General features: G+C 69.0%; 48 protein-coding genes, 1 tRNA gene and 11 pseudogenes (1 of these 60 only partly in view). 25 read left to right on the plus strand and 35 right to left on the minus strand.

The window, feature by feature from the left end; all coding sequences use genetic code 11:
• On the minus strand, positions 1 to 557 hold the 5' portion of the coding sequence (locus ACFY1T_RS16045) for an ABC transporter substrate-binding protein (protein WP_389024377.1). It extends 394 nt beyond the left edge of the window; the window shows 557 of its 951 coding nt (coding positions 1–557); it begins with the start codon at positions 555 to 557; its stop codon lies off the left edge, out of view.
• Positions 558 to 910: 353 nt separating this feature from the next.
• Between ACFY1T_RS16045 and ACFY1T_RS16050 the strand changes: the two genes are divergently transcribed.
• From ACFY1T_RS16050 to ACFY1T_RS16060, 3 genes and pseudogenes are all read left to right on the plus strand, one after another.
• A complete protein-coding gene (locus ACFY1T_RS16050) occupies positions 911 to 2341 on the plus strand; it encodes a pre-peptidase C-terminal domain-containing protein (protein WP_390788658.1) in 1431 nt (476 codons plus the stop codon).
• A gap of 792 nt (positions 2342 to 3133) precedes the next feature.
• A pseudogene (locus tag ACFY1T_RS16055) lies at positions 3134 to 3813 on the plus strand (DUF1524 domain-containing protein).
• A gap of 458 nt (positions 3814 to 4271) precedes the next feature.
• The gene (locus ACFY1T_RS16060; RefSeq protein WP_390788659.1) at positions 4272 to 5516 is read left to right on the plus strand and encodes a glycosyltransferase; all 1245 of its coding nucleotides are present in this window, start codon (positions 4272 to 4274) and stop codon (positions 5514 to 5516) included.
• Between the two features lie 158 nt (positions 5517 to 5674).
• On the opposite strand, the gene ACFY1T_RS16065 is transcribed toward ACFY1T_RS16060, so the two are convergent.
• From ACFY1T_RS16065 to ACFY1T_RS16105, 9 genes are all read right to left on the minus strand, one after another.
• The gene (locus ACFY1T_RS16065; protein ID WP_390788660.1) at positions 5675 to 6265 is read right to left on the minus strand and encodes an IS630 family transposase; all 591 of its coding nucleotides are present in this window, start codon (positions 6263 to 6265) and stop codon (positions 5675 to 5677) included.
• Complete coding sequence (locus ACFY1T_RS16070; RefSeq protein ID WP_390788661.1) at positions 6262 to 6777, minus strand: winged helix-turn-helix domain-containing protein; 516 nt, start codon at positions 6775 to 6777, stop codon at positions 6262 to 6264. The genes ACFY1T_RS16065 and ACFY1T_RS16070 overlap by 4 nt, the downstream gene beginning before the upstream one ends.
• Before the next feature lie 53 nt (positions 6778 to 6830).
• On the minus strand, positions 6831 to 7931 hold the full coding sequence (locus tag ACFY1T_RS16075; RefSeq protein ID WP_390788662.1) for an IS630 family transposase: 1101 nt from the start codon (positions 7929 to 7931) through the stop codon (positions 6831 to 6833).
• Positions 7932 to 8159: 228 nt separating this feature from the next.
• Positions 8160 to 9092, minus strand: coding sequence for an alpha/beta fold hydrolase (locus ACFY1T_RS16080; RefSeq protein WP_389024385.1), 933 nt, complete (start codon positions 9090 to 9092; stop codon positions 8160 to 8162).
• A complete protein-coding gene (locus tag ACFY1T_RS16085; protein ID WP_376136913.1) occupies positions 9089 to 9331 on the minus strand; it encodes an acyl carrier protein in 243 nt (80 codons plus the stop codon). The genes ACFY1T_RS16080 and ACFY1T_RS16085 overlap by 4 nt, the downstream gene beginning before the upstream one ends.
• 135 nt (positions 9332 to 9466) lie before the next feature.
• A complete protein-coding gene (locus ACFY1T_RS16090) occupies positions 9467 to 10462 on the minus strand; it encodes a beta-ketoacyl-ACP synthase 3 (RefSeq protein ID WP_376136914.1) in 996 nt (331 codons plus the stop codon).
• A gap of 88 nt (positions 10463 to 10550) precedes the next feature.
• Positions 10551 to 11444, minus strand: coding sequence for an alpha/beta fold hydrolase (locus ACFY1T_RS16095; RefSeq protein WP_390788663.1), 894 nt, complete (start codon positions 11442 to 11444; stop codon positions 10551 to 10553).
• A gap of 127 nt (positions 11445 to 11571) precedes the next feature.
• Complete coding sequence (locus ACFY1T_RS16100; protein WP_376136916.1) at positions 11572 to 11862, minus strand: acyl carrier protein; 291 nt, start codon at positions 11860 to 11862, stop codon at positions 11572 to 11574.
• 10 nt (positions 11863 to 11872) lie between these two features.
• Entirely contained in the window at positions 11873 to 12886 is a 1014-nt protein-coding gene (locus tag ACFY1T_RS16105) for a beta-ketoacyl-ACP synthase 3 (protein ID WP_390065033.1), read from the minus strand.
• A gap of 875 nt (positions 12887 to 13761) precedes the next feature.
• On the opposite strand from ACFY1T_RS16105, the pseudogene ACFY1T_RS16110 reads away from it, so the two are divergent.
• The 4 genes and pseudogenes from ACFY1T_RS16110 to ACFY1T_RS16125 form a co-directional block, all read left to right on the plus strand.
• Positions 13762 to 14526, plus strand: a pseudogene (locus ACFY1T_RS16110) (ISL3 family transposase); the annotation flags it as partial.
• 175 nt (positions 14527 to 14701) lie between these two features.
• Positions 14702 to 16243, plus strand: coding sequence for a pyridoxal phosphate-dependent decarboxylase family protein (locus ACFY1T_RS16115; protein ID WP_390788664.1), 1542 nt, complete (start codon positions 14702 to 14704; stop codon positions 16241 to 16243).
• 22 nt (positions 16244 to 16265) lie between these two features.
• On the plus strand, positions 16266 to 16628 hold the full coding sequence (locus ACFY1T_RS16120) for a hypothetical protein (RefSeq protein ID WP_390788665.1): 363 nt from the start codon (positions 16266 to 16268) through the stop codon (positions 16626 to 16628).
• Between the two features lie 758 nt (positions 16629 to 17386).
• Complete coding sequence (locus ACFY1T_RS16125; RefSeq protein ID WP_390788666.1) at positions 17387 to 17908, plus strand: hypothetical protein; 522 nt, start codon at positions 17387 to 17389, stop codon at positions 17906 to 17908.
• 188 nt (positions 17909 to 18096) lie between these two features.
• On the opposite strand, the pseudogene ACFY1T_RS16130 reads toward ACFY1T_RS16125, so the two are convergent.
• Positions 18097 to 18474: pseudogene (locus ACFY1T_RS16130) on the minus strand (SMI1/KNR4 family protein); the annotation flags it as partial.
• Between the two features lie 1143 nt (positions 18475 to 19617).
• Here ACFY1T_RS16130 and ACFY1T_RS16135 point away from each other — a divergent pair.
• Entirely contained in the window at positions 19618 to 20505 is an 888-nt protein-coding gene (locus ACFY1T_RS16135; protein WP_390788667.1) for a helix-turn-helix domain-containing protein, read from the plus strand.
• A 214-nt stretch (positions 20506 to 20719) separates the two neighbouring features.
• On the opposite strand, the gene ACFY1T_RS16140 is transcribed toward ACFY1T_RS16135, so the two are convergent.
• From ACFY1T_RS16140 to ACFY1T_RS16160, 5 genes and pseudogenes are all read right to left on the minus strand, one after another.
• A complete protein-coding gene (locus tag ACFY1T_RS16140) occupies positions 20720 to 22060 on the minus strand; it encodes an ice-binding family protein (RefSeq protein WP_390788668.1) in 1341 nt (446 codons plus the stop codon).
• Positions 22061 to 22658: 598 nt separating this feature from the next.
• Positions 22659 to 23384 (minus strand): HNH endonuclease family protein, encoded by a 726-nt coding sequence (locus ACFY1T_RS16145; protein ID WP_390788881.1) that lies wholly within the window; start codon positions 23382 to 23384, stop codon positions 22659 to 22661.
• An 85-nt stretch (positions 23385 to 23469) separates the two neighbouring features.
• On the minus strand, positions 23470 to 24216 hold the full coding sequence (locus ACFY1T_RS16150; RefSeq protein WP_390788882.1) for an ATP-dependent DNA ligase: 747 nt from the start codon (positions 24214 to 24216) through the stop codon (positions 23470 to 23472).
• A 38-nt stretch (positions 24217 to 24254) separates the two neighbouring features.
• A pseudogene (locus ACFY1T_RS16155) lies at positions 24255 to 24476 on the minus strand (ATP-dependent DNA ligase); the annotation flags it as partial.
• Between the two features lie 171 nt (positions 24477 to 24647).
• A pseudogene (locus ACFY1T_RS16160) lies at positions 24648 to 24737 on the minus strand (DUF2267 domain-containing protein); the annotation flags it as partial.
• Between the two features lie 101 nt (positions 24738 to 24838).
• On the opposite strand from ACFY1T_RS16160, the gene ACFY1T_RS16165 reads away from it, so the two are divergent.
• A complete protein-coding gene (locus tag ACFY1T_RS16165; RefSeq protein WP_390788669.1) occupies positions 24839 to 25060 on the plus strand; it encodes a hypothetical protein in 222 nt (73 codons plus the stop codon).
• A gap of 133 nt (positions 25061 to 25193) precedes the next feature.
• Here ACFY1T_RS16165 and ACFY1T_RS16170 read toward each other — a convergent pair whose 3' ends face one another.
• Positions 25194 to 25958, minus strand: a complete 765-nt coding sequence (locus tag ACFY1T_RS16170; RefSeq protein ID WP_390788670.1) for an SAM-dependent methyltransferase — start codon at positions 25956 to 25958, stop codon at positions 25194 to 25196.
• Between the two features lie 685 nt (positions 25959 to 26643).
• Between ACFY1T_RS16170 and ACFY1T_RS16175 the strand changes: the two genes are divergently transcribed.
• A complete protein-coding gene (locus tag ACFY1T_RS16175) occupies positions 26644 to 27279 on the plus strand; it encodes a hypothetical protein (RefSeq protein WP_390788671.1) in 636 nt (211 codons plus the stop codon).
• A 49-nt stretch (positions 27280 to 27328) separates the two neighbouring features.
• Here ACFY1T_RS16175 and ACFY1T_RS16180 read toward each other — a convergent pair whose 3' ends face one another.
• Positions 27329 to 27505, minus strand: coding sequence for a DUF6479 family protein (locus tag ACFY1T_RS16180; protein ID WP_390788672.1), 177 nt, complete (start codon positions 27503 to 27505; stop codon positions 27329 to 27331).
• Positions 27506 to 28116: 611 nt separating this feature from the next.
• Entirely contained in the window at positions 28117 to 28728 is a 612-nt protein-coding gene (locus ACFY1T_RS16185; RefSeq protein ID WP_390788673.1) for a hypothetical protein, read from the minus strand.
• Here ACFY1T_RS16185 and ACFY1T_RS16190 point away from each other — a divergent pair.
• A complete protein-coding gene (locus tag ACFY1T_RS16190; protein ID WP_390788674.1) occupies positions 28727 to 28906 on the plus strand; it encodes a hypothetical protein in 180 nt (59 codons plus the stop codon). The two genes, ACFY1T_RS16185 and ACFY1T_RS16190, sit on opposite strands and share 2 nt — an antisense overlap.
• A 531-nt stretch (positions 28907 to 29437) precedes the next feature.
• Positions 29438 to 29514, plus strand: a tRNA-Met gene (locus tag ACFY1T_RS16195).
• A gap of 98 nt (positions 29515 to 29612) precedes the next feature.
• On the opposite strand, the gene ACFY1T_RS16200 is transcribed toward ACFY1T_RS16195, so the two are convergent.
• Positions 29613 to 30440 (minus strand): hypothetical protein, encoded by an 828-nt coding sequence (locus ACFY1T_RS16200; protein ID WP_390788675.1) that lies wholly within the window; start codon positions 30438 to 30440, stop codon positions 29613 to 29615.
• Between the two features lie 446 nt (positions 30441 to 30886).
• Between ACFY1T_RS16200 and ACFY1T_RS16205 the strand changes: the two genes are divergently transcribed.
• The 3 genes from ACFY1T_RS16205 to ACFY1T_RS16215 all read left to right on the plus strand — a co-directional run bounded on the left by ACFY1T_RS16205 (position 30887) and on the right by ACFY1T_RS16215 (position 32046).
• Entirely contained in the window at positions 30887 to 31168 is a 282-nt protein-coding gene (locus tag ACFY1T_RS16205; protein WP_390788676.1) for a DUF6233 domain-containing protein, read from the plus strand.
• 15 nt (positions 31169 to 31183) lie between these two features.
• The gene (locus ACFY1T_RS16210) at positions 31184 to 31426 is read left to right on the plus strand and encodes a hypothetical protein (RefSeq protein WP_390788677.1); all 243 of its coding nucleotides are present in this window, start codon (positions 31184 to 31186) and stop codon (positions 31424 to 31426) included.
• Positions 31427 to 31524: 98 nt separating this feature from the next.
• Positions 31525 to 32046, plus strand: coding sequence for a hypothetical protein (locus ACFY1T_RS16215; protein WP_390788678.1), 522 nt, complete (start codon positions 31525 to 31527; stop codon positions 32044 to 32046).
• A gap of 10 nt (positions 32047 to 32056) precedes the next feature.
• Here the strand turns inward: ACFY1T_RS16215 and ACFY1T_RS16220 are convergent, their stop codons facing one another.
• From ACFY1T_RS16220 to ACFY1T_RS16230, 3 genes and pseudogenes are all read right to left on the minus strand, one after another.
• On the minus strand, positions 32057 to 32419 hold the full coding sequence (locus ACFY1T_RS16220; protein ID WP_390788883.1) for a transposase: 363 nt from the start codon (positions 32417 to 32419) through the stop codon (positions 32057 to 32059).
• Between the two features lie 23 nt (positions 32420 to 32442).
• Positions 32443 to 32808, minus strand: a pseudogene (locus ACFY1T_RS16225) (transposase); the annotation flags it as partial.
• Between the two features lie 31 nt (positions 32809 to 32839).
• Entirely contained in the window at positions 32840 to 33103 is a 264-nt protein-coding gene (locus ACFY1T_RS16230; protein ID WP_390788679.1) for a hypothetical protein, read from the minus strand.
• Positions 33104 to 33462: 359 nt separating this feature from the next.
• Here ACFY1T_RS16230 and ACFY1T_RS16235 point away from each other — a divergent pair, with 359 nt between their 5' ends.
• Both ACFY1T_RS16235 and ACFY1T_RS16240 read left to right on the plus strand, forming a co-directional pair.
• Positions 33463 to 33816: an Imm51 family immunity protein gene (locus ACFY1T_RS16235; protein WP_390788680.1), complete on the plus strand. Its 354-nt coding sequence runs from the start codon at positions 33463 to 33465 to the stop codon at positions 33814 to 33816.
• Between the two features lie 156 nt (positions 33817 to 33972).
• A pseudogene (locus ACFY1T_RS16240) lies at positions 33973 to 34805 on the plus strand (IS5 family transposase); the annotation flags it as partial.
• 16 nt (positions 34806 to 34821) lie between these two features.
• Here the strand turns inward: ACFY1T_RS16240 and ACFY1T_RS16245 are convergent.
• Entirely contained in the window at positions 34822 to 35352 is a 531-nt protein-coding gene (locus ACFY1T_RS16245; protein WP_390788681.1) for a barstar family protein, read from the minus strand.
• Positions 35353 to 36252: 900 nt separating this feature from the next.
• Between ACFY1T_RS16245 and ACFY1T_RS16250 the strand changes: the two genes are divergently transcribed.
• Positions 36253 to 37215 (plus strand): hypothetical protein, encoded by a 963-nt coding sequence (locus ACFY1T_RS16250; protein ID WP_390788682.1) that lies wholly within the window; start codon positions 36253 to 36255, stop codon positions 37213 to 37215.
• Between the two features lie 51 nt (positions 37216 to 37266).
• Here ACFY1T_RS16250 and ACFY1T_RS16255 read toward each other — a convergent pair whose 3' ends face one another.
• Positions 37267 to 37719 (minus strand): hypothetical protein, encoded by a 453-nt coding sequence (locus tag ACFY1T_RS16255; RefSeq protein WP_390788683.1) that lies wholly within the window; start codon positions 37717 to 37719, stop codon positions 37267 to 37269.
• Positions 37720 to 37930: 211 nt separating this feature from the next.
• Between ACFY1T_RS16255 and ACFY1T_RS16260 the strand changes: the two are divergent.
• Positions 37931 to 38115, plus strand: a pseudogene (locus tag ACFY1T_RS16260) (SDR family NAD(P)-dependent oxidoreductase); the annotation flags it as partial.
• A gap of 182 nt (positions 38116 to 38297) precedes the next feature.
• Here the strand turns inward: ACFY1T_RS16260 and ACFY1T_RS16265 are convergent.
• The 3 genes from ACFY1T_RS16265 to ACFY1T_RS16275 are packed head-to-tail and all read right to left on the minus strand — an operon-like array spanning position 38298 to position 43309.
• Positions 38298 to 41351 carry a lantibiotic dehydratase gene (locus ACFY1T_RS16265; RefSeq protein WP_390788684.1) on the minus strand — a complete coding sequence of 1018 codons (3054 nt, stop codon included), beginning with the start codon at positions 41349 to 41351 and terminating at the stop codon, positions 38298 to 38300.
• Positions 41348 to 42709: a lanthionine synthetase C family protein gene (locus tag ACFY1T_RS16270; RefSeq protein ID WP_390788685.1), complete on the minus strand. Its 1362-nt coding sequence runs from the start codon at positions 42707 to 42709 to the stop codon at positions 41348 to 41350. The genes ACFY1T_RS16265 and ACFY1T_RS16270 overlap by 4 nt, the downstream gene beginning before the upstream one ends.
• 21 nt (positions 42710 to 42730) lie before the next feature.
• Positions 42731 to 43309 carry a hypothetical protein gene (locus ACFY1T_RS16275; protein ID WP_390788686.1) on the minus strand — a complete coding sequence of 193 codons (579 nt, stop codon included), beginning with the start codon at positions 43307 to 43309 and terminating at the stop codon, positions 42731 to 42733.
• Between the two features lie 343 nt (positions 43310 to 43652).
• Here ACFY1T_RS16275 and ACFY1T_RS16280 point away from each other — a divergent pair, with 343 nt between their 5' ends.
• The 4 genes and pseudogenes from ACFY1T_RS16280 to ACFY1T_RS16295 all read left to right on the plus strand — a co-directional run bounded on the left by ACFY1T_RS16280 (position 43653) and on the right by ACFY1T_RS16295 (position 49005).
• A complete protein-coding gene (locus tag ACFY1T_RS16280; RefSeq protein ID WP_390788687.1) occupies positions 43653 to 43952 on the plus strand; it encodes a hypothetical protein in 300 nt (99 codons plus the stop codon).
• Positions 43864 to 44061, plus strand: a pseudogene (locus tag ACFY1T_RS16285) (winged helix-turn-helix domain-containing protein); the annotation flags it as partial. The gene ACFY1T_RS16280 and the pseudogene ACFY1T_RS16285, both read left to right, overlap by 89 nt.
• Before the next feature lie 261 nt (positions 44062 to 44322).
• Complete coding sequence (locus tag ACFY1T_RS16290; RefSeq protein WP_390788688.1) at positions 44323 to 46041, plus strand: amidohydrolase; 1719 nt, start codon at positions 44323 to 44325, stop codon at positions 46039 to 46041.
• Positions 46042 to 47349: 1308 nt separating this feature from the next.
• Positions 47350 to 49005 carry an RICIN domain-containing protein gene (locus ACFY1T_RS16295; RefSeq protein ID WP_390788689.1) on the plus strand — a complete coding sequence of 552 codons (1656 nt, stop codon included), beginning with the start codon at positions 47350 to 47352 and terminating at the stop codon, positions 49003 to 49005.
• Positions 49006 to 49995: 990 nt separating this feature from the next.
• On the opposite strand, the gene ACFY1T_RS16300 is transcribed toward ACFY1T_RS16295, so the two are convergent.
• The 3 genes and pseudogenes from ACFY1T_RS16300 to ACFY1T_RS16310 form a co-directional block, all read right to left on the minus strand.
• Positions 49996 to 50364 carry a hypothetical protein gene (locus ACFY1T_RS16300; protein WP_390788690.1) on the minus strand — a complete coding sequence of 123 codons (369 nt, stop codon included), beginning with the start codon at positions 50362 to 50364 and terminating at the stop codon, positions 49996 to 49998.
• Between the two features lie 127 nt (positions 50365 to 50491).
• Positions 50492 to 50940: pseudogene (locus tag ACFY1T_RS16305) on the minus strand (IS5 family transposase); the annotation flags it as partial.
• A gap of 327 nt (positions 50941 to 51267) precedes the next feature.
• Positions 51268 to 51699, minus strand: coding sequence for a hypothetical protein (locus ACFY1T_RS16310; RefSeq protein WP_390788691.1), 432 nt, complete (start codon positions 51697 to 51699; stop codon positions 51268 to 51270).
• Between the two features lie 444 nt (positions 51700 to 52143).
• Between ACFY1T_RS16310 and ACFY1T_RS16315 the strand changes: the two genes are divergently transcribed.
• Entirely contained in the window at positions 52144 to 52557 is a 414-nt protein-coding gene (locus ACFY1T_RS16315; RefSeq protein ID WP_390788692.1) for a nuclear transport factor 2 family protein, read from the plus strand.
• 568 nt (positions 52558 to 53125) lie between these two features.
• Here ACFY1T_RS16315 and ACFY1T_RS16320 read toward each other — a convergent pair.
• Together ACFY1T_RS16320 and ACFY1T_RS16325 are read right to left on the minus strand one after the other, a co-directional pair.
• Positions 53126 to 53238 (minus strand): annotated as a pseudogene (locus tag ACFY1T_RS16320) (lamin tail domain-containing protein); the annotation flags it as partial.
• A 336-nt stretch (positions 53239 to 53574) separates the two neighbouring features.
• Positions 53575 to 54033, minus strand: a complete 459-nt coding sequence (locus ACFY1T_RS16325) for a hypothetical protein (RefSeq protein WP_390788693.1) — start codon at positions 54031 to 54033, stop codon at positions 53575 to 53577.
• A gap of 504 nt (positions 54034 to 54537) precedes the next feature.
• Between ACFY1T_RS16325 and ACFY1T_RS16330 the strand changes: the two genes are divergently transcribed.
• On the plus strand, positions 54538 to 54765 hold the full coding sequence (locus tag ACFY1T_RS16330; RefSeq protein WP_390788694.1) for a hypothetical protein: 228 nt from the start codon (positions 54538 to 54540) through the stop codon (positions 54763 to 54765).
• Between the two features lie 548 nt (positions 54766 to 55313).
• On the opposite strand, the gene ACFY1T_RS16335 is transcribed toward ACFY1T_RS16330, so the two are convergent.
• Together ACFY1T_RS16335 and ACFY1T_RS16340 are read right to left on the minus strand one after the other, a co-directional pair.
• Positions 55314 to 55784, minus strand: coding sequence for a GNAT family N-acetyltransferase (locus ACFY1T_RS16335; protein ID WP_390788884.1), 471 nt, complete (start codon positions 55782 to 55784; stop codon positions 55314 to 55316).
• A gap of 83 nt (positions 55785 to 55867) precedes the next feature.
• Positions 55868 to 57175, minus strand: coding sequence for a serpin family protein (locus ACFY1T_RS16340; protein ID WP_390788695.1), 1308 nt, complete (start codon positions 57173 to 57175; stop codon positions 55868 to 55870).
• Between the last annotated feature and the right edge of the window lie 496 nt (positions 57176 to 57671).

Consider the following 57671-nt stretch of genomic DNA (forward strand, 5'->3'; position numbering starts at 1 on the left):
AGCTGGTTGGTCGCCGCCTGCACCGCGGCCTTCTTGCCGCACAGGTCATCGAGGGTGGTGATCTTCTCAGGGTTGCCCTTGGCGACCATGATCCCGGAACCGGAGACGGAGTAGTCGACGAAGTCGACGACCGCCTGGCGCTCCTTGTTGTCGGTCATTGCCGACATCGCCGCGTCGAACTTGCCGGCCTGGATCGCGGGCACGATCCCGTCGAACTTCTGCGGCGCAAAATCGAACTTCACACCCAGCTTCGCCCCGAGCGCCTGCCCGAGGTCGTAGTCGAGCCCGGTGAGCTCCGGCTCGCCCTCGGCCACGAACATCTCGAACGGCGCGTAGGGCACGTCCGTGGCCACGCGCACGGTGCCCGACTTCTTGATCGCGTCCGGCAGTGCGTCGTGCAGCGCGGTGTCCTTCGTGACCGCCGCACCTGCGACGGTGATCTGCTCAACGCCAGCGGACTTGGCGGCGTCGGCGGAGTCCGAACAGGAAGTGAGCGTGGCCAGCGCGGTCGCGGCCGTCAACGCAATGATCAGGTTTCGGGACAGACAGGTGTTCATCAGGCGTATGCCTCTCCGGTCTTCGGGCCGACGGGGCGTTCGCCGTCGACTGCAACACCGAAATTACAGAACTGGTTCGATGATGACTAGATGTATCGCTCGTTACATTGCAGTAACGGGGCACGGTTTGGACTGCAAGGCCCTCGCGGCCAAGCGATTGAGCGGCCTGAATCAACCGACCAGGGGAGAGGTGCTGCGTTTTGCGCGCTACAACTACCGTTCACTCAACTTGGCTTGTAAGTTCTGCTACTGCGCACCACCGCGACGGCGCAGCTCCCCCACGCGCCCCTCAGGGCATCGCCACGCCCTGCCCTCTGCAGATCCGCGCACCTCCCCCACCTCTCGGAGACTTCATGGACACACGATTCAGGCATGCCAAGCTGGCCTCGGCCGCCATGGCTCTGCTCACGCTGACCGGCGCACTCGCCTCCACCGGCAGCGCCGAAGCGGCCGGCACCCGCATACGCCTCGGCAGCCCTTCCGACGTCAGCCGCACCGCCTGGCAGGGCCCCGCCTTCACCATGAACGGCGACGGAAAGATCAACCCCGGATCCATGTCGGCCGCCATCGACGCCATCCGCGGCGGCACCGGCAGCCTCGACGTCGTCATCCTGGCCGGCTCCGCCCCCACCTCAGGCAGCGCCACCCCCGAATGCGACGCCGTCATGGCGCTGCCCGGCATCAACTCCTGTACCAGCTGGACCCTGACCGCCGCCTCCGACGGCAACAACAGCCAGGTCAACGCAGACATCCGCAACGCCGAGTTCGTGTACTTCGCTGGCGGGGACCAGTGCCGCTACGCCGCTTGGAAGGGCACCGCACTGGAAGCCTCCGTCGAATCCGTCGTCGCCAAGGGCGGCGGCTCGGGCGGCGGCAGCGCGGGCACCCACATCAACAGCCCCGTGGTCTACGACGCATGCCAGGGAAGCATCACCAGCGCCGAAGCCCTCGCCAACCCGTACGACAGCTACATCACCTTCACCACCGGCATGTTCGACTGGCCGAACTACGCTGGCGTCATCAACGACTCCCACTTCACGGCCCGCGACCGGATGGGCCGCACCATGGCCTTCGTCGCCCGCGCGATCAAGGACGGCCGGACCTCCGGCGGCAAGGCCTGGGGCGTCGGAGTCGAGGAAGGCAGCTCGCTGCTCCTCGACAGCAACGGCCAGGCCACCCTCTACGGCACCGAGGCCTTCATCGTGCTCGGCGACCACCAGCCCGAACAAGCCACCGCCGGCAAACCTCTGACGTTCTCCGGCTACAAGATCTGGCACCTCGGCCCCGGCCAGACCTACGACTTCAAGAACCGTCCCACCTGCGGCTACTACCTCCGCAACGTCACCGGCGGCGTCATCGACACCAACCCGTACAGCGGCACGCCGCAGACCACCTGCGGCACCCCGGGCGGCACAGTCCTCCTCGCCGAGGACGAAGCCAACGACACCCGGGCCACCGCCAACGACGCCACCGCCCTCACCTACCCCGCCTCCATCAGCGGCACCATGGCCTCCACCACCGACCGCGACTACTTCCGTGTCTCGCTGGCGGCCAACGAACGCCTCACCGTGCAGTGCGCCGTACCCGACGCCTACGACGCAGACCTCTACCTCCTCGACTCCAACGGCAGCACCCTCACCCGATCTGTCAACAACGGCCTGGGCGCCGACGAGTCACTCACCTTCACCAGAACCGCCGCGGGAAGCGCCACCTACTACCTCGAACTCGAGGCCTACCGCGGCTCGGGCACCCCCGCTTACACCTGCACCCTCACCAAGAACTGACACCAGCGCTGGACCGGCGTCAACCGGTCCAGCGCACGTGTCGCCGCGGAGGCCAGGGGGATGACCATCAGCGCGGCGAAGGTGGCCGCCAGGACTAGAGCGTGTTCGGCCCGGGAGACGACGGACGCCGATCAAGCAGAGGAACGGTCATGGCGGCGAAAATACCGCCCGCCGGCCAGCCGCCACCCGGCAATGGGCGAGATTGGCGCTATCGCGCCGCCACCCGCCGACCGGGGACCCCCGGGGACTCAATGGTGTGATCCTCCCGCAGGCGCGAGAACCACGGCCAGCTACTAGGTCGTGTCCGTAAAGTCCCGCCTGTCCCGCGACGCCCGGCACGCGCTCTCGGCGCACCGGGCGAAATCCCGAGTACGTCCAGTACAAGGGCTTCCGCCCGGCACGCCGAGAGCACGCACCGGACGCCGCGGGACCGCCCTTCGGGCGGACGGCGCTACTTTCCGGACACCCCCTAGCGGTTCCTGGGGAATGAGCGACGAGAGCGTGATCACGATCGGGATCCGGGGCCAGGAGAAGGCCGCACTCGGAGCCGCGCAATGGATCTCCGCCCTGTTCTTGTCGTCCGGGCCGAGCCGGCTGCGCCGTACCCCGGTAAGTCAGAGGTACAGCTGCCGGTGTCCGCGGACGTCAGCCGGGATCCGGGCGACGGCGGGTACCTCGACCCTGACGAAGCTGAAGGAGCAGGCTCGCTTCTTCGGTGAATCCGGCCGCCCACACGAGTGAGTTGTCCCCCGGGGCCTGTCAGGGTGGGTGTCGGGCACGCTCCACCGGCCTTTGGCCCTGCCCCTGTTCACCGCGGCTCCGGCCGCACACTCCGCTCCCACCGCCACGCCGGCACCCGCGACCGCCCTGGCCGCTGGCCCTGCCGGGCTGCGGGCTCCGCTACCGCTGTTCGAAGCCATCGACCGCCTGCCCGTCGCCGTCGAGCACCGCGAGGGCTACAAGCGGGACCTGTACAAGCACTGGAACAAAGGCCTGAACGCCGGGGACGGCTGCGACACCCGCAAGGAGGTCATCCTCGCCGAAGCCGTGGAAGCGCCGCAGGTCGCGACCGGCTGCAAGCTGACCGGCGGATCCTGGCGCAGCACGTACGACGACGACATCGTCGTCACCGATGCGGCTCGCCTCGATGTAGACCATTTTGTTCCGTTGGCGGAGGTTTTCGACTCGGAGCAGGTGCCGTGGCCGGCGGCGCGGCGGGAGGCGTACGCGAACGACCAGGCCTCCCCTGACACGCTCATCGCGGTATTCGCCGCATCCAACCGGTCCAAGGCCGACAAGGACCCCGCCGAGTGGCTGCCGTCCGACGGCTCCTACCACTGCACCTACGCCGCAACCTGGGTCGGAACCAAGCTCCGCTGGGACCTGGCCGTCGACGAGAACGAGCGCCAGGCCTCCTCGGACTCGCCGAGGACTGTCCCACCACCACCGTCGTCTACGAACCCGCCGTGTGATATCCGAATGGTGCTGCCTGCGCAATGCGCAGGCAGCACCATTCCACCGACGTTGATGGCACGACGATGGTCGGCCCCTGCTCGCCGTGCTCGACAGGTCAGGGTTGCTTCTGCTCCCAATGGCCGGCCGACAACACGACGGCTTCTGGGTCGCTCTCCCGGAGACACTCGTGGACTGCGCATTTCCGGTACCTGGAGGACCGCCCGACACGGATCGCCGGAAGGTGTCCGGTGTGCACGAGGCGGTACACAGCGTAACGCCCTGGCTTTCACCGCGTTGTACAGGCGGTCGGCTCGCCCGTGCGGTACGGGCAGGTCCCAAGAAGCCTGCCCGTAAGGCGGTCGCCGGGGATGTCGCGACCACATCCCCCGCAGCCCGACTCCTGTTGCTGAGGAACCTGGTTCGTGCGGCGGTGGGCGGTCCTCGCCTCACCCCGTCAAGGAAGGGGGTTAGTGCCATGGACGGTAACCCGGTGATCCCTGCGCGCATCCCGCGCCGTGTGGTGCTGGCCACGTGGGGCACGGCGGGTGACATTGCGCCCTACACCGGCCTCGCCGCAGGCTTGATGAGAGCAGGGCATGAGGTCGTGGTGGTGACGTCCGACCGCTACTCGGCTGCCTTTCGAGGCTTGGGGCTCACCGTCTGCGCCATGCTTTTTGACCGGCATGAAGCGGCGATCGGACAATTCACGTCCCGACGCGCTCGGACGAAGAACTCTCAGGAGATGGCAGTCATCGCGGCAGAGCATCTCCTGATGGTCGCGGGCAGGGGGGCGGACGTCCTGCTCGCCCATCCACTGCTCCACCCCCAGGCTGCCTTGATCGGCCGCGGGCTGGGGATCAGCTGCATTGGCGTCTACACCGTCTCCCACGCGATGATGCTCCCCCGTCTGGTGGCGGGAAATCCCCGGTGGCGCTACATGGCATCCGATGCGCTGGTCAAGGTCCTGCTGGCCCCGGTGTACAAGCCGGCTGCCAGCTACCTGGGACGGGAACTGGGACTTCCTGGGAGCGCGACGGAGAACTCGCTGCTTTCGGCCTCGCGGGGTTCCGTACGGTACGGGTTCAGCACCGTGTTGCTTCCGCCTCGTGTGCGGTTTCCCGCTCTGCACCGGGTGGTCGGTGCCTGGCAGCCCCACCGCGTTCCGCACTGGCAGCCCGAGGCTCGTCTCGTGGATTTCCTGGAGGCGGGGCCTGCCCCGATCTACTTCGGATTCGGGAGTATGGCGGGCGTAGATGTCGAAAAGCTCGCCGAGAGCATCACCCAGGTGGTGCGGCGTCTTGGTGTGAGGGCTGTCGTCCAGGGTGGGTACGCCGGGCTGGCAGGGCGGGGTGAGGACATCTTCAATATCGGGGAGTGTCCCCACGAATGGCTGTTCCCCCAGATGCGAGCAGCGGTGCATCATGCGGGGCCCGGGACGACTCATGCCTGCCTGCGCGCCGGCACACCATCATTGCCCGTCCCTGTCGGGTTGGACCAGCCTTTCTGGGGAGCCCGGCTGCATGCGCTGGGTCTCACATCGGCGGTGATCCCTCAGCGGCAGCTCAACGGCGACAACCTCGCCTGGGCCTTGGGCCGGCTGCTGGAGGAGGAGGGATACCGGGCCCGGACGCGTGACATCGGCAGGATGGTGGAGCAGCAGGACGGCACTGCTGTCCTTCAGGCGGAGCTTGGGCGGCCCGTTCCTGCCTCAGGCCGCTAGGGGACGTCTTGCCGATCATGCCGGGCTCGCGGCGGCGGGCACCGCGCCTCGCCGCGTTGTCCTCGCTCGCCGACACACCACGTCGCCTCCCTCGTCCGCCTTGCGATCCACGGCACCCACCACCGCTCCCTGACCCGGCCTGATCAACAAAACACCCCCTACTGATCTTTTCGTAAGTTCGGTGGGTGTGGTGGGTGGATGGTGAGTCCGGTGTGGGTGAGGAAGGACCATGGCAGTTGTGGGTTGTGGTTGATGCGGTGGATGCCGTGTTCGGTGGCGTCGGCTACGTCTGCGAGGTGGTCGCCGGCGAGGTTGGCGAGTTCGCGTTTCTTGAGTGAGGACCACAGCAGTTCCACCGGGTTCAGCTCCGGAGCGTAGGCGGGTAATCGCTCCAGGGTCAGCCAGTCCTGTTCGGCGACCCATGCTCGCATCGCCCGGCTCCAGTGAGCGGACAGTCCGTCCCAGACGAGGATCACTCTGTCCCCGCGGTAGAACGCCTTGATCTGTTCGAGGACCTCAATGAGGGCGGTCGTGTCGTAGCTGCCGGGCTTGAGGTGGAAGCACAGGCGGGGGCCGCGGTCGGGGTCGGTGGCGTGGTAGCCCAGGGCCGCGGCCATTGAAGCGCGTTTCCAGTTCAGCCGGTGCCGCAGGAGCGGGGTGCGGCCGCGTGGTGCGTAGGTGCGGCGGACTTGGGGGAGCAACGAGACGCCTGATTCGTCGAGGAACACGATCCAGGCACGTGTGTTCACCGCCCCTTTTTGATGCGCGGCCATTCGCGCGCGATCCAGCGGGCGATCTCGGACTCGTCCCGCTCCACCGCCCGCCGCTCAGGGCGTTGCAGGCTCCACCCCAGCCGGCCGGTCAGCAGACGCCACACCGACGCTCGCGACAACGACACCTGCGTCACCCGCTCGACCACCACGCCGACCCGCTCCAACGTCCACAGATCAGCCTCGAATCCATGCGCCTGAGCACCCCGCTCCAATGCGGTCCGCACCTCTTCCACCTGGGCGTCGTCGAGCTTCGGCCGGCGACCGGGGGCTGGCCGCCGCCGCAGTGCTTGGGCTCCGCCGTTCTCCCAGGCCCGTCTCCACCGCCGGACACTCTCCGCATGCACCCCCACCATCCCCGCGATCTCGATGTTCGAGCAGCCCCGCCCGAAAAACTCGACCGCACGAACACGCCGAGCTTCCGCCAACTCAGGCCGCTTCAAAGGAGGAACAAGAGAACCGGACACACCAGACGAAGACTTGTAAGACACCCCGACAGCCTCCCACCCACAACGCCGCCACATCCACTGAATCAACGAAAAGATCAGTAGTGACCTGAGTCAGAGATTCGGTGGCAGTAGGCCGCGACTTTGTCGAGGATCTCGTCGGCTGTCTTCGTCCAGATGAAGGGCCTGGGCTGCTCGTTCCAGTCGGCGAGCCAACCCCGGATGTCGCGTTCGAGGGCCTGGACGGAGCGGTGGACCCCTCGCTTGAGCTTCTTCTGCGTGAGCTCGGCGAACCACCGCTCCACCAGGTTCAGCCACGACGCACTGGTCGGGGTGAAGTGCAGGTGGAACCGGGGGTGGGCCAGCAGCCACCGCTTGATGTCGGGCGTCTTGTGGGTCGCGTAGTTGTCCAGGATCAGGTGCACCTCAAGGCCGGCCGGGACTGCCTTGTCCACCTTGGCGAGGAACTTCTTGAACTCCGCTGCCCGGTGGCGGCGGTGGAGCGATCCGATGACCTTGCCGGTGGCGACCTCGAGGGCGGCGAAGAGGGTGGTGGTGCCGGCCCGGATGTAGTCGTGGCTGCGGCGTTCGGGAACGCCGGGCATCATCGGCAGGACCGGCTGGGACCGGTCCAGGGCCTGGATCTGCGACTTCTCGTCCACGCAGAGGACCAGGGCCTTCTCCGGCGGGTCGAGGTAGAGGCCGACGACGTCACGGACCTTGTCGATGAACAGCGGGTCCGTCGACAGCTTGAATGTCCGTGACCGGTGCGGGGCCAGCGCGAAGGCCCGCCAGATCCGCGAGATGCTCGACTGTGACATCCCCGTCGCCGCGGCCATCGAGCGGGTGGACCAGTGGGTGGCGTTCTTCGGTGTTTCCTCGAGGGTCTTGACGATCACTCGCTCGACGTCCGCGTCGGTGATCTTCCTCGGAACACCGGGACGCGGTTCGTCGCTCATGCCTTCCAGGCCGCGCTCGAGGAACCGCCGCCGCCAGGTTCGGACCGTCTCAGGAGCGATCCCGAGACGGCGCGACACCTCCGCGATCGAGTGGCCCTGGGCGCACTCCAGAACGATCCGTGACCGCAGGGCCAGGGCCTGAGCGGTCGTGCGACGCCGGACCCACCCCTCCAGCACGGCCCGCTGGGCATCGGTCACCGGCAACGGCGGGATCTTCGGTCCAGGACGACTCACACCCAACCAACGACGAATCTCTGACTCAGGTCACTAGCCGTGTCTTTCGGATCAGGGCGGATCAGCCCGGGGTGTCCGGTGCCATGCATCGCAAGGCCGAGGAGGGAGCCGACGTGGTGTGTCGGCGACCGACGAGAACGCCGCGAGGCGCGGTGCAGGGCAGCCCGGGCCCGCCATGATCCGAAAGACACGGCCTGCTTCCCTTGCCGTTGACGCGCGAGCGGGCGGCTCGGGTCATGGAAGGAGTTCGACGGCGCTGTGAGCCACGGTGGCGAGGGGCTGGTTGTCGAGGAAGAGGGTGACGGCGGCTGCGAAGTCCGCATCGCGTTCGAGGTGCAGCAGGTGGTCGGCGTGCTTCATGACGAGGAAGGTGCAGCCGGCGATGGTTGCGGCTACGGCGCGGTTGTCTTCGACGGTGGTGGCGGTGTCGTGCTCGCCCACTCCCACGAGGGCGGGGACACCAGTCAGACCGCCGGCGGGAAGCGCGTTGGACAGGAGGAGCGACCCGCGGTCGAAGACGTAGCGGACCAAGGGGTCATGCGGGGTTGCGGTGAGCTGGGCGAGCATGACGCGGGCTGCGGCCTTGAGGAGCAGGTATTTTTCAGCCGCTTGGGTGTTGGTCAAGGCCTTCACGAGTTGGGCTGCGGCATGGTGTCGGCGTTCGGGTGAGGCGTCGGTCGTAGTGGTGGCTTCGCGCTGCAGGCCTTCTCGGATGAGCGCGGCAAGGTGCGGGCGGGGTTGGGGGGCTGCGCCGAAGAGCATCAGGTGGCTGATGCGGTCGGGGTGTTGTTGGGCGAGCCGGTAGCCGATGGGGTAGCCGGAGGAGACCGCGAGAACCGCGAATCGGCCGATGCGCAGTTGGTCGGCTGCGGCCAGAGCGGCGTCGGTAAGGTCGTCCCAGGTCAGGTGCGTTCGGGTCTGTCCGGGAGAGCGGGCGGGCGGTAGGTCGGGGATGAGGAGTCGGCGGTCGGGGACCCGGTGTTCCAGGCGTGTCCAGGAGTGGCGGCTTTGGAGGCCTCCGCCGAGCACAAGCAGGGGTGGTCCGCCCGGCGTCTGGGTGCGTGGGGTGAGGACGCGGCAGGGGTAGCCGGCCTTCTCCCACGCGATGTGGTGGTCGCGGGCGTCGCGGCCGGGCAGGACAGGTGCCGGTTGGGCGTGGTGGGTCACGCGGTGGCCTTGCGGTGCTGTTCGATGAAGTCGGCGAGCTCGGTGAGGGTGGTGTTGGCCGACAGGTCCGCTTCGGCGATCACGATGCCGTGGTCGTCTTCGAGGATCATGGACAGGACGGCGATGGCCATGGAGTCGACCCCGGCTTGGGCCAGGGTGGCCGTGGGTGTGACGGGGGCCGCGGGCAGTCCGGCCTTCTGTGTGAGGGTGTCGATGACGATCCGCAGCATGTCGCTCATGGGTTCTCCATAGATCGGCGGCAACCGGTCGGCTGGACGGTGTGCTGGTGGGTGCTCAGGGCGTGGCCGGTTCGGTCAGCGACCTCGTCCGGGGTTCCGCCGCCGGCGTACGGCCGGCCGCGGTCGTTGCCGGGTTCACAGGTGCGCAGTGAGCCCCGGGGGCCAGGTGGCGGTGGTCGCTGCCCAGGACAACCCGCTACCGAAGGCCACCAGGAGGATGCGTTGGCCCTCCTTCAGCGTTCCGTCCCGGGCGGCCTGGGCAAGGAGGATGGGCAGCGAGGCCGCGGCGGTATTGCCGACGCTGTCGATGTTGGAGGGCATGCGGTCCGCGGGGAAGTCCAGGGCGGCGGCCAGCGCCTTGGAGATCGCCGCGTTGGCCTGGTGTGCAATGAGGAGGTCGATGTCCGAAGGATCCCAGCCGGCAGCAGCCCGCGCCGCGGTTGCGGCTTGCTTCATGCGGCGCACCGCGTTGCGCAGGACCTCGCTTCCGTGCATGTGCAGGTAGAGGTCCGCGCCGTCGGTGTCGGCTGCGGAGCGTTGGCGTGCTCCGCCGGCGGGGATGGAGATCGTGTCCGCGAGCGTTCCGTCGCTGCCCCAGATCGTCGGGCCGAGGGTGGCTTCCTGGCCGGGGCGCGCGCGGCGCAGCACGACGGCTCCGGCTCCGTCTCCGAAGATGGGGGCGGTGGCGGAGTCGGCGGGGTTGACCATCGTGGAGGTACTCTCGGCGGCGATCACCAGGACGGAGCCGGCGGTGCCCGCCGCGATGAGCCCTTTGGCGAGTTCGCAGGCGTAGAGAAAGCCTGAGCAGCCTGCGTTGATGTCCAGGGCTGGGGTGCCGGTCATGCCCAGCCGGCTGGCGACTTCGGGGGCTCCGGCGGGACAGAGCCGGTCGGGGGTGGTGGTGGCCAGGATGACGGCATCGGTGCGCTCCGTGTTGGCGGAGGTGAGCGCTCGGGCGCCTGCTTCGGTGGCCAGGTGGACGGTGGCATGGCCGTCGGTGATGCGGTGACGCTGGGCGATACCGATGCGCCGTCGTACGAAGGCGTCCATGCCGGGGGCCATGAGGTCCGCGTTGCGCACTACGGTGGGCGGCAGCCAGCATCCGAGCCCGGCCACGACGGTCTGTGTCATCTTGTCCCGATCTCAGTGACGCTGGTTCGGATTTCCCCTGCGGTCGGCAGGGGTCGGGCCGGCTGCTCCTCGACGTGTCCTAGGAGGGTCAGCCGTTGCGAGCGGCGACGTAGGCGGCCGCAGCCGGTTCGAGGAGGTAGTCGCAGTCGTCGAGGCTGCGGCCGGTGAAGAAGCGCATGACGAGGTCGCTGGCCTCCTCGCGGCGCTGCATGAACACCCAGTGGTCGGCGTCGGCGATGGCCGCGAAGGTGCAGTCCCCGATGGTCTGTGCGAACTCGCGCTGTTCTACGAGAGAGCTGATGGTGTCGTGTTCACCGCAGAAGACCAACGTGGGCACCCCCTGGAGGCCGCCTTCGGGATCGAGGTTCTCCAGCACGGACCGTTCCATCGTCCAGAAGCCGTGGGCGTTGGCGGTGACCGCGCGCAGCGTCATGCGTTTGACGAGCTGGCGTACCACGTCACGGTTGCTGACGGTGACCTGCTCGTCGGAGCACAGGAACATCTCGGCGAGGACGTCGACGAAGCCGCGGGGGTCCCCACTGTGCATGCGCTGGGCGCCGCGCTTCCACAGGGCGATGAGCTTGTCGCTGATGCGGACGGGGACTCCGCCCAGGACGAGCTTCGCGAAGCGTTCTGGGCGGCGCTGCGCACAGCGGAAGGCGATGGCGGAGCCGAAGGAGTATCCGAGGAAGTTGACGCGGTCCACAGCGAGGTCGTCGATGATGATCTCGGTGGCCCGGCACATGACCTCCATGCTCTGCTCGGGGCGCAGGGGGGTGGACCGGCCGGCGCCGGGGAGGTCCACGGAGATCAGGCTGGCGTGCGGCAGGACATGGCGTTCCATGATGGACCAGCCGTGCATGCCCTGGAGGACTCCCCCGATGACGAGGACCGGTTCGATGACGGGGTATTCGGCTTCGATGACCTGGTAGGAGAATGACAGGCCGTCCAGGGACAGGGTGCGGGTGATCGCCTCGGTCACGGTTCTCCCTCAGACGGCGGGCGGACAGGGTTCGTACGGGGCTCTGCGATCCCCTCGGGCAGTTTTTTGGTGCGGGCCGGGGCTGCCGGTGGGGCGGCTTGCTGGGGGCTGGGAGGCCGCACGCCGGTCAGTGTGGGGTGGCGGCGGCGCAACCCTGTCGCTGGCTGGCGATGCCTTCCAGGGCCGCGGTCACCAGGTCCGCGGTCTGCCCCAGGGTCATCCCCCCGCTTGCAAGGGAGTCGTCCAGGTGGATGCGGTAGTGGTCGGAGAGGGTCACGAACATCTCCACCTGGGCGATGGAGTCCAGGTCCAAGCTGTCGAAGGTGCGCTCATAGGTGAGTTCGTCTGCGGCCACGTTGAACTCGGAGGCCAGGTAGGTGCGGATGTACTCAAGAGGGTGCTGCGCCGGCTGGCTCATGCGTCTTCCTTCAGGACGAGGGCTTGATGTCGGGCCAGTTCAAAGCGACCGCCCCCCACACCGCCCCGCCGCCGAACGCGGTCAACAGCGTCCTGGCCCCGGCGGGGACGGTGGCAGCGGTGACGAGGTCGTTCATGACCAGCGGGATGGAGGCGGACGAGGTGTTCCCGACCTCACGAATGTTGGCAAATCGGCTTGCCGCAGGTACGCCGACCAGGTCGGCGACCTTGTCCAGGATCCGCTGGTTGGCCTGGTGTCCGATGAACGCCCCAAGGGACTCCACCGGCCACTCCAGCCGCTCCATCAGGAGCCTGGATACTTCGGTCATGCGGCGCACGGCGTGGGCGAACATGTCCGGCCCGCGCATCTGCAGGCAGCGGTCGGCCCGGGCGGCCGTGCCTTCGGTGTCAGGCTGCCGGGATCCGCCCGAATTGACGACCGCCAGGTTCTTCTGGGTACCGTCGCTGCCCAGGAGCACGGCCTGGATGGCACCCGGCTCCTCCAGGTGCCCGCTGCGCAGGACGGCGGCACCGGCGCCGTCGGCGAACACGACAGCCGTTCCTCGGTCGGAGGGGTCGGTGATCGTCGACAGCGTCTCAGCCGCCACGACCAGCACACACTGCGCCTGCCGCGAGGTGATCCACGCATTCGCGGCCGCCAGCCCGTAGGTGAATCCGGAGCAGGCCGCCGCGATGTCGAAGGCCGCAATCGTTCCCAGGCCGAGCTGCGCGGCAACCCATGGGGCGGTCGCCGGCGAAGGATGGTCGGGCGTTGTCGTGGTCAGCACCACCAGGTCGACGACCGGGTAGCCGGCGCTGCGCAGCGCGGCCCGGCCTGCCTGCACCGCAAGGTCCCCGGTGCTCGTACCCGGCTCAACCCACCGCCGACGCTCGATACCCGTCCGGCTGCGGATCCACTCGCCAGTGGTGTCCAAAGCCGTCAGCGGAGGGTCCTCGTTACCGATGATCCGCGGCGGCAGAAAGGATCCGACACCTGATACCACGGAAGCTACACCGGACGCCATGAGGCTCCTTACGCCTGTCGCGGCTTCATCAATTCCCCAGCCACGCAACAACACTCGCCTGAGCATGGCAGCCGGGCGGCACTGTATTCACGACCCGACAGCCATGTCAAAGACAAGGAAATGCATATGTGAATTCAAATTACTATGTGCTGGCGCCTCTTCGCGGCGCCGCATGTGCCCTGTATGCAGCTGGTCTCATGACTGCCTCACGTCATCGCCGTGAGCCCGCCCGCGCCGGTCGCCCATATCCGAGACGAGTCGGCCGTGTCCTCAGGAGTCGGCTCGGGATCTGGAGGTGATACCTCTGCGCCGGATCGCCGCACGGTCGCCAACAGCACGCGACCTGGCGCGCCCGGCGGCCAACTGCGCGCCTGCATCGGCGGACCCGCGCGCCGAAGGCGGCACACTCATCCCGTCGTTCACATGGCGCACGTGTTTCCTGTATGCGGCCCGCCTCAGGTACGCGCCGGGCCAATCCCACATACGAGCCCTGTCGGGAAGCAACATGAGAACTACGTCGTACGCAGCCCCCGCCTGCCGGCACAAAGAAACCCTGAATTTCTCTACAAAACTGGAACCCGCCATCATCTTGCGGAGTATAGAAGACTCCGTCCGGAATTCCTGGACGGCTTGCCCAGGGGCCCATTGAGGCTCTTCCATGCGCTCACACTTGGCCCGCAGCTGACTCCACAGGGGAACGGGTACGGACGGTGCCGTCGCCGTGGAAGCGCCGGCTGCTCCAGGCCTGCAGCATCGAGGTCACGCCGGTCCGGGCGGGACTGTAAAAGGAACGGCTCTGTCTCACATTCGGTGGTGACGCTGAGTTGTCCGGGATCGTTGTTGTTGGTGTGAAGGACGTCAACGAGCTTGTGCGGATGGTGTTTTCGGGTCTGTCTCCGCTGGTCATCGAGGAGGTGGTCGATGAGTGTGAGCGGATCGTGGTGCGGGCGCGGACTCCGAAGGAGGCCGCGATCTGCCCGTTGTGCGGGGCGTTGGCTGGGCGGGTGCACGGTTACCACTGGCGGACAGTGGCCGACGTGTCGGTCGACGAACGCCGGGTGGTCGTCCGTGTGAGGGTGCGACGCCTGGTATGCCCCACGCTCGGCTGCCGGCAGACCTTCCGTGAGCAGATCCCTGGAGTGCTGGAGCGGTACCAGCGACGCACGACCCGTCTGACCAAGCAGATCAAGGCAGTCGTCAGGGAGTTAGCGGGCCGGGCTGGATCGCGGTTGCTGGCCGTACTCGCGGTGGGCCTGTCGCGTCACACCGCCCTGCGAACCCTGCTGAGTATCGCGTTGCCCACCGGGCGGGAGCCCCGCGTGATCGGCGTCGACGACTTCGCTCTGCGCCGACGGCACCGCTATGCCACCGTGGTGATCGACGCCGAAACCCACGAGCGGATCGACGTGCTGCCCGACCGCACCGCCGACACACTGGAGATATGGCTGCGCCGACATCCGGGCATCGAAGTCGTGTGCCGCGACGGATCGACGACGTACGCCGAAGCCATCCGCCGTGCCCTGCCCGTCGCGGTTCAGGTCGCCGACCGGTGGCACCTGTGGCACAACCTGTGTGAAGCTGCCCTGAGCGAGGTCAAGGCGCACAGCACTTGCTGGGCCACTGTGCTGGACGCGCCGCTCTCATGACGCACACGCGACACCGTTTCCTTCCGGCTGGGGTCCTCCCGTAAGGCCGTCCGCCCTGTTCGAATTCTCTGCCAGTCCGCGTGTCGCCCCGCGGGGCTGCTCGTTACGATCATGGCTCTCGGCATGTTGACCTGGGGCCTTGTGACAGCGAAAGGTCTTCTCCGCCGCCATGTCTTACAGTTCACCCGACCTGGACCCAGCCCCCTGCAGCGAAACCGTGCCGCCCCTGGACCAGCGGCCGCCCGGCGCCCACCCCAAGGTGCTGCGAGACGAACTCGTCGCCGCGGCCCAGTGGGTGTCGCACTACCTGGCCGAGGTTCCGGCGGGCGCGGTATACCGCCCGATGCCACCGGCCCACCGGCAACGGCTGCGCGAGCCATCCCTCGCCTCACAGGGGCAGGAACTGGGCCGGGTACTGGACTTCGTACGCGAAGAGATCGCCCCGTATCCGACCGGGAACGGACACCCCGCGTTCTTCGCCTGGGTCAACTCCCCACCCGCACCCGCCGGCATCATCGCCGAACTACTGGCCTGCGCCGTCAACGCGACCTGCGGCATGGGCGAGAACGCCCTCATGGACCTGGAACGCGGCACCGTACGCATGCTCGCCGACCTCGCAGGACTACCCGACGCGACAGGCGGGGTGCTGACCAGCGGCGGCTCCATGGCCAACTTGCTCGCCCTGGCCACTGCCCGCACCTGGTTCCTCGCCCAGCGCGGCGCCGGCGACGGCCCCGCCTACGACCGCGACCACACCCGCCTCACCCTCTACTACAGCGCCCAGGCACACATGTCCGTCGCCAAGGCCGCCGCCTGCATCGGCCTGCCCGCTTACCGGCTACGCCCTGTACCCGCCGACCACCACGACCGCCTCGACCCCGCCGCACTGCGCACCGCGGTCAGCGCCGATCGCGATGCGGGCCTGCTGCCTTTCTGCACGGTCACCACGCTGGGCACCACCGCCACCGGCGCCGTCGACCCACTCGAACCGGTCACCGCCTTGTGCCGGGAGACCGGTATGTGGCACCACGCGGACGGCGCCTGGGGCGGACTCGGCGCCGCCGTCCCCGCCCTGGCACCCCTCTACCAGGGCATCAGCGGAATCGATTCACTGACGGTGGACCCGCACAAGACACTCAGCGTCCCGGTCGGCTGCGGAGCCCTGCTCGTCCCGGACCCCGCGCACCTGCACACAGCCTTCGCCCACCACGCCTCCTACCTCACCGCCGACGAACCCGGCGCGCTGCCATGGCTGTCCCACGCCACGATCGAGCTGACCCGGCCCGGCACCCGCGCGCTGTCCCTGTGGGCCACCCTCAACCACCTCGGCCGCGACGGCGTCACCGCCCTGATCACGCACTACCTGACCCTCGCTGACCAGCTGCGAGAACGAATCACAGCCGAACCCCGGCTCGAACTCCTCGCGGGCGGACCCTGGCCCGTCGTCTGCTTCCGCATCACCGACGCAGGCAGCGGCGACCCGGACTCGTTGCACACTCGCGTCGCCCGACGCGTACAAGTCGGCGGGCGCGCCTACCTCGCCACCGTCAACGCCCACGGCAGCACTGTCCTGCGTGCCTGCCTGTGCAACTACCGCACCACCAGCAACGACCTCGACCTCCTGATCCGCGAAGTCCTCCACGCCACCCACACCCACACGGACACTGACGGCGGCCATCCCACCGCCAGCCACCAGACGCCGCACCGGTGAGCACCAACCAGACCCCGAAGCGTTGATCAGCATCGAACCGATCCCCCACAAACCTCGCCGGAGTCTCCCGCTCCTGCTGAACGCGCCCAACGGTGACCGTGAGCTAGCGGCGTCGTTGGCCAGGCCTGATCCAAAACTGATGCTTGCTGGTCTTACCGCCGGGGTTGCTCTCGGCCCCGTTCCCACCGCTCTGGCCAGTGACACCGATGTCGTCACCGACCTGGCGCGCACGGCCGAGGCGGTCCCCCTCGTCGAGCAGGTCAGTGATCTCACGCCGTCGGACGACAGACCGAAGAAGTACAGGGTGAAATACGTGTCGGAGATCTCGAACGGGGACGACAGGGAGGGGAAGCCAGTATTTGGTGGAACCCGGTCCGGTGTATGAACGCGAGAACGGCGAGCAGTAGGCAGTTGGCGGTGTGCGTACGCCCCGCCGCAGGGGGCGGCGGGGCGTACGGAATCGGCGGATCCCCGGCACGCCGGAGACGCCTCGAACGCTGTGCTCCTCGTGCATGGCCTTGCGATGCGCGTCGCGGCCTGGAGAACTACGCAGCGCAGGTCCGCGAGGCTGACCTGCTCTACGAAACGGAACTCATATATATGTCCGCTTTGCTTGCCGGCACCGTTGCTGACCAGACCCGAGACTTTCAGCACGGCACGTCACCACACCACCACAGCATCCGGGCACACTGCCGGTAAACGATCACCGAGAATGCCACACCGCCGGGGGCGCCCATCGGGACCCGCTTCCCGGGCCGGCTCCCCCCTTTGGGGCCCGGATGGCGCGCACCGCTGACCGGCCATCACCGGCCGAGCATCGACACCTTGTTCGGGTCGGTCCGGTGGTACTGCCCCCCCCAGAGCGCTCTGGCCACCGGGCCTCACCCGAGCACGCCTATCGGCGCGGGCTGCCGCCGACCCTATCCCCCGGCAACACGAGCCCCCGGCCCCTCCCCGAGACCGCACCCCACGACACCACGCGCCGGCCGGCAGGACCACAGCAGCGCGGGTCTGGAGAAAGGCCCCGGCGACCCGCCGCCAGGAAAGTCGGGATTGCCGCGGCGCCCTGAAATCGTCCAGAGCGGCAATCGGTGGCGCTACGTTGAGTGTCAGCGTGATCACTACCTAAAGGATGGTCTGTCGATGAGCACGTCCGCACCGGGCCCCCTCCTGACCTACCGGCTGAGCCGCGCGCCGAAAGCTTTCAGCGCCGGCGCCAAGCCGGACACCGACGGTTTCTCGCTCACCATCGGCGAGGACCTGGTCCGGGACGTGCGCGCCTACAACATCTCCATCGCCGTCCCCGTCGGTCCATGTGACCTGGTGAGGGACCCGGACCACGTCGACAGGGAAACGACCGGCGGGAGTGCGCCCTCCCAGGGCAACGGCTGGGACGTCGAGAGGTACACGAACGCCGCTGGCACGCACGAGGTCTTCGTCTGGACCCCGCGGCGGGACTTCGCCACGTTCAACGGCACATGGTCCCTGACGCTGTCCGTGACCTTCGCGCCCAACCCCGATGCTCGCAGCGTCGACCTCGCCATCCAGGAAACATCCTCCTCCGCCGACTCCGAACACGGCCGAGTGCGGTTCCAGCTCACGGTCTCGGCCGACGACGAGCCGGTCATCAAGCCCCTCGAATCGAGGGACATCTTCGAGGCCTGACCGACCCCGAGAACCCCGGCGGCCCCTTCGGCTCTTCACTGAAGAGGCCGTCACTCATTCACGGTACGCGGCCAGCCTGAACCGGTCTCAAAACCGGCAGCATCCAGTGCCCCGGCCAACCGGTGCCGGGGCGGTAGACGCGCACCGTGCGGGTTCTGGCTCACATTCCGTGTAGTCGTTACGGAGAGTCAGATCTTCGGGGCCATGCGATGGCGGTCGGGATGGGCGCGAAGCCGCGGTGAGGTGAGTTCCAAGGCCCGGTTGTCGCGTCCGGCGCTCATGTGGTTGAGCCAGCGTTAGTACCAGTCGAGGAAGTCGGTGGCGGAGGAGACGCTGGGGCCCCAAAACCCGTCGCCGTTGCCGATGAGGACGCGGCCGGTGAGGGGACCGGTCACCGCGATGACGCATACGTCGGTGCAGCCCATCTCTATGACGTGGAGGAAGAGGTCGCGTTCATGCGGCCCGGGGCCTACGCAGCCGAAGCCTCGGGGTGTCCCTGGTTCTCCGGGCGCTTCCATGACCAGCAGGGAACACCGCTCCAGTGGCATGAGGCCGTAGAACGGCCCCGGCGAGCGGCAGCCTGACGTGATCGGTCCCCGTACGGCAGGATCCCGTCAGGGAGAACGAGACACTGGTTGCGATCATCGCTGACGCGGCCTCCCTGGTGGGTGCCTGGCATAGGCGGGGGCTTCGCTGTTCGCGGAGCCGGCAAGCAAGCCGCAGGAGCTGTTGAGGCTGGACTTGCGCAGGCGACCAGCGCCTACCTGGGTCCCCTGGACACCGCCCGCCGAACCGCGCAGCGGGAGGCCTACGTACGCCTCCTGACCGCCGCCCAGGAGTACGCCGAAGCGGTGTCCCCAGTCATCCACATCGCCACCTCCCTGGACCTCATCGAGGAACGAGCACGAAGGAGTGCAGCTCCGAGGTATGTCGCCGACTATGCCGCCGACAGGGAACAACTCGCTTCCGCCAATGACGCCCGCTTGGTTCGGGCGGCAGCTCAGCATGTGACCCTTGAGGGTCCTGAAAGCGTCGCCCAGGTCGCGGACCGGGTACAGGGTGCCGCCGTTCAACTTGAGTTCGTTCTCAACCATGCCGGGCGGTCGAGCCATGGCCCCGACGGTGTAACCGCCCCTGACCCGACCCGGTCCAGGCAGCACCTGAACACCCTGCACCTCAGGATCAGGGAGTTCACCGAAGTCGCCCGGGAACACCTGAACCAACGCGAACAGAACCCCGGTCAGCCCGAACCGTCGCCCGGACGGATCGCGCGGATCAGGGCTGTCCTGACGCTCGCTGGTAGGGCCCTCAACTATGGAGATTCGTCACCCGACGGGCCTGACTGTCCATGCGGCAGCTGATCACCGGACCAGTCGGAAACTCTTCCCGATCGGAGGAGGACCCGGGGCGGAGGGGATGATCCCCTCCGCCCCGTAAGCGTCAGCCCTTCGGGCTTCCCTCCGAGCAGGCATATTACGCAGAGCACCCCCTGTCATTCGCATGCACAGAAAAGCAAGATAAAGATATTTCGATTCTAGTTATTCGAACCTTAAAATGTGGCCAATCGGGTGAGAATTGACGCAACCCAAGGCTGTAATTTGCCCGGCGATAATCGTCGTGCGCGACACGTCGCCAAAGCGGATCCAGCCGGCCCGGTCGTGGCAATCTGCTCGCCTGTGTAAGGACTTTCGAGCGGAGGTGCGTATCCGGTGAGCGCCACTGTCAATCCCACCGTCAGCAGGCGCCGGCTGGGGTCGGAGCTGCGCCGACTCCGTGAGATCAGCGGTATGACGACACAGCAGGTGACGGAGCGCCTGCTGATTTCCCAGCCCAAGATCAGCCTGCTGGAGAACGGCCGCCGCGTCATCAAGCCGCGCGATGTGCGCGATCTCTGCGGGCTGTACGGAGTTCAGGATCAGCAGAGGGTTGACCATCTGATGCAGCTGGCCAGGGAATCGGGTCAGCAGGGCTGGTGGAACTCCTACGGCGACATCCCGTACGGCGACTACATCGGTCTGGAGGCCGAGGCGGCCGCGATCCGGCTCTACGAGCCGCTGGTGATCCCTGGCCTGTTGCAGACCCCCGACTATGCCCGGGCGATCATCGCAGGAACGATCCCTCACGCCGCGCCCGAACAGGCCTCCGCACGCCTCAAGGTGCGGCTGCGGCGCCAGGACCGGCTGGGAGCCCCGCGGAACCCACTGCGCTTATGGGCGGTACTGGACGAATCGGCGCTGCGGCGCGTCGTGGGCAGCCGCGAGGTCATGCACAAGCAGCTGGACCATCTGGCCCGCCTCGGTGCCCAGCCGCACATCACCATGCAGGTTCTCCCTCACGGCGTGGGTGCGCACCCAGGTATCTCGGGACAGTTCTCGCTGCTCGAGTTCGCCGAGGCCACCGATGCAAGCGTGGTGTATCTGGAAAGGTTCACCAGCGACCTCTATCTGGAGAAACGTTCCGATGTGCGGCTCTACGGCGATATGTATGCGCACTTGCAGGCTCAGGCGCTGAGCCCGGACAGTACTCTGCCTTTCATCGACGAAGCCATGAAGGCGTACGCCGGCCCGGGACGACGTGAGGGCCAATTTCGGAGCTGATCACTCGCGAGCGCTACTGAGCCCCTGGACGATGCGTCCAGGGGCTCAGCCGCCGAACGGCGGGCGGGACGTCCTACGCGCTTGACCGGGCTTCAGCCCCTGCCGCCTACCCGTACGAAGCAGTCGCTGACGGGAGTGCGGAGCGTTGGCCGATCCGGCCGAGTGCTCGAGACCCGAACGGGCAGGGGCGTGACGCGGTCAAGTCTGCGATGGGCTAGTCCTGTCGAGTCGTACCTCGCCGGATTCTCTTCCTGGTGAAGAGGACGGAGCCTGCGACGAATGCCAGAACTGCCGCAGAGGCGGCCATGATGCCGGTCCCGCCGCTTGAGCCGGCCCCCTCCGGCTGCTGACCGGTGGCGGCGCTCACGTGCGCGAAGTTGACGCTCCTGGCCGCGTGGCCGGGACCCGCTTGGCCGGGGTCATTGCCCTGGCCGTTCGGCATGAATCCGGCCCACGGCGGCTTGTCGAAGTCGTGGTCGTCCTGACCGTTCTCGCCCTTGCCGTGGTCGCCTTCCTTGTCGTGGTCGTGGCGGCCGTCCTCGTCCTTGCCGTGATCGCCGTCCTCGTCCTCGTCCTTGTCGTGGTCGTGGCGGCCGTTCTCTCCCTTGTCCTTGTCCTTGTCCTTGTCGTGGCCGTGGTGATCCTTCCCGCCCTTGTCACCGCGAGGCCCCTTGGGCCCGGCGGGTCCTGCAGGGCCGGCAGGTCCGGCGGGGCCGGACGGGCCGGGGCTGCCGGGTGCACCGGGGGCACCAGGGGCGCCGGGAGCGCCAGGGCTGCCGGTCGGGCCGGGAGCACCGGTCGGACCGGGGCTGCCGGTCGGACCCGGGGAACCAGTCGGACCGGGGCTGCCGGTCGGACCCGGGGAACCAGTTGGGCCGGGAGGACCGCTCGGACCAGGAGGACCGCTGGGGCCGGGAGGTCCGGGCGGTCCTACGGCGCAGGCTGGCCTCGTAATGGTGTTGTTGTCCATCGTGACCGCGGCCTCACGCGCCAGGGCGCGGCCTTCGATCACGGCGCTGTTGTTCAGCGTGATGGACTGCATGGCCAGGATGGTGCCCTTGAACTGGGTGGTCGTGCCGAGGGTGGCGGAGCTGCCCACCTGCCAGAACACGTTGCAGGCATTTGCTCCGTTGATGAAGGCCACGGAACTCGACGAAGCAGTGGTCAGGGTCGAGGGAATCCGGAAGATGAAGACCGCGTTGGGGTCGTTCTGGCCGTCGAGGGTGACCGTCCCGGTGAGTTGCAGGGACGGCGGGGTTGCCGGGGCCGTGTAGACGCCGGGCGTCAGCGTCAGTCCGCCGATCTCGTCTGAAGCGAGAATGGTCCCGGGCCCCCGGCCTGCCGCGTCGTCGTAGGCGACGACGAGGTCTGATTTCGCCTGAGCGGCGGCGGCGTTGGGGGCTACGCGCGTCACTCCGTTGACGATGCCGGGCGGGAAGCCAGTCACCGACGTGCCCGGATAGAGGCCCAGGTCGCCGTTGATGACGGTGGGGTTCGTGTTGGTGACCATCGCACCGGCCAGAACCCCGTAACTGGCGGTGGTCCCCAGCAGCACAGGGGCTTCTGCGGCGTGGGCGAGGGTCGGGACCAGGGCGGCCGACGCCAGGAGCGCCGCGGGGAGCAGGGTAGAGGCTCCCCGTTTGAGCAGACTGCGTTGAGGGCTTGTGTCGGGTGGAGCCGACCGGATGACATCCGATGCCACAACAGGACCTTTCTTGTTGCTTCTATCCGCGGTCCTCCCGAAGGGAGGATTCCGAGCGCCCGCGACGATGACTTCTCAGGGCCGCAAGCTCCCTACCTGCGCCGGCGCGCAGGCCCACCACCCCGAGCGGGGGACCACAGACCGACTCCCTGCCAGAAGTGGTGATGCGCCGTCACCCGGCAGTATTCACGCATATTTCACAGCAATAGACCACAAATCGGAAAAGAGGGGCTGCATGAGTGACGCAGCGCCAGCAAGGCGGATGTGCCGCACGCCCGTGCGAATCGGCTGCATGGTTCCCTGTTCGCCGCCCGCAGGCCACCAACGAGGAACATTGCGAGCAGTCCGGCGTCTCGTACCCGACCACGGCGACGGGGATGCGCCAAACGATCTTGTTCATGATCTTGCCCCTCCGATCGACGACGAGGTGGCGGCCCTGGGCGGCGGGCGCCTACGGGGCGGGGGTGAACTCCACGTCGGTTCCGCCGCAGTCGGCCGCGATGTCGAACAGCCGGTCCCGCTCGGCCTCGTCGACCGCGAGGCGCCAGCGGAGCTTGGTCGCGGTCCACTCGGCGCCGTACCGGCACAGCGCATCCGGTGCCGGCGGCAGCCACTCCGCCGGATCCTGGTCCGCCTTCGACCTATTCGAACGCGCCGTCACCGCCACCAGGGAAGCCGGCTGACCCTGATCGTTCGCGTACACCTCGCACCTTTGTGCAGTCCACGAACTTGCGCCCGAATCCCAGGCTTCGGCGAGCGGGACCATGTGGTCGATGTCCAGGGCCCCGGCCGGCGTCACCTCCCGCTCGTCGTAGTGGCTCCACCAGGTCCCGCCGGTCAGGGTGCAGCCCGGCCCGATCTCCGGGTACACGATCGCCTCGGCCAGGAGGACCTCCTGGCGGGTGTTGCAACCGTCGGCCGGAATCTCGCCGGCGTTCCAGTGCCGGAAGGAGGTCCGCTGGTAGCAGGTCCGGTCCTCCACCGCCAACGGCAGCGCGGACACCGCGACCCCGATCGGCAGCACCTGCGGCACGACGGCCGCAGCCGGAGCCGGGGCGGCGGGTGGTGCGGCCGCGTGCGCGGCCGTGGGCAGAGTCAGGGTCAGGGCGAGGGCGGCGACCGCGACAGCGGCCGCTTCGTGATCATCATGAGCCGGTTGTACCGGCCACCACACCATCAGCAACAGGCCACCCTGGCCCGGTTCACCCGCCCGAGCACGCCGGTTCACCGGCGAAACGCCACTGCACCAGGCCCCAGCCCGGTCAGCCGGCGGCCGCCGCCGGACCCTCTCCGAACCTGGGTACGCCTTCGAGCCCCACGTCCAGGCGCAGCCGTTGGAACCGGAGTGGGTGGCGGTAGATGCCGCCGTGGTCGATGGCGCGGTCGGCGCTGACCTCGGCGACCAGGGCGGGGTGGACGAGGGTGGTGTCGAGGACGTCGCGGCTCCCCCACGTCGCGGAGAAGCGCACGCCCTCCCACGGGTGCCCGGGCGCGGCTGCGGTGAGGTGCTCGGTGACCTGCCGGGCGGCGTCCGGGCGCAGCGGTACGGTGCGGCCGACGGCGCGCAGCCGGCCGTTCTGGTCGTGGCGGCCGACGACGAGGAGCTGCGGGCGGGTCAGGGTGCCGGTGATCGCGCCGACGATCGTCTCCGTGGCGTCCCGCCTTCGAACCTTGGTCCAGCCCCGCGTATTTGGAAGGTATTTGCTGGTCAGAGGCTTGACGACCAGGCCTTCGACGCCTGACACGTCGGTCCAGGTCTCCAGCCAGTCTTGTGCCGACGCCAGGTCGGTGGTCATCGGGCACAGCGTCCACGGGGCCGTCAGGGCGCGGGCGGAGAAGAGCACTTCGAGGCGTCGTCGGCGCTCACCGTAGGGCAGGTTCAGGGTCTCGACGCCGTCGAGTTGGAGGACGTCGAACGCGACGAAGTAGGCCGGGGTGCGGGCCGCGAGGGCGGCCGCGCTGGGGGCGCGGGCGGCCGCCCGAAGCGGGCCCCGGCCTCCGGGTACCAGACCAGGAGTTCGCCATCGAGGACCAGGCCCGGCGGGAGCTGCTCGACCGCGGCCGCGACCAGTGCGGGGAAGCGGTCCTGCACCAGCGAGCCGCGGCGGGTCTGGATCAGGACCTGGCCGCCCGGGGCGGGCTGCGTGAACAGCAGGGCGCGGTGTCCGTCGAACTTCTGCTCGTACGCCACCCCGGCCCCCAGGCGCGTGAGCGGGATCGCCTCGGCGGTCTGCGCCAGGATCGGTTCAACAGGGGGGCGCAGCGTCACACCGGGGCCTTTCGTTTCGGGTGTCTGCCTGCCTCATCATGGATGCCATGGGTGACCAAGAAGGCCGTGACCTCGGCATGTGGGTGGACAGCGGTGACGGGCGGGTGGTCGTGCATGTCGGTGGTGAGATTGACATCGATCGGGCCCCGATGCTGTACAACGCCCTCCATGTACGGCACCGGTGTCCCAGCGGGCGACGGCCGGGCTCATGCCAGTGCGGGCCGCCAGGTCTTTCACGAAGCCCCAGCCGGTGAGGTGCGGGGTGACCGGCACACGGGCCCGCGGCCACGTCCCGCCGTGACCGGTCGCCACACCGGCAAGGAGGCGCGCACCCCTGACGACTTCCACGGCTGGAGACCACCATGATCGAACGCAAGCAGCTCAAGGACGAAGCCCAGATCACCTTCGTCCTACCCGCAGACGACCTCGACGGGCCTGTCAGCGTTGTCGGGGGCTTCAACCACTGGAACCCCGCCGCCCACCCCCTCGAACCCCAAGGCGACGGTACCCGCACCGCGACGGCCACCCTCCCCGCGCACAGCAGCCACTCCTTCCACTACCTCGCCGCCGGCGACTACTGGTGACCACCACGCCGGCGCCAACAGCCGCATCCACAACTGCACGTGATGTGGCTGACTCCGAATGACCGTTGTCAAGCATCCAGGGTGAGTGCTGCCGAGTGGTTCATGTCATGGCGGTGGCACGTCGGAACCGTGGCTACCGCTTGCGCGCGGTCAGCAGGGCGAACGAGAGGTACTCCCCGCCGTCCTCGGTGAGCATGTCGATCACCGGCCGGTTGGCCTTCTCACCGTCCGGCTGGTGCTCGGCGCACGCACGCGCCCACAAAAGCCAGTCCCGCCAGGCGTCCTCCTGGAACCGTGCGGATGTCACGTCCACCAACTCGGTGATCTCCCAGTGGAACCGCCACCACTGCGGCGTATGCCATGCAATGGCCTCCCAGCCGACCACGCGCTTGATGTGGGGCGGGATCACGCCGAGATCGCGGACCTCACAGTTCATGCCGGGAGTCGCCACACCGAGCTGACCACCAGGGCGCAGGAAGTGGGTCAGGTAGGGCAGGTAGCTGTCGGCGGTGCCGAAGTATTCGAAAGCGTCGATGCTCACGATCGCGTCGAAGGTCTCCGCCTCGAACGGCAGGGCGTGAGCCTCCGCCCGTACCGGCGTCACCTGGCCGCTGACCCCGGCCTCGGCGAAGACGGCGGCCGCATCCTCCGCCGGTATCCACCAGTCCGCGGCGACAACGTCCACGCCGAACTCCCGGGCCAGGAAAACGGACGTGGCACCCTTGCCGGAGCCCAGGTCAAGGACCCGCATCCCGGGCCGCAGATCCAGATCCCGGGACAGGTCCTCCAGGAGCCACAACGGATTCGGGCCCATGTCCAAGCCCACCAGCCAGGCCGGATCGTAACGGGAAGAACGCGGGTATCTATCCGGCCGCACAAGATCATCCAAAGCAGTCACGAACCGAACTCAAACCCCCGCCCGCCAAAGACGCAACCCCTTTCCTGTGCGGCTCTGCCGGGTAAGAGCGGCGGCCTGCCGCGCAGTGCCGTACGTGGTTCGCGCAGTCGGCGACAAGGGGGTTGCGCTCGCCGATCGAGAGCAGGCGAGCGGTCACGACCGATCCGGTACTACAGGAGGAGGTCCCGATGTCGGGCACGGAGAAGACCAAGGCCACCATCGAGCAGGCCAAGGCAAGGGGGACGCCCGACAGGCCGGGGTAGACATCAAGGACATCAAGGACACCTTCCGCCACTGAACGCGGCGCCCTCGTCCGCTGCCCCTTTTCGGGCCCCGGCCCTCCCCCCGGTCCGGGGCCCGATCCCATCCCGGGCAAGCGCGGAGGCGCAGACGTGGTTGCGGCGGCTGCCGGACGGTAGGGCGGTAGGGCGGTAGGGCGTGCCGTTGCGGTCGGCGCCAAGACGTGGGCGTGCCGCGATCGACTCCACGTCCGTCAGGTTTCGGCACCTGCTCCGGGGTGGAGGTGCACAGTTCAGGGCGGAGACGAGTTTGGGAGGGCGCGCCATCGAGCGCCGCTGCGGCTGGCGGTGGGGCGCCGATCCAGCACGACGCCATTTGCCATGCACACGCCATACATCCTAGGGTCGGGCGCATCCTGATCATTGACACGGGAGTTCCCGCCAATATGCGCATGCACCGGCTCGTCAGCGCCACGACCACAACCCTGCTCTGCCTCACGGCCCTGACCGCATGCGGAAGCGATGACAAGGGCGGATCCCTCGATGGGGCCCTGGGCAACCAGGCACCCGCGAAGAACGGCGGAGCCGACGGCTCGAGCGGCTCCGACGGCGACGGCAAGGCCGGCGCCCCGGGCCTGCCCAAGGCGGGCACGATGGCCAAGGCCGCCCAGATCGTCAACGCCTACGGCGCCTGCAACGACATCTCCACCGACCCGAAGGACGACGACTTCTTCCCCGGCGACGAGACCTACGACAGCAAGTGGGGCGTCACCGAGCGCGGCGCCTGCGGCAAGGGCACCCGCATCTTCATGTCCAAAGACCTCAAGACCTTCCAGGCCACGTACAAGGCCGAACTCGACGCGGACCGCAAGGAAAGCCCGAACAAGGGCCACCGCGGCAAGTTCCTCCTCGGCCAGGACTTCGCCGTCCTGCCCGACCAAAAGTCCGTCATCCGCAACGCGATCAAGCCCGGCGGCCTCCTCATCCTCAACTGCCACCCCGACTTCAACCCGCCCACCGGCTACCGCAAAGACCCCGCACTCGTGAAGGGCTGCGTCCTGACCGACTACTTCGAAGACTGACATTCCTCCGCCAGCGTCGTCACCCTGACGACGTGCGGGTGTCGGTCCCTCACTGCTCGGGGTAGCGGTGCTTCTCCTCGTCCCTCGCATGCTCCTGCGGTGTCTGCCAGGAGTCCTCACGGCCTCGGACCACCGGATTCTGCTCGGCGGGCCGCGGCGGAGGCGCCGCACGGCGCCTGCGCCGGCTACCGAACCAGAAGGCGGCGATCAGGAGCAGGACCAGCACGCACCACACCGGCACTGATCAGAAAGAGCGATGCCTGACCTTCAACGGCGAGAGTTCCAGTAGCGATCATGCAGCGCACCTACCCGCAATCCGCCCCGCCACCGTCCCGGCGCCCCATTCGGCCAGTGGCCCACTGGAGCAACGCCGCGCGAACGTACCGGCGCCCGGGTCACCGGGGCGCGGAGCAGAGGCGTGGGTGGACAGGGAGGCACAGCGCCCACGGGGCCGTCAGGACGCGATCGGTGAAAAACTTCTCCGGTTCAGTCCTGCGGTCCCTGTACCGCCGTCGCAGCAGCTCCTCGCCGTCCAGGTGCAGGAACGTCGAGCGCAACGAAGGAGACCGGCCGCCGGACGGCCAGGCCCATGGCGCCACGGCGGCCGGCGACGGTCCGGCGCTGCAACGCCTCGAACGACAACCAGCCCTCCTCAGCGTCCCACCCCGCTTGCCATCAACGACCAAGCCCTCCGGCAGTTGTCGGCGGCTACGACCAGGCTGCGGAATCGGTCCAGATCGCGTCTCTCCGATCATGATCGGAGAGGAGGAGTGCGGAGGCGGTGGAGGGCTGGACGTATGCACCAGTCGTAGCGGGTGACCGCTGTCCCACGAGCGCCTACTCAAGTCCTCCGAGGCGGAGGAGGTCTTGGAGCTCACCGAGCTTCGCGGACGACAGGGCTCCCACACGCTCGAGCAGGTCTTCCCGGGTGAGGGTGACCAGCCACGTGCAGGGGATCAGGCCTGGACGCGGAAGTGCAACCCGCAACACGCCTTCGACCGGGGATCCTTCGCAGGCTCCTATTGCCAGCTCAGCGGCCATACCGCTGAGCTCGGTGGCCGCAGGAGCGACGACCTGCATCGCCCGGAACTCGGAAGCTTCTTCCCCCGAGAGCAGCACGACCAGGCGCCGCTCGCCGAAATCGGCCCGCCAGACTTCGCCCCGCTGCATAGCTCCCCCTGACATGGAACGGGCGAACACTGCTGTGCACCCCGGTTCGAACACCCATTGTCGCCCCCAGAGGCTCCGGCCGATCACGAGCGGAGCCAGATGACGAATGCCGCAGATGGGGGCGCCCTTGATGTAGGCGGTGGCCTGCGCGGCGTCGTAGAGGCGCAGCCTCTCACGTGGGTTGAGGACGGGGACGCGGGCGCGGAAGTCGGCGCCGTGGCGGCGCCGCCAGGTGTACACGGGCAGGCCGCTCGCGGTAGCGATGTCGTCCTCGGTCATGGTGCTGCGTCCCTGGTTTCCAGGAGAAGACGGCCAGCCCCAGCACCTCGTCAGCACCCGCCCCGCCGGCACCGTCGTCACCCACACCGCGGCGAACGGACCCAAGCACTTCGAACTCACCGGCGCAGTCCTGCCCGACGGCACCTTCGCCGCCGAGCCGCTCCACCGCTTCCTGTAGCCCCGGACACAGACAGCGGAACCCGCGACTGCTCGCCGGTATCGCGAAGGTCCGCCACCCCGGACGGGTCGCGGCCCTCGACCCGCGGCAGGCGTACGGGGGCGGGGTGAACTCCACCTCCGTGCCGCCGCACCCCTTCTCGAGCACGCCCTCGGCATTCTCGGCTCCACCTGTAACCCCGACGCCTACCCGATGATCGAGCCCTACCGACAACACCCCGTGGACTACGTCCGCGAAGCCGCCGTCATGGCGCTCGCAGACCTGCCCGCCCAGTACACTCCCGCAGTGACGGAGCGCAACTATTCAAGATTCCTCGGCACCTCGCGCACGGGCCGATCTGGGCTGGTGCGCAGGTCAGGGGCGGGCGTGGAAGTCCGAGACACTCCCTGGTCCGTTCCCGAGGAGTACGGGCTGACCACTGTCAGGGACAGTGCGGCGGACCCGGGACGCTGCGGGTTGAACGGGAGCGCCTCACCGTCCGGATACTCGGTCGGAAGCGTGGGGCCAGTGCCGTAGAGTGGTGTTCACCGACGCGGGGTGGAGCAGCTCGGTAGCTCGCTGGGCTCATAACCCAGAGGTCGCAGGTTCAAATCCTGTCCCCGCTACCAACGCAACAGCCCCCTCGACCACCAGGTCGAGGGGGCTGTTCGCATTCAACGCCCGCGTGTGCCGTGGAGACGGCCGGGTGCATGCGAATCGGGCGGTTCTACTCGCCGGGCCGCACCTTCACGATCTTGATGTCCGTGGCGCCCTCCGCCTCGAGATCTGCCTTGCGGTGTTCGGCGCTGGGCTGGTCGTAGCTCACCGTGGACACCATGGTCTTGCCGTCGCGCGCGCGTACCCACTTCACCCGGTAGTTGACCATCGGTCCGCTCCGTCGTCCGCTCCGCACTCGTCGGGCCGGATCAGCAGGCCATGTCTTCGCATCCGGTACGGACATCCGCCCGCCCCAGGTCGACCGGATCTCATCCAACAACTTCGGGTAGTGCTCTCCGTGCGTGTTCAGCGCATGCCACACCGCATCCAGAGCTGCTTTGAGCGGGTCGGGCTCGGCAGCAGCGAGTACGGCGGGGAGAGCGAAATGCGGCTGTGAGATGGGCCCACGAACCTGCGGCGTGCTGGCAGGGAACACGAGCTCGGTGAAGACCATCGGTGCCTGGCTGCCCGGTAGCCGGTCAAGCTCGTAGCTCGTCTCCCCGTCGCTCTCTTCTGCAGTCTTGACCCACATCAGCCCTGCCGGCGGCTGGGGAAAGTACGGCCGCCGCTGGGGCGGTACTGCCCCGAGAACATCCGGACCCGGTTCGAGAGGAGTGGACCGCAGAGCCTCCCACATCCGGGCCGCGTCATCGAAAGGGGGCGGTAGCGGATGCCCCTGCGTCAACGCGGCGAGCGCCTCGGCGACCCACGGCACATCGGTCAGGCCCGCCACCTCGCAGGCCCGCTGAGCGGCGAGCACCGCCACGGCACACTGGACGTCGGGATCCGCGGCGCCGAGGTCGTGGACCAGGTCACTGTCGAAGTCGAGCAGCCCCAAGACGTTGCTCCCGCGGACACGGCGCAGCGACTCACTCGGCAGTCTTCCGCCCCACCGCCACCTCTCGTAGTGCAGCTGCGGATCCTCCGTGACCCCTACCCCATCTGAGACCAGCTTGTGCACAACGCCCCCCGTTCGGGACGGCCTATGAAATCCCTATCGGATCTGCCGCCACGTCTCCCGCATCATGCCGCAGGCCACTGACACGCCCGGGACACCGGCCGGGGTGACGCAGCCGAGCGGTCGTTCATGTCCGGCCGCCGTGGCTCTCGCGTACGGTAACCACCGCCCACCTACTGACGCCGACTGGCCACGACGCCGTTCAGATCGGCTCACCTTGACTAGCGCAGAGAAGCCGCGCTCCGACATGCCGTTACGGGGTCAGGGCCTCGCCGCTCTGTGTGGCGTGCAAGGCCGTGCGGCAGGCTCAGTACGGGGGCTGAACAGTGTCCGAACTCCCGCCCGACCTGCCGCACCTGCGGACGGTCGTCACGTACCTGCGCGGCGAGCTCAGCCGCGCCGAACGGGCACTGAACACGGCGGAAGAGGACGAGGCCCTCGCCGGCCGGCGCCGGCTGGCTCCCGGTCCGCATCCACGTCGGGGGCTGCTGGGACAGCCAAAGCGCTGCGCCCCCATCGACACCGACCAGGCGCGGCGGGCTCTTGTCGAGGGGATACCCGCCTGCCCGCACTGCCGGCCCGACACCGCCCTCGGGATGCCGGAGTGAGTGTCTGGCGGCACGGTGGAGGGATGTCCCCTGACCTGCGCATCGTCGTCTCTCTCCCCCCCCCCGGATGCCGAGGGCGGGCGCCGTGTCCGCGTCGACGGAGAGATCCTCGGCCGTGCCCTCGGCCCCGGCGACCTCCTCGAATTCCTGCGCCGTGCCGGCCTCGACCCTGACGACGTCCGCATGGACGACGAGCTGCTCATCGAGTGGCGCGGCGGCGGACCGGCCATGTGGAGCCCGGACACCGGAGAGCAGTAGCGCAACCAGGCAGACAACACTGCAAGTCCTGGCCCTGCTTCAGCGAGGCCAGGACTTGCAGCTGGGGCGTCTGTCGGAAGTGCTTTAGGTTGGCTGATGTGAGTGCGCGGGGGCGGAGTTACCGATACGTCGGACCGATTGAGCTGAAGGCTGCGGTCCGGCCTGGCAGCGGCGGGTGCCCGATAGGCTCGGCGGCTGCCTTCGACGGTTGGATCGCTGAGCGATCGGCAGCGGAGCTGGCCGAACCGTTCACCTTCGTGGTCGGCACGGATGGTGTGCTTCGGCTGGCGCCGCGGCGAAGCGAGCACGTGGCCTGCGCCGGTGGGGACATGGTCCTTAGTGCCGGCGAGGTCAGCTTCATGCGTGAGGCAGACCGGTGGTCCGTGGGCGAGGTCAGCAACCAGTCCACCGGATACTGCCCGGACGTGACCTCCTGGCCGGCAGTCGCTCATGCTCTGCACGATGTAGAACTTGGGCGGCCCTCCGGCTTCACCCACGCGGTGGTGTTCCGGCGGTGCCCCAACTGCCAGGAACACAACATCGTGCGCGAGGACGACTTCGTCTGCGTCTTCTGCGACAGCGATCTGCCAGAGTCGTGGAACGTGGATCCCACCGTGTGATGGCCAAGGGTCACAGCCACTCGTTGATGGCCGCGACGAGGACGGTCGCCTCGTAGCGGACCGCGAGCTTGTCGTATCGCGTGGCGACGGCGCGGTTCCTCTTGAGGCGGTTGATCCCGCACTCGACCGCGTGACGTTCGCGGTAGTCGACCGGGTCGAAGCGCGGCGGCCGGCCGCCGCGGGAGCCGAGCTTCTGGCGGTTGTAGGCCTGGTCAGCCTTGTCCGGGATGGTGCAGCGGATCCCGCGGCGGCGCAGGTAGGCACGGTTCTTGCGAGAGGCGTACGCCTTGTCAGCCTCACGCGGTCGGGTCGGACGCGTGGCCGGCCCGGCCCGATGCGGGGTACTCGGATCTTGTCGAGCACGGGTTCGAATTGCGGCGAGTCCCCGCGCTGCCCGGCCGTGATCACGATCGTCATGGGCTTCTGGCCCTGTTCGACGGCCAGGTGCAACTTGGTGGTGAACCCGCCGCGTGAGCGGCCCAGCCCGTGATCATCGGGATCGGTGAACACACCGCCCGGCGGTTCTTTCTGCAGGTCCCCTTGCTTGCGGGCCCCAGCCGCGTGCTGAGGAGCACGACAGACCGTGGAGTCGACGCTCAGGTCCCATGTGATCGCACCCTTCGCGTCGGCCAAGGACTGCAGCCGGGTCAGGATCCGGTGCCAGGTTCCGGTCCGCTGCCACCGACGGAACAAGTCGTAGACCCGGCCCCACGGCCCGTACTCGACGGGTACGTCCCGCCACGGAACACCGGCGGACCCAATACCGTATGCCGTCGATCAACCGCCGCCGAGGTCAGAGTTCTGGCCGGTAGCCGGTGGGGTGTACGGGATCAGGCCAGTGCCGGTCACGACGCCAAGGCCGGTCACCCGGGCGCAGCAGGGTCTCCGGCGGCTGGCCGCTGGCGCGGCGCTGGCTCGCTGTGGCGGCGCCCACGAACAACAGCATCAGGAAGCCCGCCGCGCTCAGCGGCCACGCGATGAACCAGCCGGCGATGAAGAGCAGAAGTCCCACCGCGACCAAACCCCTTATCCAGTCCGGTCCCTGCGCTTCAGCCACTGCCGCCCCCTCAGGTATATCGAGGCCACAGCGTACGCCCGCGATGGTCAGCCCGCGGCCGAACGAACAGACAGACGTACAGCCTGGGCGGTATGGGGGGCGGTGGACACGCGCCGCATGGGCGTGCCGGCCGCAGGCCGGGGTTGTCGCGCGGGTGCCACCGTGGCGCTTGCACATTGATAGACGGCGTCCCGGCTGTCCGGCATCGTCGACCGGTTCACCTTCAGCGGCGCGATCGTCGAGACCGGCACCGAGTCCTACCGGCTCGCCCGCACCAAGGCGAAGTGGAATCCACGCCCGCTCAGCCTGACGGGCCACCCGCATCGGCCTCGGAGCACGGCCTTCTTTACCATCACCGCATGACCGACGCATCGACCCTGGCCCCGTTTCATCTGGACGAAGGCAGCGAAACCGACCGCTCCCACTGCCTCTACCTCTTCGAGATGGACCAGGTCGCCGATGTCTTCGAGGAACACGGCGCCGAGAGTAACGGTCACGGGTGGGAAGGCCTGGCAGAGTCATTGGTCCATTCCCACATGCCCGAAAGGGCCGACCAGCTCCACTTCGGATCAGAGGGCGACACCTTCGCAGTCACCAGCACCGACCTCACAGCCCTCACGGAGCTGGCCATTCTCCTGCACTCCGCCTTCCACAACCGCGGACTCCTCAGCCACTACATCCAGATGGCCGACCCGCGCTTTATCGACCGATAGAACCCCGCAACGGGGGCCGGAACAGGCCAGAACGCGGGGCCAGCTCAAGCCGTTCCGACAGCACTCGACCGGGCTGGATGGAGCCACTTCAGATCGCGGGTAAGCGGGGCCGGAACTAGGCCGTTTCGTTCGGATCATCTGATCGTTTGCCCTGGTGTGTCATTGAGTGACGCGCAGTGGGCGCGGATCGAGCCGTTGCTCCCGGACCGGACCCCGAAGCGGGGTGGGCGGTGGCGGGATCACCGTGAAGTGATCGACGCGATCGCCTGGAAGTTCAAGACCGGATCGCAGTGGATGCACCTGCCGGAGAGGTACGGCAACTGGCGGGGCGTATACAACCGGCTGCGGATGTGGGCCGTCGACGGGACGTGTGAGCGGGTGTTCACCGCGCTGATGGCCCACGCTGACGCTGATGAGGATCTGAACTGGGTTGTCTCGGTGGACTCCACGATCGTGCGCGCTCACCAGCACGCCGCCGGGGCCCGCAAAAAGGGGCCCCGGCCGGTGAGCCCGGTGACCGTGCCATCGGCCGCTCCCGCGGTGGGCTGACCACGAAGATTCACCTCGCCGCCGACGGCAATTGCCGGCCGTTGGCCTTCGTGCTCACCGCCGGCCAGGCCGGTGACGCACCCGCTTTCGCGGACGTGATGGCCCGCCTGTGTGTCCCACGCCGGCGCGGCAGACCTCGCACCAGGCCGGATGTGGTCCTAGCCGACAAGGCGTACTCCTCACGCGCCATTCGCGACCACCTGAGCAAACGCGGAATCCGAGCGGTGATCCCCGTCCCGGCGCACCAGCGGGGCCACCGGCTGCAGCGAGGCAGCCGCGGCGGTCGGCCACCCGCCTTCGACCGCGAGGCATACAAGCAGCGCAACACAGTTGAGCGGTGCATCAACCGCCTGAAGCAGGGGCGCGGCATCGCAACCCGCTATGAGAAGACCGCGACCATCTACCTGGCCGGACTCCACGTCGCCGGCATCTTCCTCTGGTCCGCGAGATGAGGCCCTATGACGAAGCCGTCTCTTCCAAACATGACTGGAGCCGTCCCTGCAGGGACGGGACGGACGGGGCGTCACAAGACATGACAACAACGAGCCTGCCGAGTTCGATGCCTTCGGGCCGCTGTATGTAGGACCATCGCCGCCCTGCCCGCAGCAGGGTGTTGAAGAGCAGCCGCTGTTCGGAGGGATCGCCCGACAGTGCCTCATCCGCGGCCTCGACGATCAACACCCAGTGGTCCGAAGACAGCCATTTCAGATCACGCAGACAGTCGGAGAGGGCACTCCAGTTCCACCCGAAGTAATCAGGCAGCCTCAGTCCGTCGTAGAACTGCTGGAACACAGCGTCCGTGTCGCGCATCTCCCGGCCGTCGAGACGCGCTACGTACGTCCTGCCGGTCACGGGAAGTAGCAGATCGACAGGCAGAGCGCCTTGCTTCGCAACCACGTGCAACCAGGGCACGGTGTACACCGCCACTCTCCCTCCAGTGATCCAGGCCGTCGACTGCTGGCAGCCGGTCATGGCGGCGAGCTGCAAAGTCTAGATCCAAACGAAACGGCCTAGGCGTCAAAGCCAAAACCTCCTCGCGCTCGCCTAGGAGGGCCTGACCACCTCCGTCGTCTACGACCCCGACGTGTGACCAGTTGGGCCAGTCGGTGCCCGGCGCGGGGCTGGCCCCGTTGCTCGAAGGAGCGCCGGCGAAGTGGGCGTTGGTCGGCCTCGCCACCGCAGTCCGGCCACACACGCCGCTCAGACCCAAACGGCAGCACCAGGCGTCGGCAGGCTGCTCGCAATACGTGCTCCGTTACCGGCAAGGGGTGCCACGTGGAACCGCCGACATTGCGTCGGTGATCAGCCAAGCAGTTCGTGACATCGCGCCATAGACATGACACTCCCTCCAGATTGGGCCAAGTGTTCGATATTACTTGGCGGTTGGGCGAGATCACTTGCCTACTCGACCTTGGGGGGAATCATCACTTTCGCACCATTAACACGTCATGTTCCTCGGTTAGCCGCTCTGGCTGCGGTGGCAGTCGTCCTGCCCGGGGCGCCCACGGCCGCGGCAGCAGATGCAAGCACTGAACTCACCGCCCGGACCTACATGCTTGCGCCCGGCGCTGTCACTCCTACGCTGGCGGAGCTCAAGGCACGCACCGGGGCTCAGCGGCTGGGGATGGCTGCGCTGCCGGAGGATGCTGAGACGACCCCGATGGAGGTGGTCGGGCCGGCGGCTGCCTACGGCAAGCGGGCCAGAATCCCTGCCGTTATCGCGCCTGCGGAGAAGCCTGCGGAGGCGCAGACGTTCATGTCGCCGGCGGCGGTGTCCTACCCGGAGCCGGCCCGGGCCCGCTGACTTTGGAGGAGTGCAGGGGCAATCTGGCCGGGGCCTCCCGGGTGTATGTCAAGTCCCGGTTCGCGGTGTGTACGGGGTTGAAGGTGACGACCGTGTGGGAGAAGCAGAGCGGTGCGGTGGGTACCAGCTCGTACACGGTCTATGTGCGGGGCACTGTTCCCAAGGAAGCCGACCGCACCATGTACTTCGATTACGACGTCACCGATTTCACCGCGGTCGGCAGTACGGGGGTCTCCGGTCTGAAGATCGGCCTCAAGGGCGACATCGCCGCGGACTGGCCGGCGGCCGCGACACCAGTCACCAGCAAGACCTTGCCGGTGACCAAGACGTGGCTGGAGATGCGGTCCAACCCCCACTACACGCACTCCGTGCGCTACGCGCCCGGGCAGGGCAGCGGAGCCGGCGCGGCAGACGTGGTCGCGGCGGTCTACCAGCCGGAGGTGACCTCGACTCTCCCTGCGGGCTGGGTGGGCGAGAGCCCCAAGACGGGCAAGCCCTTCATGTTCGCCCCGCGGTGGGACTCGGCCTCCTATCTCCGCAACTCCACCGGCGCGGGCAATCCCGCGAACAAGGGCGGCGCGGCGTTCAGCATGATCGCCACCCTGGAGTACAGCTCCCAGCCCGGAGCGCCGGAGCAGGCCGTGGCCGAGCACATCAAGCAGGCGTTCGCCAACCCCAAGGCGACCAAGCCGCTGAACGCGCTGAAGAACGTCCCCGGCGACACGATCCAGGAACCGCTGCACCGTCTGTTCCTCGACCAGAAGCGTCTCGAGCGCAACCGGGCCGTCGCGGTACGGGAGTGCAAGCGCTACTGGGGTGCGAACTACACCGACGGCGGCAAGGAATGCGACGAGTTCCCCTTCGCCTCCACCTACGAAGGCTCCGCGATCGAGGAGTACGACACGCACGTCGAGAGGAACAACTTCTCGGTCCTGCCCATACCCGGTGACCAAAACGGTGCCGGCGGAACCCTGCTGCGCGGCTTCTACAACGCCAACCGCATCATCGACGGCCCCGAAGACGGCTTCATCGTAAAGATCAACTGACCACGGCCCCAACGCAGTGTGCCCGGCACGCTCCCGTGCCGGGCCCACTGTTCACCCGGCCTTCGGCCAGAAATCGATCACGTACCGCTCCACCCCGTACGCCGTCCCCGTATCCCGCGTCACCCGCTCCACCTCAGCCCTGCCAGTACACCTCACGCGGACCCTCCACAGACCTGCCCTCCCGATCCGGATCAGGTCCTGGGACCGACCCGAGCCCCAGAGGGCGACGTCGCCGGTGACCGACTCGTAGTCGATCTCCGCCCGCTCCTCCCACACCCCCTCAGCGTCGGGCTCGCCATCCCAGACCCTGGCAGTCACCGAGGCCGTATGCGTATGACCGGCACTGAAAAGATCGAACCGGCGGACGTGCTCCTGCAGGAAGACACCCCACCTGAAATCGTCCGGGAACGGCACGGGCACCACGCTGTCGTCCGACTCCTGGAAGCCGAACGACCGGAACTCCACCCTCGCCTCCAGAACCTGCTCCCCCAACAGAGTGGCCACAGTCCCCGCCCTCCCCCAAGCCCCTACGCGTTCACCCGACGGTAGAGCACACAGCTCCACCACTGACGGAATCCAAGCCACCACGGCCCGACGCCGTCCCCCGGACACACACAAGTCAGATGCCGGATCAAAGCGAAATACGCCACCGTTCCAATGACGCTTCCCTCCAGGGCGGCGTCGGCGCCACCCTGGCCCCCAGGCCGCGATGACGCTGGACGCCCTGCGGGTCGAGGAGTGGGGCCGGATGGTAGACGTGAACGTGCGGGGTGTGCTCCACGGGATCGCCGCTGCCGTGCCGTCATGCGCGCGCAGGACAGCGGCCACTTCGTGAACATCGCCTCCGTCGGCGCGTACGAGGGCGTCCCGACAGCCACCGTCGAGTGCTCCGGTAAGTTCGGCCCGCTCGGTCGCCTCCCGCAAGTGGCCGAAGAACACCAGCCCCGCCTACCGGGCCTGGCAGCTGGTCGACGTCAACAGCGGCAAGTGCAACTGCTCCTGCGCCGGCTCTGGGGCCGGCGAGGCGGCGCTCCAGGAGGACTGTCGCGACGGCCCCTTGCTCATGTGGCAGACCTGACGGACTACGCGGCCCACCGGGCGAGGCTCTCGTGGGTGCGGCGGAGCAGGTCCAGCGTCATGTGCTCCTGGGCCGGGTCAGTACCCAGGAGGCGGTTGAGGTGCATGTGCACATAACTTCGACATAGCTCGATCCGTGTACGGCTCAGCTGGTCCCGGCGGGTCAGGGAGTCGAGAAGCGCGGCGGCCGGGGCCAGGTCTGCACGGCGGACCTCGAACAGCGTCGCCGTGTCCGGGTCCAGGTGGCCGGGGCGGCCGAGGAACTGCCTCAACTCGCCCTGCAGCTCCCGGTAGACGGTACCGCCCGCCGACGAGGCCGCGGCCGCCGACCGCGAGAACTCCCTGCGCCGGTCGCCGGTCATGCCGAGGGAATCCAGCAGGTCGTCGACGCTGACGACGGCCAGGGTCCGGGGATCGACGGGAACCCTGCCCTCGGCGCCGGCCTGCAACAGAGCGGCGGTCACCGGGCTTTCGGCCATGAAGACCATTTCCGCGGCCCGCATGCCGTCTTCGCCGCCGTAACGGTCCACCTCGGGCTCGTAGGTGTCGAAGGAGAACTTGGTACACAGGGAGTCGTGCAGGAGATCGGCAGCCCATGAGCCGGCCTGACCGAGCAGCGTGCCCAGGAGCACGCCGGGCTCACCCTGGTAACGGATGCGGAGGTGGCTTTCCGGATCGGCGTAACGGACGAAGAACCAGCCGTCGCACAGCCCAGCGGTGGTGGCGAACTCTCCGAAGGTGCGCAGGGGGCCGGAGATCACCTCGTTCTGCTGCCACTGACTGCCGTACAGCTTCAGGTACAGCCAGTCGCTGCCGGGCGGACGGGATCGAGGGGGTACCGGTGTCCGTACGGCGTGTGGCGGCCGCGCAGTGGGTGCCGTCCGTTCCGCAGTCCGACGCCGGCGGACGAGGGGTACGACGAGCTCACTGGTGTGGCCGCCGGTCTCACCGGGGAGCCAAGCATGCTCGGGGCCGGGCAGCCCCTCCTGGATGACGGCCGATCGCCCGTCGGGGAGCCCGTGCAATTCCTCTCTGAGCACGTCGAGGTGTTGGTTCTGCTCCAGATCGAGCAGGAGGCGGTGGTCACCCACCGCCAGGTAGACGTGGCGCGGCACGTCCCAGTCGGCGCGCCAGGCTCCGACGGCGAGGGAGAATCCGTCGGCGGGCGCCGCTGCGAGCGGGCCGGTGGGATCAATGCGCCACTGCGCCGGGGCGAGGACGATGCGCCCCCGCTGCACACGCGGCAGGAACAGGAAGCCGGCCGCCGGCCCCCAGGAGAACGGGCTCACCTGGCGCTGGCCGTCAGTCGCGGCGGCAAGCAGGAACCGGGCGGGGGGCGGCGCTGCCATCAGATTCAGCATGTGTCCCTGCACCGCCACCACCTCGGCCCCCGCGGCTGGCCAGCTCACGACGAAGCGGCCGGAGCGGACGCTGACCACCAGCTCGCTCAGCGGCACGACCCGCTCCCAGGGCACGCCGGGCAAGGTACCGAGGACGCATTCGTGGCTGCGGAGCGCGGGCCGGATCGCGACATTCGCCGAGCGGGATGCCGCCGGCTGGTAGACCACTTCGACCGGCAGGGTGTCCGGGTCCAGTTCGGCCGCCGCTCGCACCGTTTCCTCCAGCGCACGGTACGCGGGCAGACCGAGCAGGTCAGCGAACCGGCCGAGGTGGCGCCCGGCCTCGGCCGAGCCGACGTTGGGTCCGATCACCAGCTGGAAATCACCGGCGTCGAGCCGCTCAAGCGACGCCGCGGCGATGAAGAGCGACAACTCAAGCGAGGGTGGATAGTCGTCCGGAGCGGCCGATGGGCCGGCGAGGTCCTCCAGGTGTTGGTCCGTCAGCTCCACGACCGTCCGGTGATCCCGGTTGGCACGCAAGGCGAGGTCGATCAGGAGTCGGTTCCGCCGGCCCGGAGTCCGCGTCGCCACGCCGTCCGCGTGCTGTTCGGACAACGGTCCGAGTCCCGTCTCCGGGTCGAGCATGTCGAGCAGCGGGACGTGGCACCCCGCCGAGTACTTCGCCTGGAAGGCCTTCCGGTATCCCGCCAGTTGCGGACTTCCCGCGGGGTGTGGACTGAGCCTGAGCAGGAGTTCAGCGGCACGGGCGGCCTCGGCTCCCACGGTCGCCCGCAGCGCATGGCCCCGGAGCGTGAGTGCCGCGTCGGTCTGGTAGGGCCCGCCGCGCTTCGGGACCTCGTGCAACGCGTGTGCGCGCCGGACGAGCGCGGACCAGGGGCCGGCCCGGTCCTCGACCGGAAGCCCGTCCCAGTCCGCCAGGTCACTGACGAGTGCCCTAAGCCTCTCGGCGGTGTCCCGCCCGGCCTCCACACCTTCCAGGCACCGGTACACGTGCGACGTGGGATCGCCACCGGTCAGGGGCGGGCGGAGCTCGGAGAGCAGGAACCCCTCCGACCATAGCCGGTCGACGAGCCGAGCGGCCTTCGCCGGTGTGGCCCCGGGTACTTGGCAGGCCACATCCGCCAAACAGGCGGCCGTGGCCGGAGACCGTGCCGCCGCTTCCACTACCCGGCGCACCGCCTCGGTGGTACGGACCGAGGCGTCGACGGCCGACCCGTCGACCAGCCACAGGCGTCCCGCGCGCAGGAACGTCGCGGGATTGGTCACCAGCCGGAGGCCGGCACGGACGGCCGGGTCCTGTTCCAGGCTCCCGACCAGGTCGGACAGCCATTCCATATCCGGACGGGTACGGGTCCGCATCGGTGTCGCCGCCAGGGCCAGGTCAGTGGCGTCGGCCCAGCGCACCAGGCCAACGCCTGCGAAGAGCCCGTAGGGCGTCGGCCTGGTGCTCATTCGGATGAGGTAGCGCACGAGTTTGCCGCGGACGCGTGCCGCCGCCCGGCCGTCCGGGCTCGTGCGTTCCAGGGCGTCGCTGAGGTCGCGGCTGGCCACCAGGACTGCGAGGCGCGCCCGCACGTCGTCGGGAAGCAGGGACCCGCCGCAGGGGGGTGGCCCGGCGGCCGCCGCCGCGTCCGCGGGGAGCAGGGGCGCCCTGATCATGGCCCAGTCCAGCGGACGGTAGACGGCTTCCTTCTTCATGACAGCAGGAACAGACGGTCCCAGGTGGGCTCAGCGTCCGTGCCGGCGGCCAGCAGCACCAGGGCGACACCTGCCGCTCCGTCGAGAAGGCCGACACGGTCCACAGGGTTGTCACCCGGTTCCAGCGATGCGAACCCGACCGGCCTGTCGGGGTCGTAAGCGGCAAGCAGCTGGCTCACGAGCTGCTTGGCCGCCCCGGTCAGGAACGGCAGGCGCGTGTCGTGCGCGAAGCGGAGGACGACTTGCAGCAGGCCCGCCACGCCGTGGCAGAAGGTCGGGGAGTTGATGGAGCGGGCATCGAGCGGACGCCGCATCACCGCGGCGACCGCCTCCACGGCAAGGTCCCGCAGGCCGTCGTCGTCCAGCGTCTCCCCCGCCAACCACAGGGCGCGCGCGACACCGGGACTCCCGTAGCACCAGGCGCTTCGGGCCGGGAGCGGCCACCCCCGCGGGAGCGCGCCCCGGGGGTCCGGCAGGGGAACGGCGCACGGCCAGTTGACGCCCCAGGCGTCGTCGCTGCGGTGCTCCACGAGCCAATCGGCCACGGCGCGCACCGCGTCGGCCTGTCCGGGTTCCTCCAGCCCGGCCCGCAGAGCCAGAGAGAGCACGGCCAGCAGACCCGGAACCCCATGCGCCAGACCGCAATTCATGTTGCCGGTCGGATACGCCTGCCGCTGGCTCTCGTGCAACAGCTCCGGCGGAGTCCCCCAGCCCGGCTCCGCGCCGACCGGCAGGGCCAGCCGGACGAGGGCTTCCAGCAACTCGGGGAGGAGACTGTGCTGATCGCGCACCAGCAACCGCGCCGCCATTCCACTGGCGCCGGAGACGAGGTCGAAGCTCTCGACAGGCACGCCCAGCCGAGTGCCCCGCAACGTCTCCGCCGCTGTCAGGATGTGGGGGGCCAGCTCCGCGTCGAGGACGTCGAGCAGCCGCTGGTAGCGCGTGCCGTCCCTGGAGAGCGATATCGCGGCGAACGCGAGTCCGCTCAGCCCGCTGTAGAGCCCGGCGTTCCGGGGTCTGATCCGCTCGGCTGCACGGACGCCCGCGGCGAGGAAATCGTGACCGACGGAGTCCCAGCCGAGCCCGGGCCGCCACTGGTCGAGATACGAACAGAGGACGGCGATACCCGCATCGCCCTCCGCCACAGAATAGGGCAGCCACCTCATGACCTCAGGAAATCGCGTCTGTCGGCCGGCCTTGCCCAGCGCCTCGGCGACGCGCCTCCCGTCCGTGATCCGCCCGGTGACCTCACGGGCCACCGACAGGGCAGCATCGCGCTGGGACCCGGTCAGCACACTGCTCCACGGCGGCGACGCGGCCCGGACGGGCATCGTCGGAGTGAGCTCGCGTTCCCTCACCGTGGCCTCCCGTGAACAGCGTCAGCAGATTGAACCGCAGGTGATGTCGCAGGTCACACACGCGGTCCCGATGTCACTGGCTCCGCAGTCGGCCAGGACGGTCAGCTCCTCACAACACCATTGCGTGCATTCGGACGCGTTGCACGTGTCCGTGCACCCGGCGTCGGAACAGGTGTAGAAGCAGCTGTAGCCGCCTTCGCAGGTGTCTCCGCAGGTCGATCCCTGGCAGGTCACCCAGCACGTTTCGCAGGTATTGGGGCATGGGACGAATGTGCCCTCCTCCGATCCCGGTTCAGGGTCTGCCTGCTGCCGGATACGGGGCCGGCACCGGAAATCCAGGTCGAACTCGTCTGTGGGGCGGGCGACGCGGTTGCGGGTGTAGGCGACGACGGCGCCTTCCCTGAGGGTGACCTCGGTGGCTTCCCCGGCCCGGAAGGGCGACCGCTCCTGGGGTATCGCCTCGGCGTGCTGCACGTCCTCGACGGCGAACTCGGCGTAGTAGTCGAGGTTCTTCGTGAAATACAGACGTCGCTGCCCGTCCCGTTCACCGTCCCCCGGGAATCCCTTGAGTTTCGGACCGGAAACGGGTGGATGAGCCATCGCCGTGCTCCTTACGGAACCTCGAACGAGAGGGATCGCGCGCATGAACGCCGACGATCGAAGGCCTCACTTCGATCGTGGCATCGCGGTGCCCGGCGGTCAACTCCACGCCGGCCCCGCGCCGCGGCTCGGCAGGGTTTAGTTTCCCAGGAGACCAAGCTCCGGGTCCGATCGCCTCGGACGGCAGGACCACCGCCTCGCCCTCGTGTTGCAGCCCTCGGCCGAGGTACCGCCGGCGATCCAGTGCTTGAAGCGGGTCCTCTGGTAACCGGTGCGGTCCTCTACCGTGAGCGGAGCGCGGCGACCACCGCGCCCATCGGCAGAACCTGCGGCACGAGGGCCGGTGCGGGCTGTTCGGCGGCGTGCGTCGCGGTGGGCAGGGACAGGGGAGGCCCGTGCCGTTCTCAGCGGCCACACCGACGAGGTGACATCCGTGGCGTCCAGTCCCGACGGGAGCAGCCTGGCCACCGGCAGCGTAGACGCGGTGGCGCGGTTGTGGGACCTGACCAGCGGGTCTGCCCGCGCCCCCCTCAGCGGTCAAAGTGATCTCGTCCTATCCGTCCATGACGCTGTCAGGGATCTCGCAGATGCTGCGCAGACGCGGCTGGAGTCAGATTCCCTGCCGTCGTGCCCTCGAGCGTGACGAGGCGGCGGTGGCCGGCTGGGTGAAGGAGGTGTGGCCGCGCCCGGAAAGACCGCGGCGGCGCTCGGGGCCTGGAGCCTCTTCGAGGACGAAGCCGGATTCTCGATGACCAGGCCCCGACATCACGCCTTCAACCTCAGTAATCACGTTGAGGTTGTCGGCCGGCATCAGGGCCGGGCTGGTCCGGGGCCTGATGTGCTACCGCCACACCGGTGACCTCGGGGACGGCTTCCTTGCCCCCTCCGCGGGCCCGGTTCCTCGACAGCGCTGCCCCGTTCCGGTGAAGTCCGGCCGTCCTCGGCGAAGTTCGCCCGCGTCGCTTCTAGGCTCTGGGCCGCTTTCACCATCCTTCTACCGAACGGGATACAACATGGCCGAGCAGGCCGACCTCATCCTCCACGGCGGCGACATCGTCACGCTCGCGGAGCACGGCGACGAACTGGGTAAAGCGGTGGCCGTCAAGGACGGCACCATCGTCTTCGTCGGCTCCGAGAAGGAGGTGCTGGAACGCTGGCGCGGCCCGGATACCCTCGTGCGGGACCTCGGGGGCCGCGCCCTGCTGCCCGGGTTCATCGACGCGCACGGGCACCTCGGCGGGATTGGTCTGCAGGCCGTCATCGCCAACCTGCTCGCCGACCCGGACGGCGACGTCGCCGATCTGGCCTCTTTGAAGGACAAGCTGCGTTCCTGGGCTGCGGGACCGGTGGGTGCGGACTCCGATTGGATCATCGGCTTCGGATACGACGACGCGATGCTCGCCGAGCGCCGGCACCCCACCCGCGACGACCTCGACGAGGTGTCCACGGACCGCCCGGTCCTCGCCATCCACCAGTCCTTCCACCTCGGCGCGGTGAACAGCCTCGGACTGAAGCGGCTTCGCTACTCGGCCGCCACACCCGACCCCGAGGGCGGGGTGATCCGGCGGCGCGAACTCGCCGTCCCGCCCTCGTACGGCGAGCCCGACGGCGTGCTGGAGGAGAAGGCGTTCACCCCGGCCTCGGACCTGGCGTTCGCGGGGCTGCCGCAGCGGGTGCTGCTGATGCTGTTCGCGACGGGCGCGGCCACGGCGGCGAGCTTCGGCTTCACCACCGTGCAGGAGGGCGGCACCACCCTCGCCAACCTCAAGGCGCTGCGGGACACGGCCGCCGCCGTGCCGCTCCCGGTCGACGTGGTCGCGTACGTGAAGGCCGATGAGGCAACCGCCTCCACGCTCGACGACCCGATCGGGGTGAGTGACGAGTACGTGGACGGCGTCCGCGCGGCCGGCGTGAAGCTGGTCCTGGACGGCTCGCCGCAGGGGCGCACCGCGTGGCTCACCGAGCCGTACCTGACGCCGCCGCCCGGACAGCCCGCGGACTACTGCGGGTACCCGGCGGTGCCGGACGACGCGGTGGTGGCCAAGCAGATCGCTACGGCGGTCGAGCGGGATTGGCAGGTCCTGGCGCACGTCAACGGTGACGCGGCGATCGACCAGTTCCTCAAGGCAGTCGAGGCCGCCGGGCCGGGTCGGCGGCCGACCGTGGCGATTCACGCGCAGACTGCCCGCAAGGACCAGGTCGACGTGTTCGCTCGGCTGGGAATCCTGCCGTCCTTCTTCTCGATGCACACCTACTACTGGGGCGACTGGTACCGCGAGACCGTTCTCGGCAAGAAGCGGGCGGAGGACATCTCCCCCGCCCGCTGGGCACTCGACAAGGGCCTGCGCTACACCTCGCACCACGATGCCCCGGTGGCGCTGCCGGACTCGATCGCCGTGCTGTCCAGTCAGGTGACCCGCCGCACCCGCAGCGGCCACGTCCTCGGCCCCGACCAGCAGGTCTCCGCCTTGGACGCGGTTCGCGCGATCACCATCAACGCCGCCCACCAGTACGGCGAGCAGGACCGCAAGGGCAGTATCGAGGCCGGCAAGCTCGCGGACCTGGTCATCCTCAGCGCGAACCCGTTGACGGTCGACCCCGAACAGATCCGCGACATCAAGGTGATCGAGACCATCAAGGCCGGCAACACCGTCCACCCGCCCGCACCCACCGGACAGGCTTGCGGAACCCCCTCGACCGCACCCACCCCGCAGTGGGGCTGCTCCTGCTGAACCGGCGCGCCCCTGCCCCACCACGCCCGGCGGCTGCGGCCGCCGGGCGTTGCGGGGCGGGCGGGGCCGGATCCGCCTTCGACGCCCCCGGTGTCAACGGCAAGAACGGAGCCGACGGCAAGACCGGCTGCATCATCCTGACGTCCTCCTGAGAGGCTCCGCTCCTGGGCGTGCCCTCCGTGGCGCCGTCCTCCGTGCGGCGCCACCGGTGTGTCCGTCGCGTGCGGCCGGTACCGCACGGCCCCGGACAGGAACAGCCCGTCCCGGGCCGCAGCACCGCGGCTGCTCAGCCCGACCCGCCGCGATGCACACGGCGCTCGGTTCCACACGCGATGCTCTCGGTCCGAATCCCGTGTCAGTGCCCTTCCTTCGCTGGTCAGGTGACCTGTGTGGTGGGTCAGGAGGCGGGCCGGAAGGGGCCGGCTGCGGGGGTGTCGCCGTACCGTCACGGTCGCGGTGGGCTGCGGACCATGCTTCGCGTCGACCTGCGGGGGTTTGGGGCCCGGAGCGGCGACCAGGACGGCGAACCAGATCGAGGCGACGACCACGGTCACCGCCTTGTCCCAGCGAGCCATGAACGCGAGCGCGGCACCCAGCGGCGGCACAACCAGCGTGGCCGGGACCACGGCAGGAACAGCCAGCGCAGGATGCCAACGACGCGACGCAGCCGGCTGCACAGGGGCAGGTTGCTGAGGAACGGGTGCTTCAGAAGGGGGAAAACACGACTCTCCAGACCGGCAAACGGGACGAGCGGGACCACAGGCTCACGACTGCCGCCAGGGATCAACGCCTCCAGCCGCATGATCGGCGCAGACTCATCGCCGCAATGGACGTCCGGCCGGCACAGCCCCCAAGCCGGGCCCTGCTCCCTGCTCCTGGCCCGCACACCGGCGTAGGGCAGGGCAGGGGCGGCCAAGAACAGCCACCAGCCACCCCACCGGGCCCCGCCCGCCGTAACCGGCGCTACGGTGCCGCCCGACCGTGAGCACTGCGAGGAGGCCCGGCGTCCCGGGGCGCTCGGGGGTACAGCCCCGGGACCGGGTGTCATCCCTGCTAGTCAACGACACGAACGCCGTACGGTTGCGGCCGCCCCACCACTGGACCTGGAGCCCTGGACCGGGAAGCGGCGACAACGCGCGACACGCCACGAACGGGTGAAGCACGACGTGCCGCCGCCGGCGGGCCGGGCAGTTCCCCCAACCGTTCCATCGGCCGGAGCTCCGCGCACGCTCTGGAGCCGGTGAGGCGGCACGGCGGGCGCTGGAACACTGACGGCGCACGAAGCACCGGTAACCGAGGGTGATCGGCGTGGTCATCCACCGGCGCCCGAGCTTCTTCGTGTTCCTGACGCGCGGTCAAGACCGTGCGGTCTCGACCGGCATCAGGACCTTGCAGCTCCCCTACGAGAGGACCCCCGTGGCCATCGGATTCCGGCTGCCACGCGGCTTAGCCGCCGCGAGCACCGCCCTGCTCACCCTCGCCGCCGTCCCGCTGACGGCATCCAGCGCCTCGGCCGCGACCCCCATCTGCCTGAGCGGCAAACTCCAGTACGACTACCAGTCCGCCGAAGCCGGCCGAGGCAAGCCCACCCTGACCAAGCCGGTCCGCAACGCGAACATCCAGCTGTGGGGCAAGGAGAAGTCCAGCGACGCCCCACGCCAGCTCACCGCCGACTACCAGTACACCGCCGTCGCCGACGGCGGCTTCAACCTCTGCCACACCCCCACCACCACGACCACGATGAGCAGCATGTGGGTGCGGTTCACCGCTGAGAGCACCCGGTTGTGGAAGGTCAGCGACACCACCGGCACCGCCTACACCTACGACTCGCCTGTCCAGAACAACGTGGCCGCCAGCACCGCCCTGGGCACCCTCAAGCCGTCGAACGCACGTGCCTGGCACGCCTTCGACACCCTCAACCTCCTGTGGTGGGCCCGCGGCAACCCCGTCAGCGACTGCTGGTCCTCTCATGAGGCGGACAACGCCTGCACGGAACTCAACGTCCAGTGGACGGCCAACTCGGCCGACGGCCCCTCCTACGACCTGGCCAACACCGTCCACCTCGCCGCCACCGATCCCGACTCCGAGCACACTGTGCTCCACGAAGCCGGCCACTTCTTCCAGCACCGCCTGTACAACGGCAAGTTCCCGCAGGTCACCGGCTGCAGCCCGCACTTCGTCGAGCAGGCGAGCTCCCCCAGCTGCTCCTGGACCGAGGCGTTCGCCGACGCCACGGCCGCCTACCTCCTGAAGGACTACCGCTACGTGTGGCCCGACGGTGCCAGCCAGAGCTTCACCTACACCACCGGCTGGCACACCGGAGACCAGGTCCAGGGCAACCAGGACGGCGCGCTGCTGGACCTATGGAACAACGTCGACGGCGGCTGGGACCGGACCATCAGCGTGATGACGGCGCGTCAGCCCGGCACCTTCGCCGACTACTTCAAGACCGGGCGGCCCACCGCCAACCCCGCGCTCGCCACCACCGGAAGCGCACTCACCTACCTGGCCGCCCACGCCATCAACTACGGCCCCACCATCGTGGGCGACGGCCGGACCCACGCCCTCACCAACGGCGGCGGCCTGGCCCTGGAACGCGCCGACCAGTGCGGCGCCTCCGGCAGCTCCCCCGCCGTCCTCGCCACCTTCGACGCCGCGCGCGCCAAGCAGCGGTGGACGCTGCGGGCGGAGGCGAACGGCACCGCCAAGCTCATCGACGGCTGCCCGGACGCGCTCGTGCTGACCGCGCCCGGCACCGCCGGCGGCCAGGCCACCCTACGGGCAGTCAACTCCTCCAACCCGTGGCAGGACTGGAAGGTCACTCAGAACAGCAGCGGCACCTACACGATCACCAACCCGGCCACCGGCTACTCCCTCGACAGCGCCCCCGTCACCCCCGGCGCCGCCGTCACCGCCAACCCGGCCGGCAACGCCAACACCCAGAACTGGGCCGCCCTCAACTGACCACCTGACGACGGGCGCAAGGGCCCCGCGGCAGAACGCGGCGGGGCCCTTGATCATCGGGAAGAAATCCGTCGCCGGGCAGCGTCACAGGGGCAGCTGGCGCGCCCGGCGCGACGAGCTCACCGCCGACCAGCTCGCCTCGCTCGCGACGCTGGGCGTGACACGCCGCCTCGCTCGTCGTTGAGCTGGGAGGTCAGCGAAGTGGAGGCCCCGGGACGTCGTGACCCCCGGGGCCTTCGTCTTGTCCTCCGGCACCGGATGTGTGGTGCAACACAGGCTGCAACACAGGTTCCGGACGGCTGTGGGCTCGTGTTCGTGCAGGTCAGGGCGGCAACGCGCAGGCGTGTTGCAGCGCCGGTGTTGCACGGCCGAGCGGGTGCGTTGCAGCAGCGGCGCGATCGTCACCGCTTCGGGTGGCGGGTTCGCCGCGGCCGGGGGTGCCTCACCTGGAAGCACGCACCCCTGTGGCCCGGAGCGGCTGTACCGGAGCGGAGCCGACTGCCCTGCTCGCCGTAGGAGAAGGAGTCCACCCCTCATGACCGACGCCGCGGACACCCCTCCCGCCACCCGTGCCGCCCGCGTGATCACGATCGTCGCCGTCGTCCTCGACGTCGCCTACGTGGGCCTATTGGCCTTCATCTCGGTGCCTGAGCTCACGGACTACATGAGCGGCCGGGACATCGACTTCCCGGTGTTCCTGGCCATCGCGGCCATCACCGGCCCCGCCCCTGTTCTGGGCCTACATCGGCCTCGGCTTCGGGCTGAGCAAGACGGGCTGGGCGGCCGGCATCGCCCTCACCGGCATTCTCATCACCCTCACCTACGGGTGGCTCCTCGCGTCCTCCAACGGCCATGGCTTCGCCTACTGGCTGTTCCTCACCCTGATCGTCACCACCAACCCCGGCGCGTTCTGCGTGGTCCCCTACGCCCTCGTCCGCGGCACCGTCGGACGTCGCTGACCCTCTGAGCCGGATCCGCACAGGCCCCGGCCTACGTTCGCGTACCCCACCGACCGGCGAAGTCCTCCAGGGCGCGGCGCTGCTGCTCCTCGCGGGCGATCTGCTGCGCGAGGACGTCGCGGTCGATGTACGGGTCGCCGGCGGCGAGGACCAGGCGCTGGAGTTCGTCCGGCTCCAGGGCTTCGACCTCCCACTGCACCGGGCGCTCGATGTCGAAGCCGTAGCGGCGGGCGAAGGCCGGCCATCTCGGGTCGCCTCGCTTGCCCTCGGTCGCCGGGAGCCCGTACGCGCGCATCTGCTCGTAGGTGAGCAGCACCCGGGTCACCGAGTCCCAGCAGCCCGTCCGCTCCACCCAGTCCCGCTCGATGTCCTCGCCGGAGCAGTCGAAATCACCGACCACGGCAAGGTGGGCTTCGCGTTGCTCGTGGGCGAACCGGAGGCGGACGACGTCGGCGTAGGACCAGGCAGCGTCTTGTCGATCACTTGTCGAGCCAGATGAGGGTGCTGGCGAGGGTGATCGCGGCCTGGGTGCAGTCGTTTCGGGTGCCCGCGGTCACCACGAACGCCAGTGGGCGGCCGCGTCCGTCGCAGGCGAGGTGAATCTTGCTGGTCAGCCCACCGCGGGAGCGTCCGAGTGCCCGTTCGTCGAGCCCCCTTTGGCAACGGTGTGCTGGTGGGCTCGCACGATCGTGGAGTCGATCGCGACCAGCCAGTCCACCTCACCCCTGGTCTGGGCGGCGGCCAGGAGACGGTCGAAAGTTCCGTCTGCCGCCCAGCGGGCGAAGCGTCCGTGGACGGTCTGCCACGGACCGAACCTCTCGGGCAGATCCCGCCAGGGCACACCGGTACGGAACTTGAACACGATGCCTTCCAGCACCTGACGGTGATCACGCTACCGGCCACGGGCCCGCCCCACCGGCGGCAACAACGGCGCGATCACCGCCCGTGCGGCATCAGACAACTCGGCTTCCCTCATGACCGGACCACTAACAATCCGATGATCGGAAAGACACCCCCTAGGGGGTGTCCGCAAAGTAGCGCCGTCCGCCCGGAGGGCGGTCCCGCGGCGTCCGGTGCGTGCTCTCGGCGTGCCGGGCGGAAGCCCTTGTACTGGACGTACTCGGGATTTCGCCCGGTGCGCCGAGAGCGCGTGCCGGGCGTCGCGGGGCAGGCGGGACTTTGCGGACACGCCCTAGGACTTGTCTGGCCGGTCCGGTCCGGAGCCAGACAAAACCGGTCCGGCCCCGGGCAGAGCCGGCAACCGGCGACTTCAGCATTCGTCCGGTCCCTTTTCTACGCCGGGTCACCAGCACAACCGCGGGTCCTGTACGTGCTCTGGCGAGTGCCGGTCCTCTCCCCTGCCCAGACCGGTCCGGACCAAGAAGCCGGGGTCAACGTCCCACAGCGGCGTAGCGGTGTGAACTCGCTGGGTGCCGGGGATGCCCACCTCGAGGAGGACTCCGTCGCGGAACATCCACAGACCGAACAGGTCGTCGTCCTGGTCGTGCAGCATGACCTGCACGCAGTCGGGCTCGTTCCAGGGCAGGGACTCCAGGTCCTTGAGCACCCCGCGACGCCGATGCGACTTCTCGAACTCGATGTGCCAGCCCCCTACGAGCCAGGGGATCTGTACGAAGCAGCCCTGCCAGGTGCGGGCCTCGTCCGGCCGCGTCAGCGGTTCCATCACCTCGTCCTCGTACCGCGCCAACACGATGACCTGTGCCATTCTGCTCATGCCCACATGTCATACCGCGCCGGGCACCGAAGGCAAACTGCGGTTTGGGACCCTGAGTCGACGGGGCCGCCGGAGTGGTAGGAGTGGCTCTAGTCACGGGTTGTGGTTCTGGCACACATTCCGTGAACGATCTTGCCGGCCCCTCCGTCGGCAGGCGGAACGCATCACGTGAGTTGCGCGGATTGGATGTCACACGAGGCTGGTGGAACCCGAGTGTCGGCGGCCAGTTGCGTATCCCCGAGTACGGCCTATCACGACGGCACCTTCCGTGGCCGGTGCAGCGGTGTCGGCCGTCTGTCGGTCATGGACAACGACTGTCGGCGCTTTGTCGGTGGGTGCAGCGACCTTGGGGATGCGGTCGGTGGCGTCCATGAAAGCTCATGCCGTCCACGACCGCCCGTGAGGCCCGTGCGTGCGGAACCACCAAATGAGGGAGAGCCGATCGTGAATCAGTCGCTCGTGGATCGTATGTGGGAGTACATGAACGCCGGCCTGGCCATGGACGTGGAGAAGCTGGATGCTCTCTACGACCCTAGCTTCGAGAACATTCGGTTCGACGAAGAAGGCCAGGTAGTGACCCTGACGAAGGACCAGTTCATGGCGCGCTTCCGTGCACTGCGGGACCAGGGATTGAAGGTGGGTGAGTCACTCGACGACGTCCGTCTTCTGGCCACCAGCGTGTACGACGGCCATGGGACGATCATCATGCGCCGGGTAGATGAGGGGGTCCCGGTGCTCTACAACTTCGTCTGGCGGTGGCAAGACGGTCGCTGGACCACGCTCCTGCGCGAGTTCACCTTCCACAAGGACATCACCAACCTGGTCAGGATGATTGAGTCCGAAAGCTCGCCCGGCTGACCGCCTGGCTACCTCCGGAGGACCAGCGTTGCCCGACGACGGGACGCCAGCCTCGGTCAGGTCCGAACGGTCCGGTACGGTGCCGACGCGCCTCGCCGCCGCCTGGCGGCGGTGTAGCGCGGTGCAGCGGATGCCGCCGCCGACATGCCACTCCATCACCGGTGCGATGCCGCCGCGTTCTGGGCACCAGACCGCGAGAACCAGGCCGCCGCAGTCCTGCAGGAGGCACACGCACTCCCGGCCCGGCGTTCGGCACGCCATCGCGGGACACCCGACCCCGGCTGGCGCCTCTCCGTCATCCTCACCTCCCCCAGCACCGCCATGGGCCGCGTGCCCGGCATGGGCAGCCTGCGCACCGACGCCCCCTGGGCTCGAAGAACCGACGGGCCGCCACCCGTTACGACGTCGGACGAGCCCTCGCCACCGGCGATTCCTACACCCGACCCGCACACCACAAGGTCGGCACCAAACCCCGGCGAACCTGACATACGGCAGGCTGGGTGACAAGCTCCGGGTTCCTGGGTCAGGTGGCGAGCAGTGCGGTGTGGATGCGGGCGATGGCCCGCAGTACCTCGTCGCGGTTCAGAGAGCGGTTGGAGCGGTCGTCGCGTCCGGGGCTGTCGGCCTGGACCCGGCTGATCTCCACCCGCGGTGGTGACCGTCCTGCGCGGCGGCTGGCAGCACGGCCGCACCGACCACCGCCCCGGCAGCCAGAACGGTGGCGGCGATACGACGGGCGGAGGAAGAAGCAGACAACAGGGGGAATGCTCCCTCAAGAACAGCGCTCCACCAGCCGCAATCCGGAATCATGCGCTCCGGCACAGCCGTCGAACGGACTGAGGGGTTCCCATCGCAACCAGAGGGAGCGAGAACGGTTCCGCCTCGTACCGCCCCGCCCGGACGCGGGGCCCGCCGCCGTCTACATGCCAAGCTGGAGCAGGCTGGCCGCCGGCTCGCCGCGCTGCTGCTCCCGCCGCCTGGGCGTGGTCCTGGCGCTGCCTGGTGCGAACCAGACTGCTACCCGCAGTTGTCCGGCCGGAGCGAGTGGAGCTTCGCCCGCGTGAGCGTGGTGCGCCTGAGCACTTGAGCCCGGATGAGCCGGACCGTGGGCGGGATCGGCAGAGTGACGGGGGTACGGCTCCACCGAAGCCACAACGCCAGGTGGCCAAGCTCGGCGGCCTGGACGAGCTTTTCTAGGGACCACTCCTTCGTACCCCGATCCACCTCGATGCTGATCAGCCGTCCCTTACCCGAACGGTGCCGCAGTTGCAGGTCGAGGCGCCCGGTCCGGTTCTGCCGAGTAACGGTGGGCAGCTTCACCTCCCGCTGAACTTCATACCCCTGGTCGGTCGCCCAGTCGGCCACCGCGTCGGTGAAGAAGGCGGTCACCTCGGGGGTAGACAAGTCACTGAACTGCTGTCGATTGAGCCAGGCCCGCAGGGAGCGGGCGGCGGCGTCGAGCCCGGCTTCTGTCATGAGCGACAGTCTGCCCTGCGGGACTGACAGCTCGTCACGCCCTCCGCCGTTCCTCGCCCCGGCCGTCCGGCGGGTGAGTACACGAGGTGCCTCCCGTTCTCGTGAACATCAACCACGGCCCGGACGGTGCACCTCCCGAAGCGATGAACGTTGACGTTGCTGCCGGAACTCCCTGAACAGACAGACACGAGTGGCCCGAGTTCGAAATGCGCAAGCTCGACGAGCTCTTCCTGTGCCGCTGTCACGACCCCGCTCACCATTGTAGGAACCACAGTGCCCCCGCCGCCGGACGGCCTGGGCCTCCACCTGCCGCCTGGTGCGGAGCGCACCGGACGGCATCGAGCGGTGCCCCCTTCGGGGCAGAGTCGGGGGCCGCCACCCCGGGGGTGACGAGCCGGGCAGCGAGACGTTCAGAATCAGGCCCCGGTGGCGATGTCAGGTCCCGCTACTGCAGGCGCATACGGATGCGGTGACCCGTGGCCGCGGCACGGCGTTGAACCCGGCATGGACATGGACGACGAAGACTTCCTGAGCGTGCTCATGGACGCCGTGACCGACACCCGCCTGAAACTGCTCACGGGCGACGAAGCCAGGGCGGTCATGATGTTGCTCGGCGCGCTCGAGGAGGAGACCCGCTCCGAAGAGGTACGCACCGCGGCCGGCGAGATGCGGTCCCGCCTCGGATCACGCCTCGCCCTGCCCACCCCGGCCACCGGGCCCGCGCGAACCTGAAACCCGTTCGTACGTCCGTCAACGTGTTCACGCCGACAGAGCGTGACCTCCGCGCAGCACCACCCGTCCAAGACGCCACGCGAGACCGTGTGCCGCTCCACGTGCGTCCGGGGTCGGCGGCGGCTGGAACCTGTCCGGTCGATCTTGGTCGCGTTCCAGCAGGCAGAGTGAGTCGAGGCTGCGGCCGGATGTCAGCGTCTGGTGATCAGTCGGCCGCGTGCCGGATCCCCTTGGCCGACAGCTAGGGCGTGTCCGCAAAGTCCCGCCTGCCCCGCGACGCCCGGCACGCGCTCTCGGCGCACCGGGCGAAATCCCGAGTACGTCCAGTACAAGGGCTTCCGCCCGGCACACCGAGAGCACGCACCGGACGCCGCGGGACCGCCCTCCGGGCGGCCGGCGCCACTTTGCGGACACCCCCTAGTACTCCCTCCGACCCCAGGAAGGCGCGGCTCCTGGCCGGCGTACACCACCTGCCGGTGCCGGGTGTCGGGCCGCGGCGGCACCGGCCGCGGCCCGTCCCCCTGCGAAACGCGGACGCTGGCCGAGGCTCACCGGGCTGCGAGCGGCGCGGCATAGCACCGGACGTACACCGTCTGCTGCGGACTCCACTGCTGTTCGACGGTGTCCATCAGCTCCCAGCCCAGCCGCTCGTACAGGGCTGCCGCGGCGTGATCGGCGGACAGGACCTCGAGCACCGGATGCAGTCCGTGCCGCTGTGCTTCCTCCACTGCCCGCCCGACCAGCAGGGCACCGAGGGCGTGCCCCCTGGCGCGGGGAGAGACGAACAGCCGGGTGACCACGGCGGCCGCCTCCGGTGGCGCGCCGGTCCGCCCGCTCCACACGGCGGGGGCCGAATCGCCCGCGGCCGCGTGCGACAGGGCGATGTGCCCGACGGGGCGGCCGTCGAGCTCGGCCACCCAGGAGCCGAGCAGGGGGCCGTCCGACAGCCAGGCGCCGGGCTGATCAGGCCAGTTGAGGGGGTAGCCGTCGTGCCGGTGGACCTCCGCGAGGACGCGCAGGCACGCCTCGACATCGTCGTCGGCCCTCCGCCGGATGCGCAGGCCCGGCCTCTCCTCCGGCACGCCGGAGCCTTCGGCGACGCTCACTGCGCTCCCTCCGCCCGCTCCGCCGAGGCCCGCTGCTCCGCCTCCCACTCGGCGTCCGCTGCCTCTTCCTCGGCCCGCTTCTGCCACTCCTCGTACTCGGGGTACTCGGGCTCCTCGTACGGCAGGGGATCGGTGACCCAGCCCGCCGCGAGCACCAGGCGGGAGGTGCGGTGGACGGCGAGGAAGCCGAAGGGGCGGTCGAAGCAGACCTCGGCCTGCCGGGTGCGGTAGCGGAGCCGGGGCGGTGCGGCCGCACCGACGCACGCCTCGACGGCCGTCACGGCCGCGGCCTCGAAGCCCTCGGCGTGGAAGCGGGCCACCGCCGACTGGCGTGCCGAGCCCACGGCCAAGGGGCGAGGACTGATCCCCGGAAAGTGGCCGGCGCCGGTGTCCAAGGCGGAGGCGAGGCCGAACAGGCCGCGATGGTCAAGGAGATCGTGCTCGGCGGTCACGTCGAAAGCCGTCGTCTGGATGTGGAGGTACGGCTCCGGATCCGGCGCCAGGACCGTCCCGATGCGCAGGCCGGGACCCGGGTTCCCCTCGGGCAGCAGGCTCGCGCCGGTGGCCGCGACCGCACGGGTCACCACGTCCACCCCCGCGGACAGCACCCGGCGCGGCGACGCACCGGGTGCGCCCAGCACCAGGTGGACGTCCACGCCGCCGTCGCCGACCACCTCGAGCACCGTGACCGGACCCGCCGGGGTCTGCGCCACGCGGACCCGGTCCAGGAGTGTGGTGCTGCGGCGCAGCGCGGTGAGGCCCCGTCCGGCCCAGGGGCCTTCGGACGGCTCGACGATCCCGGAGCGGAACGGCTGGATCCAGCGCAGCCGCTGGGCCAGGGCCGAGGCGAGCACCAGCTGGGTGTGCGCGGGGGGCGGCGGGAAGTCGACCGGCATCCGCTCGACCAGGCCGCCGGTGCGTTCGGCGGCCCAGGCGTCGAGGGTCTTGGCGTCGGTGTCGGGATCGCCGGTCAGCAGCCCGTGCGCGCCGTCCGGGAGCGCGTCCAGCCACCGCTGCTCCAGGGGCAGCTCCTGCAGGGCCCACAGACCCGTGGCCGTATGGAGGCCCCGTACGCCGGACAGGTCGGCGAGGAGCTCGCGTGCGGCCGCGGCCGCCGAGTCGGCGGATATGCCGAGGGCTTCGGAGAGTTCCCCGCGGGCGGGGGCGGCCGCGCCGTCGGCGAGGAGGGCGAGCAGGGGCCAGGCCCCCACGGCCGTGAGGACCGTGCCGGTGTCGCCGGCGACGGCTTGTTCGGCCCAGCGTGCGGTGAGCCGGTTGACCGCACGGATCGTCGAGTTGCGCATGGTCGGGAGAGTAAGGGACGAACGCCGCCGGGCCGCAGCCGATTTCCCCGGTCGCCGCTACGGCGGGCTCCGGTGGCCGACGTCGTCGGCGAGGCCGCCGTTCAGCGCTAACTGCACGGCGGGGGGACGGGGATGGGGAGTGTGGCATGTCCGACGGTGCCGGTAGCCTCGTCGGGCTACCCGCACAGGCACGGAAGGGCGCCGCCGGGTGAGTAGCCGCTGGCATCGGGTGATCGCCGAACCGGGCGCCCAAGGCGACGCTGCCCGTGTGCAGCTGCCCGGCTCGTGGGCAACGTTCCGCCCACGGAGGGCACCATCGCCGTGACGATCCCACTACATGGCCGAGACGAACTACCTGCGCAGCGAACATGCTGCTGCGGGCACTCCTAGCCGACCGGTGCCCGCCCCGGCGACTGCCTGCAGCCCGGGGCTGGCCGCGTTTCCGCGACGTGTGGAAGGCGCGGGTACTGGCCCGGCTTGGCGGGGTGTGGCGGGC

The organism is Streptomyces sp. NPDC001194, from assembly GCF_042896985.1.
Taxonomy (GTDB): domain Bacteria; phylum Actinomycetota; class Actinomycetes; order Streptomycetales; family Streptomycetaceae; genus Streptomyces.

What these genes read in the sequence shown, in the direction of transcription:
- ACFY1T_RS16185 (WP_390788673.1), bottom strand. Translation starts at nt 28,728, where the DNA reads ATGACCGAGGACGACATCGCTACCGCGAGCGGCCTGCCCGTGTACACC.
- ACFY1T_RS16050 (WP_390788658.1), top strand. Translation starts at nt 911, where the DNA reads ATGGACACACGATTCAGGCATGCCAAGCTGGCCTCGGCCGCCATGGCT.
- ACFY1T_RS16190 (WP_390788674.1), top strand. Translation starts at nt 28,727, where the DNA reads ATGGTGCTGCGTCCCTGGTTTCCAGGAGAAGACGGCCAGCCCCAGCAC.
- ACFY1T_RS16275 (WP_390788686.1), bottom strand. Translation starts at nt 43,309, where the DNA reads ATGGCTCATCCACCCGTTTCCGGTCCGAAACTCAAGGGATTCCCGGGG.
- ACFY1T_RS16310 (WP_390788691.1), bottom strand. Translation starts at nt 51,699, where the DNA reads ATGAGCAGAATGGCACAGGTCATCGTGTTGGCGCGGTACGAGGACGAG.
- ACFY1T_RS16100 (WP_376136916.1), bottom strand. Translation starts at nt 11,862, where the DNA reads ATGAGCCAGCCGGCGCAGCACCCTCTTGAGTACATCCGCACCTACCTG.
- ACFY1T_RS16325 (WP_390788693.1), bottom strand. Translation starts at nt 54,033, where the DNA reads ATGACAGAAGCCGGGCTCGACGCCGCCGCCCGCTCCCTGCGGGCCTGG.
- ACFY1T_RS16290 (WP_390788688.1), top strand. Translation starts at nt 44,323, where the DNA reads ATGGCCGAGCAGGCCGACCTCATCCTCCACGGCGGCGACATCGTCACG.
- ACFY1T_RS16090 (WP_376136914.1), bottom strand. Translation starts at nt 10,462, where the DNA reads ATGACACAGACCGTCGTGGCCGGGCTCGGATGCTGGCTGCCGCCCACC.
- ACFY1T_RS16340 (WP_390788695.1), bottom strand. Translation starts at nt 57,175, where the DNA reads ATGCGCAACTCGACGATCCGTGCGGTCAACCGGCTCACCGCACGCTGG.
- ACFY1T_RS16115 (WP_390788664.1), top strand. Translation starts at nt 14,702, where the DNA reads ATGTCTTACAGTTCACCCGACCTGGACCCAGCCCCCTGCAGCGAAACC.
- ACFY1T_RS16105 (WP_390065033.1), bottom strand. Translation starts at nt 12,886, where the DNA reads ATGGCGTCCGGTGTAGCTTCCGTGGTATCAGGTGTCGGATCCTTTCTG.
- ACFY1T_RS16330 (WP_390788694.1), top strand. Translation starts at nt 54,538, where the DNA reads ATGGACATGGACGACGAAGACTTCCTGAGCGTGCTCATGGACGCCGTG.
- ACFY1T_RS16165 (WP_390788669.1), top strand. Translation starts at nt 24,839, where the DNA reads ATGATCGAACGCAAGCAGCTCAAGGACGAAGCCCAGATCACCTTCGTC.
- ACFY1T_RS16265 (WP_390788684.1), bottom strand. Translation starts at nt 41,351, where the DNA reads ATGAAGAAGGAAGCCGTCTACCGTCCGCTGGACTGGGCCATGATCAGG.
- ACFY1T_RS16235 (WP_390788680.1), top strand. Translation starts at nt 33,463, where the DNA reads ATGACCGACGCATCGACCCTGGCCCCGTTTCATCTGGACGAAGGCAGC.
- ACFY1T_RS16085 (WP_376136913.1), bottom strand. Translation starts at nt 9,331, where the DNA reads ATGAGCGACATGCTGCGGATCGTCATCGACACCCTCACACAGAAGGCC.
- ACFY1T_RS16060 (WP_390788659.1), top strand. Translation starts at nt 4,272, where the DNA reads ATGGACGGTAACCCGGTGATCCCTGCGCGCATCCCGCGCCGTGTGGTG.
- ACFY1T_RS16125 (WP_390788666.1), top strand. Translation starts at nt 17,387, where the DNA reads ATGAGCACGTCCGCACCGGGCCCCCTCCTGACCTACCGGCTGAGCCGC.
- ACFY1T_RS16175 (WP_390788671.1), top strand. Translation starts at nt 26,644, where the DNA reads ATGCGCATGCACCGGCTCGTCAGCGCCACGACCACAACCCTGCTCTGC.
- ACFY1T_RS16145 (WP_390788881.1), bottom strand. Translation starts at nt 23,384, where the DNA reads ATGGTGTGGTGGCCGGTACAACCGGCTCATGATGATCACGAAGCGGCC.